Annotated in this window: 63 protein-coding genes, 1 tRNA gene and 2 pseudogenes (1 of these 66 running past the window's edge); 30 read left to right on the top strand and 36 right to left on the bottom strand. The window is 34.0% G+C overall.

The genetic code is table 11. The annotated features are described in order from the left end of the window. The 7 genes from glnA to HCAN_RS00295 all read left to right on the top strand — a co-directional run. Positions 1–1,190 carry the 3' portion of a type I glutamate--ammonia ligase gene (gene glnA / locus HCAN_RS00325; protein WP_006656105.1) on the top strand. 247 nt of this gene lie to the left of the window's left edge, so only the last 1,190 of its 1,437 coding nucleotides appear in the window; the start codon falls outside the window, past its left edge; the stop codon is at positions 1,188–1,190. 36 nt (positions 1,191–1,226) lie between these two features. Beyond that, positions 1,227–1,991: a YaaA family protein gene (locus HCAN_RS00320; protein WP_006656106.1), complete on the top strand. Its 765-nt coding sequence runs from the start codon at positions 1,227–1,229 to the stop codon at positions 1,989–1,991. A 52-nt stretch (positions 1,992–2,043) separates the two neighbouring features. Continuing rightward, the gene (gene fabG / locus HCAN_RS00315) at positions 2,044–2,787 is read left to right on the top strand and encodes a 3-oxoacyl-ACP reductase FabG (RefSeq protein WP_006656107.1); all 744 of its coding nucleotides are present in this window, start codon (positions 2,044–2,046) and stop codon (positions 2,785–2,787) included. Positions 2,788–2,851: 64 nt separating this feature from the next. Beyond that, positions 2,852–3,085, top strand: coding sequence for an acyl carrier protein (gene acpP, locus HCAN_RS00310; protein WP_006656108.1), 234 nt, complete (start codon positions 2,852–2,854; stop codon positions 3,083–3,085). Between the two features lie 48 nt (positions 3,086–3,133). Then, the gene (locus tag HCAN_RS00305; protein WP_006656109.1) at positions 3,134–4,363 is read left to right on the top strand and encodes a beta-ketoacyl-ACP synthase II; all 1,230 of its coding nucleotides are present in this window, start codon (positions 3,134–3,136) and stop codon (positions 4,361–4,363) included. A gap of 6 nt (positions 4,364–4,369) precedes the next feature. Beyond that, complete coding sequence (gene accA, locus HCAN_RS00300; protein ID WP_006656110.1) at positions 4,370–5,296, top strand: acetyl-CoA carboxylase carboxyl transferase subunit alpha; 927 nt, start codon at positions 4,370–4,372, stop codon at positions 5,294–5,296. Further along, the gene (locus HCAN_RS00295) at positions 5,269–6,498 is read left to right on the top strand and encodes an aminoacetone oxidase family FAD-binding enzyme (protein WP_309473209.1); all 1,230 of its coding nucleotides are present in this window, start codon (positions 5,269–5,271) and stop codon (positions 6,496–6,498) included. The genes accA and HCAN_RS00295 overlap by 28 nt, the downstream gene beginning before the upstream one ends. Before the next feature lie 14 nt (positions 6,499–6,512). Here the strand turns inward: HCAN_RS00295 and nrfD are convergent, their stop codons facing one another. Genes nrfD through phsA form a run of 3 tightly spaced genes read right to left on the bottom strand, consistent with a single transcriptional unit; the run spans position 6,513 to position 10,324 of the window. Continuing rightward, complete coding sequence (nrfD, locus tag HCAN_RS00290) at positions 6,513–7,475, bottom strand: NrfD/PsrC family molybdoenzyme membrane anchor subunit (protein WP_006656112.1); 963 nt, start codon at positions 7,473–7,475, stop codon at positions 6,513–6,515. Beyond that, the gene (locus tag HCAN_RS00285; RefSeq protein WP_006656113.1) at positions 7,472–8,041 is read right to left on the bottom strand and encodes a 4Fe-4S dicluster domain-containing protein; all 570 of its coding nucleotides are present in this window, start codon (positions 8,039–8,041) and stop codon (positions 7,472–7,474) included. The genes nrfD and HCAN_RS00285 overlap by 4 nt, the downstream gene beginning before the upstream one ends. Before the next feature lie 9 nt (positions 8,042–8,050). Further along, the gene (phsA, locus tag HCAN_RS00280; protein ID WP_172617258.1) at positions 8,051–10,324 is read right to left on the bottom strand and encodes a thiosulfate reductase PhsA; all 2,274 of its coding nucleotides are present in this window, start codon (positions 10,322–10,324) and stop codon (positions 8,051–8,053) included. Between the two features lie 395 nt (positions 10,325–10,719). On the opposite strand from phsA, the gene HCAN_RS00275 reads away from it, so the two are divergent. Both HCAN_RS00275 and HCAN_RS08100 read left to right on the top strand, forming a co-directional pair. Then, entirely contained in the window at positions 10,720–11,217 is a 498-nt protein-coding gene (locus HCAN_RS00275; RefSeq protein WP_006656118.1) for a carbon-nitrogen hydrolase family protein, read from the top strand. Next, positions 11,199–11,355, top strand: a pseudogene (locus HCAN_RS08100) (polysaccharide deacetylase family protein); the annotation flags it as partial. The gene HCAN_RS00275 and the pseudogene HCAN_RS08100, both read left to right, overlap by 19 nt. Positions 11,356–11,926: 571 nt before the next feature. On the opposite strand, the gene HCAN_RS00270 reads toward HCAN_RS08100, so the two are convergent. The 4 genes from HCAN_RS00270 to HCAN_RS00255 form a co-directional block, all read right to left on the bottom strand. After that, positions 11,927–12,439 carry a methylated-DNA--[protein]-cysteine S-methyltransferase gene (locus HCAN_RS00270; RefSeq protein WP_237697451.1) on the bottom strand — a complete coding sequence of 171 codons (513 nt, stop codon included), beginning with the start codon at positions 12,437–12,439 and terminating at the stop codon, positions 11,927–11,929. Between the two features lie 58 nt (positions 12,440–12,497). Then, a complete protein-coding gene (locus HCAN_RS00265; RefSeq protein ID WP_006656665.1) occupies positions 12,498–13,769 on the bottom strand; it encodes an MFS transporter in 1,272 nt (423 codons plus the stop codon). 67 nt (positions 13,770–13,836) lie between these two features. Further along, positions 13,837–14,460 carry an LOG family protein gene (locus HCAN_RS00260; RefSeq protein WP_006656122.1) on the bottom strand — a complete coding sequence of 208 codons (624 nt, stop codon included), beginning with the start codon at positions 14,458–14,460 and terminating at the stop codon, positions 13,837–13,839. Beyond that, a complete protein-coding gene (locus tag HCAN_RS00255; protein WP_006656123.1) occupies positions 14,460–14,786 on the bottom strand; it encodes a c-type cytochrome in 327 nt (108 codons plus the stop codon). The genes HCAN_RS00260 and HCAN_RS00255 overlap by 1 nt, the downstream gene beginning before the upstream one ends. A 122-nt stretch (positions 14,787–14,908) precedes the next feature. On the opposite strand from HCAN_RS00255, the gene folD reads away from it, so the two are divergent. The 6 genes and pseudogenes from folD to HCAN_RS00225 all read left to right on the top strand — a co-directional run bounded on the left by folD (position 14,909) and on the right by HCAN_RS00225 (position 18,594). Further along, complete coding sequence (folD, locus tag HCAN_RS00250; protein WP_006656124.1) at positions 14,909–15,766, top strand: bifunctional methylenetetrahydrofolate dehydrogenase/methenyltetrahydrofolate cyclohydrolase FolD; 858 nt, start codon at positions 14,909–14,911, stop codon at positions 15,764–15,766. Next, a complete protein-coding gene (lepB, locus tag HCAN_RS00245; RefSeq protein ID WP_006656125.1) occupies positions 15,763–16,554 on the top strand; it encodes a signal peptidase I in 792 nt (263 codons plus the stop codon). The genes folD and lepB overlap by 4 nt, the downstream gene beginning before the upstream one ends. Positions 16,555–16,556: 2 nt before the next feature. Next, positions 16,557–17,240 (top strand): site-2 protease family protein, encoded by a 684-nt coding sequence (locus HCAN_RS00240; protein WP_006656664.1) that lies wholly within the window; start codon positions 16,557–16,559, stop codon positions 17,238–17,240. 10 nt (positions 17,241–17,250) lie between these two features. After that, entirely contained in the window at positions 17,251–17,676 is a 426-nt protein-coding gene (rpiB, locus tag HCAN_RS00235) for a ribose 5-phosphate isomerase B (RefSeq protein ID WP_006656127.1), read from the top strand. A gap of 8 nt (positions 17,677–17,684) precedes the next feature. Next, complete coding sequence (locus tag HCAN_RS00230) at positions 17,685–18,023, top strand: hypothetical protein (protein WP_006656128.1); 339 nt, start codon at positions 17,685–17,687, stop codon at positions 18,021–18,023. 15 nt (positions 18,024–18,038) lie between these two features. Beyond that, positions 18,039–18,594: pseudogene (locus tag HCAN_RS00225) on the top strand (adenine phosphoribosyltransferase). A 14-nt stretch (positions 18,595–18,608) separates the two neighbouring features. Here HCAN_RS00225 and HCAN_RS00220 read toward each other — a convergent pair. Next, the gene (locus HCAN_RS00220; protein ID WP_006656662.1) at positions 18,609–19,478 is read right to left on the bottom strand and encodes a metal ABC transporter solute-binding protein, Zn/Mn family; all 870 of its coding nucleotides are present in this window, start codon (positions 19,476–19,478) and stop codon (positions 18,609–18,611) included. Positions 19,479–19,536: 58 nt separating this feature from the next. Here HCAN_RS00220 and HCAN_RS00215 point away from each other — a divergent pair. Beyond that, positions 19,537–19,613 (top strand) — tRNA-Arg (locus HCAN_RS00215). 27 nt (positions 19,614–19,640) lie between these two features. Here the strand turns inward: HCAN_RS00215 and HCAN_RS00210 are convergent. From HCAN_RS00210 to accD, 4 genes are read right to left on the bottom strand one after another with little or no spacing between them, the layout of a single operon-like run. Continuing rightward, a complete protein-coding gene (locus tag HCAN_RS00210) occupies positions 19,641–20,663 on the bottom strand; it encodes a hypothetical protein (RefSeq protein ID WP_006656131.1) in 1,023 nt (340 codons plus the stop codon). Then, on the bottom strand, positions 20,660–21,010 hold the full coding sequence (gene dksA / locus HCAN_RS00205) for an RNA polymerase-binding protein DksA (protein ID WP_006656132.1): 351 nt from the start codon (positions 21,008–21,010) through the stop codon (positions 20,660–20,662). Before dksA ends, HCAN_RS00210 begins: the two co-directional genes overlap by 4 nt. A 34-nt stretch (positions 21,011–21,044) precedes the next feature. Next, positions 21,045–21,509, bottom strand: coding sequence for a 23S rRNA (pseudouridine(1915)-N(3))-methyltransferase RlmH (locus tag HCAN_RS00200; RefSeq protein WP_006656133.1), 465 nt, complete (start codon positions 21,507–21,509; stop codon positions 21,045–21,047). Continuing rightward, complete coding sequence (gene accD, locus HCAN_RS00195; RefSeq protein ID WP_196792725.1) at positions 21,502–22,356, bottom strand: acetyl-CoA carboxylase, carboxyltransferase subunit beta; 855 nt, start codon at positions 22,354–22,356, stop codon at positions 21,502–21,504. The genes HCAN_RS00200 and accD overlap by 8 nt, the downstream gene beginning before the upstream one ends. Before the next feature lie 84 nt (positions 22,357–22,440). Here accD and HCAN_RS00190 point away from each other — a divergent pair, with 84 nt between their 5' ends. Further along, positions 22,441–23,199: a tRNA (5-methylaminomethyl-2-thiouridine)(34)-methyltransferase MnmD gene (locus HCAN_RS00190; RefSeq protein ID WP_006656135.1), complete on the top strand. Its 759-nt coding sequence runs from the start codon at positions 22,441–22,443 to the stop codon at positions 23,197–23,199. 9 nt (positions 23,200–23,208) lie between these two features. On the opposite strand, the gene HCAN_RS00185 is transcribed toward HCAN_RS00190, so the two are convergent. Further along, a complete protein-coding gene (locus HCAN_RS00185) occupies positions 23,209–24,270 on the bottom strand; it encodes an HlyD family secretion protein (RefSeq protein ID WP_006656136.1) in 1,062 nt (353 codons plus the stop codon). Further along, a complete protein-coding gene (locus HCAN_RS00180; protein WP_006656137.1) occupies positions 24,270–25,910 on the bottom strand; it encodes an MFS transporter in 1,641 nt (546 codons plus the stop codon). Before HCAN_RS00180 ends, HCAN_RS00185 begins: the two co-directional genes overlap by 1 nt. Positions 25,911–26,435: 525 nt before the next feature. Between HCAN_RS00180 and HCAN_RS00175 the strand changes: the two genes are divergently transcribed. Next, positions 26,436–27,611, top strand: coding sequence for a replication-associated recombination protein A (locus HCAN_RS00175; RefSeq protein WP_006656139.1), 1,176 nt, complete (start codon positions 26,436–26,438; stop codon positions 27,609–27,611). A 104-nt stretch (positions 27,612–27,715) separates the two neighbouring features. On the opposite strand, the gene HCAN_RS00170 is transcribed toward HCAN_RS00175, so the two are convergent. From HCAN_RS00170 to HCAN_RS00130, 9 genes are all read right to left on the bottom strand, one after another. Then, positions 27,716–28,000, bottom strand: coding sequence for a 4Fe-4S binding protein (locus HCAN_RS00170; RefSeq protein WP_006656140.1), 285 nt, complete (start codon positions 27,998–28,000; stop codon positions 27,716–27,718). 132 nt (positions 28,001–28,132) lie between these two features. Beyond that, positions 28,133–28,699, bottom strand: coding sequence for a D-glycero-alpha-D-manno-heptose-1,7-bisphosphate 7-phosphatase (locus tag HCAN_RS00165; protein WP_006656141.1), 567 nt, complete (start codon positions 28,697–28,699; stop codon positions 28,133–28,135). Then, a complete protein-coding gene (locus HCAN_RS00160; RefSeq protein ID WP_006656661.1) occupies positions 28,696–29,256 on the bottom strand; it encodes a queuosine precursor transporter in 561 nt (186 codons plus the stop codon). The genes HCAN_RS00165 and HCAN_RS00160 overlap by 4 nt, the downstream gene beginning before the upstream one ends. Positions 29,257–29,587: 331 nt before the next feature. After that, positions 29,588–29,845: a 30S ribosomal protein S18 gene (gene rpsR, locus HCAN_RS00155; protein ID WP_006656143.1), complete on the bottom strand. Its 258-nt coding sequence runs from the start codon at positions 29,843–29,845 to the stop codon at positions 29,588–29,590. Between the two features lie 11 nt (positions 29,846–29,856). Then, on the bottom strand, positions 29,857–30,339 hold the full coding sequence (locus tag HCAN_RS00150) for a single-stranded DNA-binding protein (protein WP_006656144.1): 483 nt from the start codon (positions 30,337–30,339) through the stop codon (positions 29,857–29,859). A gap of 9 nt (positions 30,340–30,348) precedes the next feature. Beyond that, complete coding sequence (rpsF, locus tag HCAN_RS00145) at positions 30,349–30,777, bottom strand: 30S ribosomal protein S6 (protein ID WP_006656145.1); 429 nt, start codon at positions 30,775–30,777, stop codon at positions 30,349–30,351. Positions 30,778–30,854: 77 nt separating this feature from the next. After that, the gene (locus tag HCAN_RS00140; protein ID WP_006656146.1) at positions 30,855–31,856 is read right to left on the bottom strand and encodes a hypothetical protein; all 1,002 of its coding nucleotides are present in this window, start codon (positions 31,854–31,856) and stop codon (positions 30,855–30,857) included. Further along, positions 31,856–34,006 (bottom strand): RNB domain-containing ribonuclease, encoded by a 2,151-nt coding sequence (locus tag HCAN_RS00135; protein WP_006656147.1) that lies wholly within the window; start codon positions 34,004–34,006, stop codon positions 31,856–31,858. Before HCAN_RS00135 ends, HCAN_RS00140 begins: the two co-directional genes overlap by 1 nt. Beyond that, positions 34,003–34,821, bottom strand: coding sequence for an HDOD domain-containing protein (locus HCAN_RS00130; RefSeq protein ID WP_231232575.1), 819 nt, complete (start codon positions 34,819–34,821; stop codon positions 34,003–34,005). The genes HCAN_RS00135 and HCAN_RS00130 overlap by 4 nt, the downstream gene beginning before the upstream one ends. Before the next feature lie 122 nt (positions 34,822–34,943). On the opposite strand from HCAN_RS00130, the gene rfaD reads away from it, so the two are divergent. Genes rfaD through HCAN_RS00110 form a run of 4 tightly spaced genes read left to right on the top strand, consistent with a single transcriptional unit; the run spans position 34,944 to position 38,481 of the window. Next, positions 34,944–35,942, top strand: a complete 999-nt coding sequence (rfaD, locus tag HCAN_RS00125; RefSeq protein ID WP_006656150.1) for an ADP-glyceromanno-heptose 6-epimerase — start codon at positions 34,944–34,946, stop codon at positions 35,940–35,942. Further along, positions 35,943–37,466, top strand: a complete 1,524-nt coding sequence (gene rfaE1, locus HCAN_RS00120; protein ID WP_006656660.1) for a D-glycero-beta-D-manno-heptose-7-phosphate kinase — start codon at positions 35,943–35,945, stop codon at positions 37,464–37,466. A 2-nt stretch (positions 37,467–37,468) separates the two neighbouring features. After that, positions 37,469–38,038, top strand: coding sequence for a D-sedoheptulose 7-phosphate isomerase (gmhA, locus tag HCAN_RS00115; protein ID WP_006656152.1), 570 nt, complete (start codon positions 37,469–37,471; stop codon positions 38,036–38,038). 2 nt (positions 38,039–38,040) lie between these two features. Beyond that, positions 38,041–38,481 (top strand): hypothetical protein, encoded by a 441-nt coding sequence (locus HCAN_RS00110; RefSeq protein ID WP_006656153.1) that lies wholly within the window; start codon positions 38,041–38,043, stop codon positions 38,479–38,481. A gap of 3 nt (positions 38,482–38,484) precedes the next feature. Here the strand turns inward: HCAN_RS00110 and HCAN_RS00105 are convergent, their stop codons facing one another. After that, positions 38,485–39,267 carry a HesA/MoeB/ThiF family protein gene (locus tag HCAN_RS00105; RefSeq protein WP_006656154.1) on the bottom strand — a complete coding sequence of 261 codons (783 nt, stop codon included), beginning with the start codon at positions 39,265–39,267 and terminating at the stop codon, positions 38,485–38,487. 228 nt (positions 39,268–39,495) lie between these two features. Between HCAN_RS00105 and HCAN_RS00100 the strand changes: the two genes are divergently transcribed. From HCAN_RS00100 to HCAN_RS00080, 5 genes are all read left to right on the top strand, one after another. Then, the gene (locus tag HCAN_RS00100; protein ID WP_006656155.1) at positions 39,496–39,828 is read left to right on the top strand and encodes an ArsR/SmtB family transcription factor; all 333 of its coding nucleotides are present in this window, start codon (positions 39,496–39,498) and stop codon (positions 39,826–39,828) included. 13 nt (positions 39,829–39,841) lie between these two features. Then, a complete protein-coding gene (locus HCAN_RS00095; RefSeq protein ID WP_006656156.1) occupies positions 39,842–41,797 on the top strand; it encodes a heavy metal translocating P-type ATPase in 1,956 nt (651 codons plus the stop codon). Positions 41,798–41,913: 116 nt separating this feature from the next. Beyond that, positions 41,914–42,111 (top strand): hypothetical protein, encoded by a 198-nt coding sequence (locus HCAN_RS00090; RefSeq protein ID WP_006656157.1) that lies wholly within the window; start codon positions 41,914–41,916, stop codon positions 42,109–42,111. 205 nt (positions 42,112–42,316) lie between these two features. Then, positions 42,317–42,736 carry a DMT family transporter gene (locus tag HCAN_RS00085; RefSeq protein ID WP_006656158.1) on the top strand — a complete coding sequence of 140 codons (420 nt, stop codon included), beginning with the start codon at positions 42,317–42,319 and terminating at the stop codon, positions 42,734–42,736. Then, a complete protein-coding gene (locus HCAN_RS00080; RefSeq protein ID WP_006656159.1) occupies positions 42,733–43,047 on the top strand; it encodes a DMT family transporter in 315 nt (104 codons plus the stop codon). Before HCAN_RS00085 ends, HCAN_RS00080 begins: the two co-directional genes overlap by 4 nt. A 29-nt stretch (positions 43,048–43,076) precedes the next feature. On the opposite strand, the gene HCAN_RS00075 is transcribed toward HCAN_RS00080, so the two are convergent. The 4 genes from HCAN_RS00075 to HCAN_RS00060 are packed head-to-tail and all read right to left on the bottom strand — an operon-like array spanning position 43,077 to position 46,178. After that, complete coding sequence (locus tag HCAN_RS00075; RefSeq protein WP_006656160.1) at positions 43,077–43,664, bottom strand: MotE family protein; 588 nt, start codon at positions 43,662–43,664, stop codon at positions 43,077–43,079. Beyond that, entirely contained in the window at positions 43,661–44,086 is a 426-nt protein-coding gene (locus HCAN_RS00070; protein WP_006656658.1) for a flagellar export protein FliJ, read from the bottom strand. Before HCAN_RS00070 ends, HCAN_RS00075 begins: the two co-directional genes overlap by 4 nt. After that, positions 44,083–45,330 carry an adenylosuccinate synthase gene (locus HCAN_RS00065; protein WP_006656657.1) on the bottom strand — a complete coding sequence of 416 codons (1,248 nt, stop codon included), beginning with the start codon at positions 45,328–45,330 and terminating at the stop codon, positions 44,083–44,085. The genes HCAN_RS00070 and HCAN_RS00065 overlap by 4 nt, the downstream gene beginning before the upstream one ends. Continuing rightward, positions 45,327–46,178: an ATP phosphoribosyltransferase regulatory subunit gene (locus HCAN_RS00060; protein WP_006656656.1), complete on the bottom strand. Its 852-nt coding sequence runs from the start codon at positions 46,176–46,178 to the stop codon at positions 45,327–45,329. The genes HCAN_RS00065 and HCAN_RS00060 overlap by 4 nt, the downstream gene beginning before the upstream one ends. 123 nt (positions 46,179–46,301) lie before the next feature. Between HCAN_RS00060 and HCAN_RS00055 the strand changes: the two genes are divergently transcribed. The 3 genes from HCAN_RS00055 to HCAN_RS00045 all read left to right on the top strand — a co-directional run bounded on the left by HCAN_RS00055 (position 46,302) and on the right by HCAN_RS00045 (position 48,346). Next, a complete protein-coding gene (locus HCAN_RS00055; protein WP_006656655.1) occupies positions 46,302–46,619 on the top strand; it encodes a hypothetical protein in 318 nt (105 codons plus the stop codon). Between the two features lie 93 nt (positions 46,620–46,712). Further along, the gene (locus tag HCAN_RS00050) at positions 46,713–47,990 is read left to right on the top strand and encodes a homoserine dehydrogenase (RefSeq protein ID WP_006656165.1); all 1,278 of its coding nucleotides are present in this window, start codon (positions 46,713–46,715) and stop codon (positions 47,988–47,990) included. After that, positions 47,990–48,346, top strand: a complete 357-nt coding sequence (locus HCAN_RS00045; protein WP_006656166.1) for a YraN family protein — start codon at positions 47,990–47,992, stop codon at positions 48,344–48,346. Before HCAN_RS00050 ends, HCAN_RS00045 begins: the two co-directional genes overlap by 1 nt. Here the strand turns inward: HCAN_RS00045 and queF are convergent. The 8 genes from queF to dnaA form a co-directional block, all read right to left on the bottom strand. Further along, complete coding sequence (queF, locus tag HCAN_RS00040; RefSeq protein WP_006656654.1) at positions 48,343–48,810, bottom strand: preQ(1) synthase; 468 nt, start codon at positions 48,808–48,810, stop codon at positions 48,343–48,345. The two genes, HCAN_RS00045 and queF, sit on opposite strands and share 4 nt — an antisense overlap. A 109-nt stretch (positions 48,811–48,919) precedes the next feature. Further along, positions 48,920–50,131: a sodium/glutamate symporter gene (gltS, locus tag HCAN_RS00035; protein ID WP_172617263.1), complete on the bottom strand. Its 1,212-nt coding sequence runs from the start codon at positions 50,129–50,131 to the stop codon at positions 48,920–48,922. A 94-nt stretch (positions 50,132–50,225) separates the two neighbouring features. Then, positions 50,226–51,512, bottom strand: a complete 1,287-nt coding sequence (locus tag HCAN_RS00030) for an adenosylmethionine--8-amino-7-oxononanoate transaminase (protein WP_006656169.1) — start codon at positions 51,510–51,512, stop codon at positions 50,226–50,228. 62 nt (positions 51,513–51,574) lie between these two features. Then, entirely contained in the window at positions 51,575–51,976 is a 402-nt protein-coding gene (locus tag HCAN_RS00025) for a DUF5666 domain-containing protein (RefSeq protein WP_006656170.1), read from the bottom strand. Between the two features lie 167 nt (positions 51,977–52,143). Next, complete coding sequence (gene plsY / locus HCAN_RS00020) at positions 52,144–52,791, bottom strand: glycerol-3-phosphate 1-O-acyltransferase PlsY (protein ID WP_006656653.1); 648 nt, start codon at positions 52,789–52,791, stop codon at positions 52,144–52,146. Positions 52,792–52,800: 9 nt separating this feature from the next. Beyond that, positions 52,801–55,119: a DNA topoisomerase (ATP-hydrolyzing) subunit B gene (gyrB, locus tag HCAN_RS00015; protein ID WP_006656172.1), complete on the bottom strand. Its 2,319-nt coding sequence runs from the start codon at positions 55,117–55,119 to the stop codon at positions 52,801–52,803. Positions 55,120–55,145: 26 nt separating this feature from the next. Then, positions 55,146–56,213, bottom strand: a complete 1,068-nt coding sequence (gene dnaN / locus HCAN_RS00010) for a DNA polymerase III subunit beta (RefSeq protein WP_006656173.1) — start codon at positions 56,211–56,213, stop codon at positions 55,146–55,148. A gap of 165 nt (positions 56,214–56,378) precedes the next feature. Further along, entirely contained in the window at positions 56,379–57,671 is a 1,293-nt protein-coding gene (gene dnaA, locus HCAN_RS00005; protein ID WP_006656174.1) for a chromosomal replication initiator protein DnaA, read from the bottom strand.

Here is a 57,671-nt window from a genome sequence, read left to right as displayed (position 1 = left end):
TTATCGATCCATTTACCGCTGATACGACAATGGTAGTGTTTTGTGATGTGTGGGACATTTACAAGAATCAGCCCTATGAAAAATGTCCTAGAAGCATTGTAAAACGGGCAATGCAATATCTCAAAGAAACAGGAATCGGGGATGTCGCTTATTATGGACCAGAAAATGAATTTTTTGTTTTTGATTCTATTAAGATAAAAGATTCTGTAAATTGCCAATATTATGAGATTGATACAGAAGAGGGGGAATGGAATCGAGATAAAGAATTTGAAGGCGTTAATATGGGGCATCGCCCTGGAACCAAAGGAGGATATTTCCCAGTAGCCCCAGTGGATTCTATGGTAGATATTCGTGCTGAAATGGTAAAAGTGCTTAATCAAGTGGGCTTAGAAACTTTTGTAGTGCATCACGAAGTTGCCCAAGGACAAGGCGAAATTGGGGTTAAATTTGGCGATATGCTTGAAGCAGCTGATAATGTCCAAAAGCTTAAATATGTTGTCAAAATGGTTGCTCATCTTAATGGCAAAACAGCAACCTTTATGCCAAAACCACTCTACAATGACAATGGTAGCGGAATGCACACACACATTAGTATTTGGAAAGAAGGCAAAAACCTCTTTGCAGGAAATGCTTATGAGGGCTTGAGTGAAATGGCGCTACACTTCTTAGGTGGAGTATTAAACCACGCACGCGGATTAGCTGCTTTTACTAACGCAAGCACCAATTCCTATAAACGCTTAATACCTGGTTTTGAAGCACCATCAATTCTTACTTATTCTGCACAAAACCGCAGTGCAAGCATAAGAATCCCTTACAATAGTGGAGAAAAAGCAAAGCGAATGGAATTTAGATTCCCTGATAGCTCTAGCAATCCTTACCTTGCTTTTGCTTCCCTACTTATGGCAGGAATCGATGGAATCCAAAAACAAAGCGATCCGGGAAAACCTATGGAAGTGAATCTTTTTGAACTCACACTTGATGAAATCCGCGAAAAAGGAATCAAGCAGCTCCCACACACTTTACGCCACGCCGTTGAAGAAATGTTGCTTGATAGAGCCTATCTCAAAGAAGGCAATGTCTTTAGCGAAGAGTTTATCCAAACTTATAAAAAATATAAATTTGAAACAGAAATTTGGCCTTGGGAAGGACGCCCACATCCATTTGAATTTTTAACAACCTATAGCTGCTAAGAAACTCCCATTTCTTAGCTTCCAAAAAGTTATCCAATGTGGTTTTTATTTTCCCCCAGTGAGAAAAAATACCTTCATCATATTTCTGAAACCCCAAGCAAAGAGGGATTCTTCAAAAACTTTTTAGCACAGAATCTCCAAGCAGTTTTACAGCAATACACCCACTATCTCAAAACTAGCAATGAATCCTCACTGCAAAAGCTTTTTGGCGCCAAACAAATTATCCTAGAAGAACTTGCCTTAGCACAAAATCTCTTTACATCGCCACTCCTTGATTCTATATTGCGTTATAACGGCGTTGCCTATAATGCTTTAGATTTTGAAACTTTGGATAAAAAATCCCAAAGCTATCTCAAAGAAAGAGTTTTAATCTTTTCTAATCTCTTTGGAATCTTAAGAGCTGATGATAAGATTCCATACTATGATTTAAAACAAGGCGAAGGATTTTTAAATTTTGAAACCAAAAAACTTTATCGCGATAATCAAGAGATTTTCTTGCAATTTCTTAAAAAAGACAAAGAAGTGCTAGATTTACGCGCTGGATTCTACCAAAAATGCTTAGAATTGCCTGAAGAATTCCTAATCTATGAACCGCTCTTTATCAAAAATGGTAAGGTGGTTAGCCATTATGCCAAGCATTATCGCGGAATCTTGCTAAGAGAGTGTGCTAAAAAAACCCTTGCTTCTCTTAAAGATTTAGAAAATATGGAGATTCAAGGATTAAGATTACTAGAGATTCAAACAAAACCTTACAAAAAAAGTCAAAAAATCTTTTTAACCTATGAAGTAAAAAATGCTTGATTTTATGTATAATTCTAGTATCGACTAATTATCAATCAATTAAGGAATATTAATGGAATTTCGTGGAAAAAATGTTTTAATTACGGGTGCTAGTAAAGGAATTGGTGCAGAAATTGCAAAACTTTTGGCTCAAATGGGCTTAAAAGTATGGATTAATTATCGCTCCAAACCTGAACTTGCCGATTCACTTAAAAGCCAAATTGAATCAAATGGAGGAAAGGCGGCTGTAATTGGATTTGATGCCACAAAAGAAGAAGAATTTATTGCAGGCATTGAAGCTATCTTAAGCAGTGATGGCGAATTAGGCTATCTTGTCAATAATGCTGGAATCACCAATGATAAGCTCTCTATGCGTATGAAAGTAGAAGATTTTAATGGGGTTTTAGAAGCCAATCTTACTTCAAGCTTCATTGGCTGCAGAGAGACTCTAAAGGTTATGCGAAAGCAAGGTTATGGAAGCGTGGTTAATATCTCCTCAATTATCGGAGAAATTGGTAATGTTGGGCAATGCAACTATGCTGCAAGTAAAGGCGGAATGATTGCAATGACAAAGTCTTTTGCCAAAGAAGGCGGGAGCAAGGCTATTCGCTTTAACTGCATTACTCCAGGGTTTATCCAAAGCGATATGACAGAGGGACTAAAAGAAGAAATTAAACAAGCTTATGCCGCTAACATTCCGCTTGGTAGATTTGGAAGCGGTAAAGAAGTTGCTGGTGCCGTTGCTTTCTTGCTTTCTGAACATTCTAGCTACATTACAGGCGAAGTTTTAAAGGTAAATGGCGGATTATATATGTAAAGATTGCTTTTTTAAGAAAAACTTAGCTAAAATAACAATTTATGATTTTTTTAAGGAGAATACAATGGCATTATTCGATGAAGTAAAAGCAGTTGTGGTAGAACAACTTAATGTAAATGAGGGCGAAGTGAAGCCAGAATCAAAATTCGTAGATGATTTAGGTGCTGATTCTTTAGATGTGGTTGAACTTGTTATGGCATTGGAAGAAAAATTTGACATTAATGTGCCTGATGAAGATGCAGAAAAAATCTCAACTGTGGGTGATATTGTCGCTTATATCGAAAAAGCAAAAGCATAATCTAAGGTATGCCTTTTGGCATACAAAAATTTATTGTAAGGATCAAAAATGCGAAGAGTAGTAGTTACAGGTATAGGAATGATTAATTCTTTGGGCTTAAACAGAGAGGATTCTTTTAGAGCTATTGTTGAAGGAAAATGTGGAATTAAAACAATCTCCTCTTTTGATGTATCGGAATTTCCTGTAAAGATTGCTGCAGAAATCACAGATTTTGATCCAAATAGTGTAATGGATGCAAAAGAAGTCAAAAAAGCTGATAGATTTATTCAACTTGGAATCAAAGCTTCTAGAGAGGCTATGGAAGATAGTGGCTTAGTTGATTCTCAAAATAATCTACTAGTTGATGGCGAAAGATTTGGAATTAGTTCTGCATCTGGAATTGGGGGGCTAGGCAACATTGAAAAAAACTCTGTGATTAATTTTGAACGCGGACCAAAAAGAATCTCTCCTTTCTTCATCCCTTCAGCCCTTGTAAATATGCTAGGTGGTTTTATTTCAATTGATTTTTCTCTCAAAGGTCCAAACTTGGCAAGCGTAACTGCTTGTGCAGCAGGAACACACGGAATCATAGAAGCAGGAAAAACGATTATGCTCAATGAAGCTGATAGAATGCTTGTAGTCGCTGCTGAATCTGCCATTTGTGGAGTTGGAATCGGAGGATTTGCGGCAATGAAAGCCCTATGTGATAGAAATGATGAGCCCAAACTAGCTTCACGCCCTTTTGATGCGGAAAGAAGTGGTTTTGTAATGGGAGAGGGAGCGGCTGCACTCGTGCTAGAAGACTATGAAAGTGCCAAAGCTAGAGGCGCAAAAATCTATGCAGAATTAGTTGGCTTTGGTGAAAGTGGCGATGCAAACCACATCACTACACCTGCTCCTGAAGGTGAGGGAGCCTATCGGGCTATGAAAGCAGCACTCAAAATGGCAAATACAGAAATTGATTATATCAATGCTCACGGAACTAGCACCAAATACAACGATTATTACGAAACTCTAGCACTTAAAAAAGTCTTTAACGGATCTGTTCCACCTGTTAGCTCCACAAAAGGACAAATCGGGCATTGCTTAGGTGCAGCTGGTGGATTAGAGGCAGTCATTTCAATTATGGCGATGCAAAAAGGTATCCTACCTCCAACTATTAACCAAACCACAAAAGATCCTGATTGCGATCTAGACTATATACCAAACACGGCAAGAGAAGCAAAAATAGATGCCATTATGAGCAATTCCTTTGGTTTTGGTGGAACCAATGGTGTCGTTATTTTTAAGAGAGTGTAAAAGCAAGTGGCTACCTATTTAGACTTTGAAGTAAAAATAAAAACCTTGCAAGAAAACATTGCAACTGCTCAACTAAAAAACGATATGCACGCCATAGAGATTCTCAAAAAAGACTTGGAAAAAGAAGTCGATAAAGTCTATTCTCATCTTTCAGATTACCAAAAACTCCAACTTGCAAGGCATCCTGATAGACCCTATGCAATGGATTATATCCATTTAATTTTAAAAGATTCTATCGAGATTCACGGCGATAGACATTTTAGCGATGATAATGCCATTGTTTGCTTTTTAGGAAAAATCGAAGAACAAAAAGTTATGATTATTGGCGAAGAAAAAGGCAGAGGGACTAAAAATAAAATCCAAAGAAACTTTGGAATGCCAAATCCAGAAGGATACAGAAAGGCATTGCGTGCAGCAAAAATGGCAGAAAAGTTCCAAATTCCTCTTTTAATGTTTATTGACACTCCTGGTGCCTATCCGGGAATTGGTGCAGAAGAAAGAGGACAAAGTGAAGCTATTGCAAAAAACTTGCAAGAATTTAGCCAACTCAAAATCCCTACCATTGCTATTGTCATTGGCGAGGGAGGAAGTGGTGGTGCTTTAGCCATTGGGGTAGCCGATAGATTAGCAATGATGGAATATTCTGTCTTTAGCGTAATCTCTCCAGAGGGCTGTGCGGCAATTTTATGGAATGATCCAAGCAAAATAGAAAACGCCACACAAGCACTTAAAATCACTCCCGAAGATCTAAAAAATGCAGGTCTCATTGATTCAATTATCAAAGAACCCATTATTGGCGCACACAGAGATAAAGAAGGTGCTGCTAATGCCATTAAAGAATATTTTTTAAACACCCTAGAAGAGATCAAAAGCGACACTAACTATCTTCAAACTCGCTATCAAAAATTAATGTCTTATGGGAGTTTCCAATAACTCCAAAAATTGCCATCATTGGGGCAGGGGCAAGTGGAATTTTCTGTGCAATCCAACTTGCCTCACTTAAAATCCCTATTTACCTTTTTGATAAAAATAAAATACTCGGCAAAAAACTCCTAGCAACAGGAAATGGTCATTGCAACATTCATAACCAATCTTTAAACCCCTCTTGCTATCAAAGCTCAAGCTTCTCCCCAAAAGAAATCCAAACTATTCTTAAGAATTTTGATTTTAATGCCTTTAAACACTTTTGTGAAAAAATAGGTTTATTCCTAGAAACTAAAGAAAATGGAAAAGTTTATCCCATTTCAAATAGTGCAAAATCGGTTTTAGAAATTTTTACACCCTTACTAGAATCAATTACTTTAAAATTGGAAGAAGAGATTCTAAATATTAATCAAACCACCCATTCTTACTGCCTTCAAAGCCCAAAAGACATTTATGCTTTTACGCATGTGATTCTAGCTTGTGGTAGTGAGGCTATGCCTAAGCTTGGCGGAAGTGACAAAGGTTTGAAGTTAGCCAAATCCCTTAATTTAGAGATTCTGCCAACCTATCCTTCCTTAGTCCCACTCAAAGTTATTTCACCCAAACTCCAAAACCTAAGCGGAATAAAACTAAAAGCCAATATTACTTTAATGGAAGCCAACAAAGCCCTTTATCAAACCTATAATGATTTATTATTTACCAACTATGGCATTTCTGGCTTTGGGGTTTTAGACACTTCATCCTATCTCTACCAAGCCAAAAATCCAAAGATTTTACTAGATTTACTTCCCACTTTTTCCACAAAATCACTTGAAAATATTTTTTTAAATCTCATCAAAGCCTATCCCAATAAAAATGCAACTGAACTGCTAAGCGGATTGCTCCACCCCAAACTCGCCTTGCATTTAACCCAAAATCTAAAACTTCAACTCACCAACACCAAAACCATCAAGCAAACACTCTATGCCTTAAAAAATTTGACTTTAGATTCTCCTAGCCTATATGGATTTGACAATGCTGAAGTTAGCGGAGGCGGAGTTAGTGCCAAAGAAATTAACACAACAAGCTTTGAATGTCAAAAATTAAAAAATCTTTATATCATCGGAGAAATGCTAGATATTGTAGGAAATAGAGGTGGCTATAATCTTGCTTTTGCTTGGGCAAGTGCTTGGAATTGTGCCAAAGCAATCCAAAACACCCTTAAATCTTAAGCCAAACAGGGGAATTAAAATACCCCCAAATGCAATTGCCCTGCATATAAAATATACATTCTTAAAGCAAAAACACCAATCATAATTGAAAAAGCATTAAGCAAAATAAAATTCACTTTATAGGCGTGATTTTTAAGTGCTGTTAGGGCAATCACACTAGGAATCACAACGCTAAATCCAATCACTCCAAGCCAAAATACCCACGCCCAAGTCCCTACGCTTAATGCAGTAACCGCTGCTATTGCTTTCTCTCCACCTTGGAAATACAATCCCACAAAAAGTGCAAAAATTAATAAAGATTCAATAGGAATTACACGCAAATCCATTGTAAGTAAATATTTGGTTGTGCTTTGTGAAACTTCCTTTTCAAAAAATAATAATCCCACACAAATGCAAGCCGCAATCCCACTTGACAAACCACTTGCAAGAAATAAAATTGGTAAAATTGGGCTATTATAAAGCGGAAATGTCTGCACTGCAGAAAGCAAGAATCCAGTATAAACACCCACTCCACCAGCCAAAGCAAACACCAAGCGTCCAAACCAAAGTGAATGTGATTCAAGCCAATCCAAGATTCCACTAAACGCCCTTATTAATCCACCCACAAAGCTTCTCTCCAAAGCACCTCTATATCGCATAATAGCATAAATAACAGAGAGTGGAGTATAAAACAAAAGTAATAAAACCCCCAAAGACATAACTGAACTTAAGTTGTAAGTTATGAGCAATCGATAAAAATTTAAAGGCTTAGTCAAATCAAAAATCAAAAGCACTAAGCCCAAAATGATACTCAAAGGAGCAATAAGAACCCCTGCCCTCTCAAATGCGTCCCAAGGAGCCTTTTTTTGCGGATTCATCCACTCAACACTCAAAGCTGTAATCATCGCCCCACTTGATAACCCCGCTAAAAACAAATAAACTGCGATTAACCAATGCCACACAATAGCCGGATTCTCCGGTCCCCAAATCTCATTCATAGCTCAATACCTCCTTTGTTATTTGGAATCACAAACAATTTTGGCTTTGTTCCCAAATGCGGTTTGTTTGTAATAAAAGGCTTAGTGGATAAAATATTAAAAATTGGACTGCTTGGATCATCTAAATCCCCAAAAATCAACGCATCAGTCGGACAAACTGCCACACAAGCAGGCTCACCATATTGCTTTAAATGCGTGTGTTTGCAAAAATTACATTTATCTGGCACATTGGTTTTAGGATTGACATAACGCGCATTATATGGACAAGCCACTACACAATATAAACAACCCACACATTTATTAGCATCAATATCCACAATCCCATCTTCATCCATAAATGAAGCGTGTGTTGGACACACTGTAACACAAGGCGTATGCTCACACATTTCACAAGAATGTCGCACATAATTAAAAGAAAGGTTAGGAAAAACTCCGTGAGGTCCATCCATCTTTACTTTAAGCCTAAAAAATCCATCAGGCACCGCATTTTCACTCCTACATGCAATGGTGCAACCCTGACAACCAATGCACTTAACTGAATCGTGAATCATCGCATATTTAGCCATTTTTACCCCCTAAACTTTTTCAATTTTCACGCCAATAGTATGCACATTATTTCCAGCTACTGGCGAAATAGTATTTTTTAACAAATGTCCAGCACTCAAACCCTTGCCATAAGAAATCTCATTGTGTTTGCTTGTATGCCCAAATCCAAAATATGCAAAAATAGTGTCTTCTCTTATTCCAATGGTGGGTAATACACTTCCAATTTGCGAACCATATGGGCTAGTAATTCTAATCTTATCACCTTTTTTAAGATTCATTTTTTTAGCCACTTTTTGGTTAAGCCATACGGCATTGTCATTCATTAGCGTATTAAGCCAAGGGACATTTGCGGTATGTCCATTAGTATGCACAGCAGTCTTTCCTTGTATGAAATAAAAATCGCCATCACCTTTTAAATTTGGATTCCTATAAGTCAAACCACCACGATTACAAGCTTTTTCTAATGTCTCATCAAAAAGCTCAATTTTCCCACTTTTAGTATTGCATTTCAAAAATTCTGCAAATTCACTATCAGAATCCAAAAATTGTTTAGAATTAGGATATTTCTCTACAAATTTCTTAATGCTTTCTTGATCCCTTGCTAATAATGGAATCCCATAACTTACAAGCCCTTTTTGCTTGAGTTCAAACATTGCTTCTGGATACTCATAGCCTTGCTTCATTCTAAAATCTTCAATATCTTTATAAGGGAATGCCTCACCATAGCCCATTTTTTGTGCTAATTCTAAATAAATCTGCCAAGATGGCTTAGTGTTGCCTATGGTTTTGACAACCTTTTGTCGCACTTGATAACCCGGATTCTTGCCATTATTTGCCAAAAATTGCTCATCTCTTTCCAAATAAGTCGATTCAGGCAAAATAATATCTGCATATTGTGCTGTATCAGAAAGATATACATCCACGCACACAAACAAATCAAGCTTCTTAATAGCCTCCACCACAGAATCCGCTCCTGCAACCGTCATTACAGGATTAGAACGCGTGATAAATACACCTTTTAGTGCATAAGGATTTCCACTTAAAATACATTCATAAACTTTACTATAAACACCACGATTTTTAGGAATCTTACTAAATTCTCCTTCTTTAACATCAACAAAATCAATGCGTGGATAATTTGGTTCTGGAATTTTTGGCAGAATCGAACCTTTAATAATGGGTGCTACCTTTTCTCCTGCAATTTTATTGTATAAAGCTGCTCCCTTAGGAAAATACAATCCACCCTTAACCTCCATATTACCAAGCAAAGCATTAGCAATAGCTATAGATCGCCTAAATTCAATCTCTTCAGGTGTGAAAGTTGCTCTATGACCAAAATCCACCATACAATGAGGTGCATAACTAGCACACTCTCTAGTAAGCGCGATAATTTTATCAGCTGGAATATCACATTCTTTTGCCATTTTTTCAGGAGTGTAGCCCTTAATGCTTTCTTTAAGTTTATCAAAGCCCGTTGTATATTTTTCTACAAACTTTTTATCATAAAGCTCTTCAAAAATCAAAGTATGCAAAAACGCGATCATAAAAGCTGTATCCCCGCCAGGACGAATTGGAATCCACTCGCTTGCTTTAGAAGATAAAACGGAAAATCTAGGATCAAGCGAAACCAACTTACAACCATTTTCTAAAGCCTGTGTAACACCTCTAGCATAGCTAATCACCATACCCTCATAAACATTATGTCCAAAATTCAACATAAACTTACAATTTGCAAAATCTCGGCTTACTCCACCATTACCATACACACTCATCAACGCCGTGGTATAGCCTGATGGACAAGTATTGCCATGATCAAAAATATTAGGACTACCATAAGCATAAGCAAACTGATTTAAAAAAGTTTGTTCTGGTCCAGTTTTTGAAGCAAAAGCGACCGTATGTGCTCCATATTTTTCTTTAATTTCGTTGAGCTTTTTGGCGATATAATCATACGCTTCCTCCCAACTCACTTCTTTCCATTTACCCTCCCCTCGTTCTCCTACACGCATAATAGGATTAACAAGACGATTTGGATCATAAAGCTGACTTACCCCAGAACCACCCCTCGCACAAACCGCACCTCCTGTAGCAATGGAATACGGATTCCCTTGAATAAAGACCTTACTTCCATCATCCACCCTTGCTTCAATAGGACAGCGTGTGCTACACATTTCACAAATACTTGGCACAAACTCTGATTCCCCCTCAATTTTGCCACTAAAAGCCCCAAGAGTGCCAGGCATACTTAATGCAACAGAGCTTATCCCAACACCCTTCAAAAAATCTCTACGATGAATACTCAACTCATCCTCCTTCATATAAGCTTACAAAGATATTATACTGCTATACGCCTATAAATAAATGTAACAAAATCACAAAAATACTTCATTGTTTTATACAAATTTTTATATAGAAAATATTCCCTCTTAATCCATATCAATCTTTTTCCCTAAAAATAGAGATTCTACAAGTTTCATCAAAATATACCAAAAAACAAAATGTTATCTTTTGTAACAAATACTGCATATTTTTGTATTTTTTGTCTCTTTTTAGCAAGAATATATGTTATAGTTATTTGATCTCATTTTGATAATGGGTATTGCATAGAGAATGAAGATGAAAAATTTGCAAATCCTTTAGAAAATTTTCAAAATAATCATTCCACACAATCTCACACATTAAAAACTCTCTATAACCTTTGAAAAAATACAAGATCTACCTTGTTGGTTGTGTAGCAGAAAAAGATTGTCAAAATAATACTCTCTATGATACAGCTTTCATTATGGACTCAAAAGGAATTGTTGGAAAATATTGCAAAATTTATCTTTGGGGTGCAGAGACATCACGCTTTAAAAGGGGCAAGAATACCCCATTTTCACTTGATTTTGACTCTTTTAAAGTCAAGGTAGGATTACAAATCTGCTATGAAATAGGCTTTAGTGAAGGCGCAAGAATCCTAAGCCTACAAGGAACAGAAATCCTTAGAAGTCAAAAAATAAGTTTTGCAGGAAATTCACAAATTATCAATCCTAAAGATTCAGTTTTAAAAAGAGCAAAAAAGAATAATCAAGTCATTATAAAAACTATTAATTTACAAGAATGCCAAATCCAACGGAAAGAAATTCCTTATCTAAAAGATTTAAACCTTGCCTTAGTGGAAAGCATAAAGGACACACAATGGCAAAAGATATTTTAGTCGGCTATAGAGTAAATATTGATGCGGTTGATGGGTGGCTTGGCAGTTATGGAGATGAAGATTCTCCTGATGACATTTCAGGGGGGGGGGTTTGCAGGAGAAATTGGAGTACCAAGGCTTTTAAACCTATTTAGACAGAAAGGAGACAAAATGGAATCCCAAAACTATAAAATAGAAGAAGCTTTGATAATTCCAGATATTAACAAAAAATAGAGTTGTCCGATGAAGATATAAAAAAGCAATTAGAATATATCAAAAAAATCACAGCTATGATATTTGCGAATTAATTCCAATTAGCAAAGATAAAAATGGTAATCCTATTTTCATAGATGAAAATGAGAAGCTTTTTGCTTAGAAACAAAGGAAAATAACAAAACTTCTAAAGATAACAAACAATGTGAATTACCTACCTGCTAAAGCAGGTGGGTAATTCACTGCAAAATGATTTTCTCTATTACATTATTAATAATATGCTATAATACAAATACCCACTTATGATGGGTTAGCTAAATAATATTTTAGCTAGAGGAACTTTCCTCAAAGAATTTTTGACTCTTTATTATTTAAGTTTTGCTCCTCTTTGATTTGGGGAAGAGGAGCAGTTTTTTAATTACTTTCCCTTATATCAACAAAATTATAAACATTAAATCTTAGCAAGAATCTCTAAATTAAAATTTCAAAAATAGTTCAATACAATAACTCTCTAACCTTACTCAAAGTGATATAAATTTACCATATCTGCCTTTTCACACTCTAGCAATGCAATCTTTCTCTTGATGCCTCCAGCATAACCTGTAAGCTTTCCATTAGCCCCAATCACCCTATGACAAGGAATAATAATAGGAATAGGATTCCGTTTAAGCGCACCGCCAATTGCCTGAGCTGACATTTTATTCTTATGCGTAATTCTTGCAACTTCCTTTGCCAACTCACCATATGTGCAAACCCTCCCATAAGGAATCTTTAAAAGCAACTCCCACACCACTTTAGCAAACTTGCTTCCACTCGGATTTAACGAAATTTCTTTAGACTTAGGACTTTTACCGCTAAAATATTCATCAAGCCATTCCCTTGTTTGACGCAAAACAACCTCATCACATTTTTCACAAATTTCCTTTATAGGCAATAAGTTTGTATCTTGATTTAAAAATTTCATCTCAAGGAGCTTATTATCCTTGCTTACAAGTTTAATTTTACCCACAGGACTTTGATAAAAAGCCACATAAACCACACCTTTTTCCCTTTGATACAATCTTTTGCTAAAATAGTCAATTAGAATTCTATCCTTTATGCACTCTCCCAATTAGGATTGCTAAGATTCCTAAAAGCATCATATAATAACCAAGATACAAAATTCCCCCACTTTCCGTAGCCCACGCAAAAAAGATAGGAGTTAATCCCCCAAAAAGTGCATAAGAGAGATTATAGGCAAAAGAAATACCACTATACCTTATAGAAGGTTGGAAACTCTGCACCATAATAATGGGTGTAAAAACCATTAATCCAGCACTAAATGCCATAAGGTAATACAAGAGCAATATCACATCAAAATATTGCACTAACTCCTTTCCATAGCCAAGCATATAATAAAAACACAAAGCAAATCCCATTAACGCTGCACCAAATATTACACTTGCATTTTTGATTCCAATCTTATCGCTTAATACCCCAGCAAAAACATTACCCGAAGCTAGAAAAAATATGGCAACAACTTGATACACCACCTTTGAAATAGGAGAGAGCTCAAACACCTTGCTTAAAAGATTGGGCGTTAAAAGCACAGATATGACAACACATCCCGTTAAAATCCAAGTGCTAAAAAAAGATTTTACAACTCCCAATTGTGAAGTTTTAAAAACTTCTTTGATAGGAAAATTTTGTGTTTGCCTTAACGCTAAAATTTCTTGAAACACCGGAGTTTCATTTAAAAATTTACGCAAAAATAACGAAATAATTCCAAAAATTCCTCCAAGAATAAAGGGTATTCGCCACGCATATTCTTTAATCTCTTCTTGAGTAAAGCTCATATTAACCGCTAAAGTAACAATGCTACCAAGCAAGATTCCAGAAACAACCGCACTAGTAAAAACCCCCAAATGGAATCCCAAAGAATGCTGATTGCTATGCTCATAGACAAAAACCCACGCACCAGGAAGCTCACCGCCAATAGCGATTCCCTGCAAAATTCTTACAATTAACAAAATAATAGGGGCTGCATAACCAATACTCTCAAAAGTCGGCATAAGTCCAAGTGCAAAAGTCGGAATCACCATAAGCAAAATAGAGAGCATGAACATCTTTTTACGCCCAATTTTATCCCCAAAATGTGCCATAATAATCCCACCTAATGGTCTTGCAAAATATCCTGCTGCAAAAGCCCCATAAGTATTCATCGTTGTCCAAAAAGGACTAAGAGTGCTAGGAAAAAAGAGACTAGAAATCACATTAGTAAAAAACACAAAAATAATAAAATCATAAAACTCCAACATTCCACCAAGTGAACTTAAACCCAGAATCTTAATTTCAGATCTTTTAAGTTGCATTTTTGCCATTACTCTTATTTTCTCCTCTATAGAATCTTAAATATTTAATTTATAAAATTATGCTAAGCTTGAATCCTTAATCAATTTTTTGTTTTTTTAGAATCTTTAAAACTTCTTTAGGAGAATCAGCAAAACTCAAAAGCGCTAACTCTTCTTTAGAAATCATTCCTTCTTTTAAAAGCCTATTTTTAAACCATTTAATCAAACCCTTCCAATAATCTCTGCCATATAAAATAATGGGGATTTTTTTGTGCTTCCCTGTTGAAATCTGCACCAAAACTTCACTCAACTCATCTAAAGTTCCAAAGCCACCCATTGCAACAATAAAAGCTGTAGAATTATGACTAAAAACAAGCTTTCGACTAAAGAAATTCTCAAAAACTAGTGGCACTTCCACATAAGGATTCATATGTTGTTCATGAGGAAGTTGAATATTTAATCCAATAGAAACGATTTGCGGATTCTTCTCTTTAGCTTGCAATAGCCCTTTATTTGCTGCTTCCATTATGCCAGGACCGCCCCCTGTCATAATCGAATACCCCATTTCCCCAAGCTTGCAGGCAAGTTTTTGAATTTTTTTGTAGCCTTTATGCGCTGAATCAATTCTAGCACTCCCAAAAATAGTTACAACATTATGATATTGCTTTAAAATTTCAAAACTTTTTGAAATTTCTTGATAATTTTCTAAAATCTTATCCATTAACTTCCCTTGTTTCCCTTTTTTGACTGCAAATACTGATAAATAGCTTGAATCTCACTTTTTGTTAGATAATATTTAGGCATTACCTTTTTTGATTCTTGTAAACTTTTTAAAAACTCTTGGAATCCAAGATGATTGATTCTAACTCCCTTAAGCTCCCTATCTTTATTTTTATGGGAATAATGTGCAATCAATCTTCCCTCGCCCTTTTCTCCGTGGCAATTCACACAGCCAATTCCACGCGGATTTTCATAAAGCATTTTACCATATTCAACTTGGGTAATAAAACTATCCTCCGCAAACAAACACGCTTTGCTCAAACTCATCCAAACTATCAATCCTAATCCAAATCGCTTCAAAATTGGCAAACCTCGCTCAAAAACACAAAAACTCTTTTGTATCAAAACTTTTTTGTTATAATATCAAAATAACTTTTTAAAGGGCATTAATGCAAATTTTAGATGGGAAGGCACTTGCCTTAGAGATTCAACACACTATCAAGCAGGAAGTTCAAGAGCTTAGCAAACAACAAATCACACCGGGATTAGCCGTGATTTTAGTTGGGGATGATCCCGCATCACAAAGCTATGTTAATATGAAAGCTAAAGCTTGTAGCCAAACAGGAATCTATTCCACCACCCACAAAATGCCAGAGAGCATTACAGAAGAAGCACTCTTACAAACCATCTCAATGATGAATGAAAATCCAAATATTGATGGAATCTTAGTTCAACTCCCTCTCCCAAAACATATCAACACCACTGCGATTCTAGAAGCCATTTCTCCCAAAAAAGATGTTGATGGATTCCACCCTTTTAATATGGGCAGAGTTTTTGCTAATCTTGATGGGTTTATCCCTGCAACACCTATGGGAGTGATTACTTTACTTGAACATTATAAGATTCCTATTGAGGGCAAAAATGTCGTTATTGTTGGGGCTAGCAACATTGTAGGCAAACCCCTTGGCGCACTCTTTTTAAACAAAAATGCTACTATCACGCTTTGCCATATTTACACACAAAACCTTGCAGAGCATACCAAAAAAGCAGATATTTTATGTGTAGGTGTTGGAAAACCAAATCTCATTACACAAGATATGGTCAAAGAAGGTGCCATTGTAGTGGATATAGGAATCACAAAGCTTGAAAATGGAAAAATTGTAGGGGATGTGGATTTTGATAATGTTGCACCAAAATGTAGTTACATTACGCCCGTTCCTGGAGGGGTAGGACCTATGACAATTGCATCACTCTTGCAAAACACTATCAAAGCAGCCAAACTTAGAGCACAAAAAGAGACAAAATGAAATTTCTCAACAAAATTTATCATTTTATTAATAGTTGGACAGGGACAATCATTATTGTTTTGGCTGTTATTTTCTTTGTCGCACAAGCTTTTGTTATCCCAAGTGGAAGTATGCTTAATACAATGCTAATTGGAGATAATTTATTTGTCAAAAAATATGCTTATGGCATTCCAACTCCAACCATTCCTTGGATTGAAGTCAAGATCCTGCCTGATTTTAACAATAATGGACATTTAATTGAAGGGGAACGCCCCAAAAGGGGAGATATTGTGATATTCCGCTATCCTTTAGACCCAAAGATTCACTTTGTAAAGCGTAATGTTGCAGTGGGCGGAGATGAGGTAATTTACACCAAAGAAGGCTTATGGGTGCATTTCAAAGAAGAGAATCCTTATAGCCAAAATCCAACAAAAACCTTACAATATGGGGGCAAAACTTTCATTTATGATCCCTATCTCCAAAAGCACCCTGGAGTGCATTATGATAAAAGCGGAGTTGATTCTTTTGTGCTATTGCAAAATACACAAGGAATTGCTATGGAGCCTATCTTTTTAGAAAATGATGAATTGGGCTTTTATGCCAAAATTGCCGAAGATGAGTTTTTTATGATGGGGGATAATCGCAACAACTCAAGCGATTCTAGATTCTGGGGAAGTGTGGCTTATCGCTATGTGATTGGCAAACCTTGGTTTATTTATTTTAGTTGGGATGATAATTTTAATGTCCGTTGGGATAGAATTGGCAAAAGCATTGAATCTCTCGAAAAGAAAATGCAGGATAATCAATAATTATGCTTGATTTGCCCTCTCTCTACACTATTCCTTTAATGATAATAGCACTTTTATTAGCCATTATTGGACATGAGATTATGCACGGATATGTAGCTTATAAATGTGGGGATAATACCGCAAAAATGGCTGGAAGACTAAGCTTAAATCCTATAGTGCATATTGACTTGGTAGGTTCTATTTTGATTCCTTCTTTACTCTTTATAGCCAATGCACCCTTTTTGTTTGGTTGGGCAAAACCTGTGCCGGTTAGAATGGATAGGGTGATTTATCAAGGCGGATATTTTGCGGCTTTATTAGTTTCATTAGCAGGAATCTTATACAATCTAGCCCTTGCGTTTTTAGCTGTCTCTTTCTTTTATGCTTTTAATGGTGGAATCTTGAGTGGATTTTTTGAATATTTTTCAAATCCCCAATTACCTTATGCTTTAATTCTCTTTTTCTTTTTGCAACTCATTATTTATAATATCATTCTAGCTATTTTTAATCTCTTACCCATTCCACCCCTAGATGGTTCTAATGCCTTGGCATACCTTGGTTTAGTTTTCAAAAATGATTTTTTTGCAAGAATCTTTAATAAAATCCACCCCATAGTAGGTATGATTGTTTTGATTCTTATCCTAAGCACCCCGCTTTCTGCAATACTCTCAATGCCTGTTAATTTTATCTTACAATGGCTCTTATAAGGAGAAAAAAATGAAGTTTTTTATCGCTAGTGATCACGCAGGATTTGAACTCAAAGAATCCCTTATTCAAATCTTAGAAAAAATGGGATATGAAGTTACCAATCTTGGACCTGTCAATAATGATCGTGTGGATTATCCTGATTTTGCCAATCTACTTTGCCAAGAGGTTTTAGCCACTCCCCAAAGTCTTGGGATTTTAATATGTGGCAGTGGAATTGGAATGAGTATTGCTGCTAATAGACATAAAGGGATTCGTGCTGCACTTTGTAATGAACCCTATGGAGCAACAATGGCTAGAGCACATAACGATGCCAATGTGCTTTGTTTGGGAGCTAGAGTAGTTGGATTAGGCATGGCAGAGTGCATCTTACAAAGCTTCATCAAAGGAGAATTTGAAGGTGGTAGGCACACCCAAAGAGTAGAGAAATTACAATAAGGAAAACAATGGCACAATTCGCACAATGGCTTTTTTTAACCGCTTTTATTCTCTTTGTTTTATTTATGATTGTTAAGACTTTCTTTTATAAAAGTGTCGCACAAAAAGAAGAAAAAAATAGTGCCATAATGAAGCTTACCTTACAAGAAGCAGAGATTCTTATACGCAAACACCAACTCCAACTTCAAAGGGCTTTAGGTAATATTGATATTCTAACAGATGAAATTACCGCCTTAAGAAATGAAGTTAAAACTCTTAAACAACGCAACTCTCAATACCGCGTTGAAACTGAAAAATACAAAAGCAAAATTAAAGACTTAGAACAAAAAATTGAAGCTCTACTCTAATAAATAAGGAAAAAAATGGAACTCACACAACAAGAAAAAAATATACTTTTAGATTCTATCCGAGAAATAAAGGATTTTCCACAACCTGGAATCATTTTTCGCGACATCACTACATTATTAAACAACAAAGAAGCCTTTAATCTCTTAATGGACTTTTTGACAAAACGCTATCAAAAATACAATTTAGATTACATTGCAGGAATTGAAAGCCGTGGATTTATCTTTGGAGCTGCCCTTGCACATTCTTTGGGTGTTGGCTTTGTGCCTATTCGCAAAAAAAGGCAAACTGCCCTACACCACTATCTCTGAAAAATATTCGCTAGAATATGGCTTTAGCGAAATAGAAATCCACATTGATGCTTTCAAAAATGAAAATTTAGAGCACACACCAAAAGTATTACTTATTGATGATCTCATTGCAACAGGTGGAACAGCTTATGCAGCTGCAAATCTTATTCAAAAAGGAGGCGCTACTTGCATAGAAGTCTGCTTTATCATCAATTTAGAAAGCTTAAAGGGTTCCAAAGAACTAGAGAAAATTATCCCCGTTTTTAATGTTTTAGATTTATAATTTCAAAGCCAAGGCTAATTTTTATTAGCCTCCTTTAATGCTTCTGCAAACCTAATAAGATTCTCCGCCCAAGGAGTTTCTAGTGGAGAAAAATAACCCAATTTTGCTCCTGATTCTTTAGCAATAAACTCTGCTGCTTTGGTAGAAAATTCTGGTTGAGCAAAGATGATTTGAAGGTTTTCTTTTTTAATAGTATCAATAACTTGCATCATTTCTTTCATTTTTGGACTTTTTCCTTCCACTTCAATTGAAATTTCTTCTAAATCATATTCCTTTGCAAAATATCCAAGCATAGGGTGAAAAACCACGAATTTTTGGTGTTTAGGGACATCTTTCAAGGCTGCTTTTATTTGCGTATCTGTTTGCTGAATTTGATTCAACAATGCTTCATAGGCTTTAGAATAATCCCCCTTAGGATTAAGCTCCACCAAAGCTTTATAAATATTTGTAGCAATTTGTTTAGCATTAGCAACTGAAAGCCAAATATGCGTATCGCCGTGCTCTCCGTGTTCGTGGTGTTCGTGGTGTTCGTGGTGTTCGTGCTCATCTTTAGAGTGGTGAGCAAAATTAATCGTTTTGATTCCTGCATTGGAAGGAAAAACTTTCATATTAGGATTTTGATCCAAGAATCGCTTTAGCCAAGAAGCTTCAAACTCTACACCAATAGGAAAATACGCTATGGCTTCATTCACCTCTTTAATGCTAGAAAATTTAGGTTCAAAATCGTGTGGATTTGTGCCTTTTTCTACTAACACACTAATATCATATTCCTCTCCCGCAATCTTTTCTATAAATTCCGCTTGCATTGGGATACTCACCGCTATAATGGGCTTTGCCACCAAACTTCCAACCATAAGACATAAAAACAGCAAAACTTTTTTCATTTTCAATCCTTTTTAGTTTTTATTAACAATAGATAAGGTAAGATTTTAATTCTCTTTAGCGTCCATAGCTCAATTGGATAGAGCATCAGACTTCGGATCTGAGGGTTGGGGGTTCGACTCCCTCTGGGCGTACCACTCCTAATCATTCCCACTTATAATCAATTACTTATCTAGCAAAAAAAGCTCTAATGGATATTTTTTACCTAAATCCTTCAAATCCAAATAAGCACGAATCTTTAAAAGCTCATTTTGTGGATGAGAATTTAATCGCTCCTTGGCTTCATCAATCATTTCAAGCTCTAATAAGACATAAAAATAAGCTAACTCTGCATTTTCATCTTTGTTAGCCAAAAATTCAAATAATTCTAGCCATTTAGCAGGTTCATAGCACTCTTTCATTTTTTGTGCTAAATGCAAATAATCCTCTTTAGAATACCCCACATCCATACAAAGCTTTGAGACTTCTTCATCACTAAAATCCATTTTTTGTGCATAGCACATTCCAAGCACTACACCTGCTAAATCTTTATTGAATTTCACCTCCCCTACAAATCTCCGAACATCTTTAAAATCACCTGCTTCTAAAAGCTTTTTAAAGGCTTCTTGCTTAAATTCATCACTATAGCTTTGCTTCCTTAAAACCTCCATAGCAAATTTCTCATCACTGTGTATCTCATTAAAGATATTTTGTTTTAAAAAGGGACATTTTTCTCCAGGAGAGAATTTCTTAAGATTAACATATTCTCCCCTTTTTAAATCCCCCAAAGTCTCAATAATTTCATCTAGCTTTGCCTCTCCGCTTTTGATAGGAGCACCTTCTTTAACATCAAAAGTCAAATTGCTCAATAAAATAGCAAGTTTTTTATAGCGATTCATCGTGGGCTGCTTAAAAGGCATCTCTCTACTTAAAAGCTGGTTTTCAATTTGTGTCAAAAGAATCTTATAGTCATTTTTGTATTTTGTCCTTTTTCTCCACATACGATAAGCACCACCAACCTCCAAAAACGCCACAACAATAAAAAATATCACAACAGGAATAATCATCCAAACTGCCACAGGAAGCACTACACTATGAATACTAAAAGGTATTTGATAAGTGTAACTTTCCCCAGTTAATGTATAAACATATAACCCAAGCAAAACAATAAAGACAAACAAAGCACTAATATAATATTTAAATTTCATTTTTTACCCTTTAAATCTTTTTCTACAATTTCACGACACACGATGCAATACCTTGCATGTGGCTTTGCCCTCAACCTCTGAATCCCAATGGGTTCATCACACATTTCACAAATCCCATACACGCCTTCTTCTATTTTTTCTAATGCTCTTTCTATATATTCTAACTCTTCATTATGCCGCTCAAATATCAAACCATCTAAATTATTTTTCATACTCATTGCCGCTTCATCTGCCTCATCCAAAGAAACTCCGCGTAAATTTTCCATACTCTTTTGATGCACAAAATTATTATCTAAAATCGCCTGTTTTTTTTCTTCTAAAGTTTTTTTAAAAGCATCTAACTCCATTTTTTGCACTCAATCCTCCAAATTTACTTCAATTTTACTTGTGATATGGGTGATTATTTATTAAACAAAAAGCTCTAAAAACCTGCTCACTTAAAACAACCTTTGCAACCTTATGGCTAAAAGTCAATGGCGAAAGCGAAAGCACACATTGACATTGATTCAAAAAAGCCTCCTCTAGCCCATAAGCTCCTCCAATGAAAAATGCTATTTCCCCTTTATTTTCAAGATTCTTAGCAAACTCCATAGAATCAATGCTTTTCCCATTGGGTGAAAGCGCGATTTTATAAGCTTGATTTTTTGAGACTTTAAGAAACTCTTTGGTATAAGATTTTTGTGCTTCTTTTGCATCTTGTTTTTGTCCTTCTTTAATGGACTTTGAAAACAAATTAACAAACTCCATTTTTACGCCAACCCCTGCACTCAAGGCAATAAATTCTTCACACAAACTATCGCTTAAATCTTTGGTTTTGGCAATATAATACACAAAAACTTTAATCATTTGCGTTAAGATACCTCAAAATTCGTGCAATACTTTGTTTCATTTCTCTTCTTTGGACAATCATATCAATTAAGCCGTGTTCTAACAGAAATTCTGCCGTTTGAAATCCTTGTGGCAAATCCGCACCAATTGTCTGCTTAATCACTCTAGCTCCTGCAAACCCAATCATTGCACCTGGTTCAGCCATAATAATATCACCCAAAAAAGCAAAAGAGGCACTAACACCCCCCATTGTAGGATCTGTCAAAATCGAGATAAAAGGTAATTTTGCCTCACTTAAAACATTTAAAGCTGCAGAAGTTTTTGCCATTTGCATTAAAGAATAAGTTGATTCTTGCATTCTTGCCCCACCACTTGCACTTACAATAATCAACCCTTGTTTTTTCTCCACACTGCGATTAATAGCCCTAACAATCTTTTCTCCCTCAACAGAAGCCAAAGATCCACCCATAAAATTAAAATCAAACAAAGCAAGCTGCACAGGTATTCCTTCGATTCTGCATTCACCGCTGATAATTGAGCTAGGGCGACCACATTTTTTTTGATACTCTTCCACGCGCTTTTTATAGCTCTTTTTATCCACAAAATCTAAAGGATCTGTGGGGGATAAATCCTTATCATATTCTATAAAACTTCCATCATCACACATTAAAGCAATTCTATCTTGCAATCCAATTCGCATATGGAAATTACATTTAGGACAAGTATAATATTGTGCGATTACTTCTTTATAATACATTAAGGCATTGCAACTAGGACATTTTACCCAATGACTTGGAGCTTCTTTAGGTGTTGCTCTTTCTTGATTTTCCTTTTTAAAAGTCTTAAAAAAATCTACAAATCCCACCATTTATTCCTTAAGCTTGAAAAGTTTCAAAAAAATAACAAAATTGTATAAAATTCTGTGTTAATTTATACTAAAGATTTCAAAATGAATATTCAAACTAGCGACAAAAGCTTCACACTTTTTAATCAAACCTTCCAAGAACATTACCATTCCACTAAAGATGGTGCTTTAAAAGAAACCTTACACAAGCATATTTTTCCTAGTTTTGCCTATTTTAAAAACAAACAAAAACTAAGAATCTTGGATATTTGCTTTGGGCTTGGTTACAACACGCTTTGTGCGATAAAATATGCTAGTAGCTATGGTATCCAATCCCTAGAAATCCACTCTCCTGAGATGGATTCTTGTCTATTAGAATCACTCTCAAGCCTTACTTATCCACAAGATCTTGATTTAGAGATTCTTAATAGCCTCACACAAAACCATTTTTATAAAAGTAAAAATTTGGAAGTTTTTTTGCATTTAGGCGATGCAAGAGAGATTTTAAAAAGTTTTCAAAAATCTTTTTTTGATATAGTCTTCCAAGACGCTTTTAGTCCTGCTAAAAATCCTCTTTTATGGACTTATGAATATTTTAAAACTCTTTTTTTACTCACCCAAAAAGATTGCATTCTAACAACTTATAGTCAAAACTCGGCTATGCTTTATAGTGCCTTTTTGGCAGGTTTCAAGCCTTTCAAACTTACTCAAAAATACACGCGTGATTCTATCCTATTTACCAAACTAGAATCCACTCCAACTTTAAAACTTGAAAATGCACTCGCAATCAAGCCTATTAATCTTGCCCACAAGATTTCCACCAATCGAGATCTTAAGGGTTTATATGATTCTTCTTGCAAATAAATCAAAAGGTTATTTCGTCTCAATTTCCACTACAACACTCATTCCCGCACGCAATTCCTCTAATCTTTCATTAGTAGAATCAATCTTAATCTTAACTGGGATACGCTGGATTACTTTGATAAAATTCCCAGTTGCATTATTAACCCTTATAGGGCTAAATTCGCTACCAGTAGCAGGAGAGATTTCTTCCACCACTCCACTAAATTCTTTGCCACTTAATGCATCAACACTAAAATGAACTTTTTGTCCCAATGCAACTTTGTCCATTTTAGTTTCTTTAATATTAGCTACAACCCAATGCGTTTGTGGCACAATATAGGCTAATGCACTTTCTTGAGAAACAAATTGCCCTATATGAGCAAGGATTTCTCCTAACTGCCCATCTACAGGAGCCTTAATTACAGAATTATCCAAATCAATGAGTGCTAATTCCAACAAAGCATTGGCACGTTTCACTCCTGCCTCTAATGAAGATTTGGTGGTTTTGTGAGCCTCTAATTCTTGTATTGCCTTTTGAAATTGTGCCTTTGCTTGAACATAATTGGCTTGCAAACTAAGAAATTGTGCTTTAGCATTGTCGTAATCTCGCTTACTTAATGCCTTATTCTTAATCAATGTTGTAGCTCGATCATTTTCAGCTTGAGCATTTTTAAGATTTGCTTCTACTGATTTAATCTGTGCCTCTTTTTCAGCAATATTAGCCTCATATAAACGATAATTTTCTTCATAAGCTAGCAATGCACTCTCTGCGCTTTGCAAATTTGCTTGTGCTTCTTTTACCCTTTGAGTAAAAATTCGATTATCTATCTGAAAAAGTGGCTGCCCTTTTTTGACCAATGCAAAATCTTTAATATACACTTCAGTGATATACCCACTCACTTGAGGCGAAAGGAGTGTAGTTTTGGATTGGATATAAGCATCATTAGTCACAACAACATTAAGAAAAAATGGAGATAGTTGCCACGCATAAAGAATCGATAAAACTCCTGCCAAAATACCAAATGTTGTTAAAACAATCACATAAAGCTTTGGCTTACTAGGAAGCCAAGAATATTGCAATCTTTTCTTCATTATCCTCTCCTTGAAAAATTAGAATTTTCCAAAATTTTTTGCGTTTTAATATTACTTTTTATAGTGCGATTCCTCATAATATCAAGCTCCCTACGCAAAGAATTAGTCGTGAATTTAAAATACACATAGCGTGTCGCTAAAATCACAAAAATAAAACTTCCAATCATACCAATAGTAAAAAACAAATCTCCATAAGCTAAAACTCCAGCGTGTCTTGCTATTTGATTAGACAAATCTGCATTCAAATGACCTTGAAAATTATAAATATGAGATGTGTAATTAAGCAAATTTTGAGTATGTTGAGTGGTTTGCAGCCTTACAAAATAGCCAATTAATGCAGATCCAAGAAGCCCAAAAACACCCTGCGAAAAAGTAAAGATTGCGGCAAAAGTAATTAATTGATTTGCTCCACGAGCCAAACCAAGCACGATTCCATTTACCATTAAAGGACCAATAAAAAATACACTTGCAAAGGCAATAAGAAATTGACCAAAATAAAGACTACTAGGAAGCATATCCACAGACAAATTAGTTGAAAGGAAGCTCCCAAGAGGAATAAGTGCCGATGCAAAAAGAATCATACCATGAGAACGCTCAAAATGATAAACAAACAAACACGCCACACCTCCGCATAATGCTCCTAAAGTCAAGATTCCATAATATCCTATAAGCTGATAATCACTAAAACCCAACACATCATGAAATAATCCTGTTGCTCCAGTGCTTTGTTCTGCTAAACACATACGCACAAATGCCGCAGCCAATGCCAATTCAATAAGCTGAATATTTGCCAAAAAGCCAACACTAACAAAAGGGCGTTTTTTAAAAAATTCTCCAATAAAAAAAGCACCAAAACATATTAAAGCAATACATAGCCCATAAGCAATAAAATCGTGATGCCACCAAATAATATTTCCTGTGCTAAAAATAAGACAACAAAGTGCTGTCCCAAGCGCATAAAAGAAAATCGTAGAATCTTCTGGAAAAAATGCTCGATCCGTGCGAGAAGGAGGCAATTCAATAAGTAAAAAAACGCAAAAAGTAATAAGACAAATTCCTGCTTCAAAAAAAATCATCAAATGCGGATAATCACCAACACTAAAATAAGCAACAATGAAACGCGCAAGTGCTGAACCAATCTGAATTAAACCAATACTGATGGGAAAAAGCAAATGGCGTTGTTTGGGTGCTAACATTTCAAGGGCATAGAAAATTGTTAAAACATTGATTCCGCCCCCTACTATTCCGCCGATAAATCGCGCAAAAACAACAACTGCAAAGTTACTAAATAATAATTCTAAAAGCTGTGCTGATAATAACCCCACAAAAATGCAAATAAAAAACACCTTAAGCCCAAAATGCTGCCTCATTCTAAACAGAACAATTGTCATCCAAACATTACCCATATAATAAGCCGCTGTAACACACGCTCCTTGCGTAGGAGTCAATCCTAAATCACCTTGCAAATAAGTAATATACGCAATAATAAGGTTATTTTGCAAACTTGCTGTAATTAAAGCAACTATAAATCCAATGCCATAAAAAAAGCGAATTTTATTAGGGAAAAGGGGTTTTGCTGGACTTCCCCAAAGTGCAGGCATTTCATTGGGTTTTAAATGTTTTTCAAATTTTAATGGCATAATGACCCCTTAGGTAAAAAATTCCAATAAACTACAATTCTTCTTGCTTTTATTTGACTTCAATATTAATTTTTAAGGTTATTAAGCTTGCTTGGGACATTAGATTACAATCTCTAAGCTTAGCAGAAAATAGATTCTATGCTACACATAAGATTTTCTATATAGCTTATCTTAGAGAGCTATTGAGCGTTTATTAAGTCATAGCATCTTTAAGCACTACAGAATCTTAAGGCATTTAATTATTGTGTATTATATGCCAAAAAGTTAAAATATTTATTAAACAATTTCATATTTTAGTGAAACAAAAAACAATCTAAACTTCAAACAAATTAAAAAATAAAAGACATTTTAAAAGAAAAATCAATGAGACTTAAAAGCTCATCTCATTGTAAAAGAAATATAATCTACAAAATCAAAAAACTGGATTTCCTACTCCATACATCATAAACAAAACCATAAAAGCTGCAAATAATGCTAAAATAATAGGTGCAAATCTTGCCATCATAAAGCCTTAAAGAAAAGATAATGAAAGAGTTAGCATACAATAAAAGACCTAAAAACTTCCAACAATTTATTGGACAAAAGCATATTTTTGGAGAAAACTCTCCTTTTATGCGATTATTAAAAAGTGGCGAAATTCCTCACAGCTTCTTTTTTGGTCCCCCAGGAAGTGGCAAAACAACTGCTGCAAGACTGATTGCTAATGAACTTGACTATCCCTTTTATAGTCTTAATGCCACAAGTTTCAAAAGTGAAGATTTGCGTAATATTCTAAAACAACACCAAAATACTCTACAAAAACCTCTTATTTTTATTGATGAAGTCCATAGATTAAACAAAGCCCAACAAGAACTACTCTTGCCCATTATGGAAAACCACCAAGCCTTGATTCTTGGAGCTTCTATGGAGAATCCTTTTTTTTCACTTATTAATGCGATTCGATCGCGATCTTTTGTGTTTGAATTCCATCGCTTAAACAAAGAGGAATTAGCGCAGATTCTAGAAGAATACTCCCTAGAAGATTCTATTAAAGATTTTTTGATTGGCACTAGCGGTGGTGATGCAAGAGCAATGTTAAATCTACTTGATTGTGCCCTAAGCACTAAAATGCCACTCACTCTTGAGCTTTTAAAATCCATTCGCCCTCATTCGCTAAATAGTAGTGCTAGCGATTCTGATACGCATTACAATCTTATTTCAGCAATGATAAAAAGTATTCGCGGAAGTGATGAAAATGCTGCTATTTATTATCTAGCAAGACTAATTGAAGGGGGTGAAAATCCTGAATTTATCGCAAGACGACTTGTAATTTTAGCCAGTGAAGATATTGGCAATGCTAATCCAAATGCCCTAAATCTTGCCAATTCAACCCTACAAAGTGTTGCCAAGATTGGTTATCCAGAAGCAAGAATCATTTTAAGTCAATGTGCAATTTATCTCTGTGCTTCACCCAAATCCAATACTTCTTATGAAGCCATTAACGCTGCCTTAGAATATGTCCGCAAAAACCCAAATGAACCTATTCCAGAACATATACAACAATTTCACAAAAATTATTTGTATCCGCATAATTTTGGAGGTTGGGTGAAACAAAAATATCTGCTTAAAAATTTAGAATTTGTTAAATGGCAACCTAAAGGCTTTGAGAAAACCTTAAAAGAATGGCTTGATAAAATACGCGGTATTAAAACCAAAGAATAAACTCTATAAAAACAAATATAAGAATACTTATTTTGATAAATTTTAGAAGTTTAGAGAAGAGGCATCAAGCAATATTGCATTAAAGTGGGCTAGCCAAGGGCTAGTTATTCCACTACAGGAACATGAGCAGTTCTTTTATCCTCACCAATATCATCTCTGTGTGGTTGAGAATCTACCACTGCATCCCAAACGATACAGCCATCTGTTGGACAAGCAGAAGCACAGGCAGGCTCATCATTGTGCCCTACACATTCCACGCATTTATTGTTATAAACAAAATAGCAACCATCGTTATTTGGATTATCATCGTCATCAACAATCGCTTCTACTGGACATTCATCAATACAAGCACCACAGGCAATACAAATATCAGTAATCTTAACAGCCATATTATCTCCTTTAATTTTTAAAATTAAACTTTAAAGTATATAAAAAAGCTACTAAAAGGAATCTTTAATCAACTCTACTTAGTAATTTTTGTTTTAAAAATACTCAAATTATAAAGCATAGTATAAATAGGCTTATTTGATGGATTGAAACAATTCCAAAGCTTCTTTGAGATTTGAAACCCTATGTGTCGCGTGTGGAGCTTGGTTTGCACCAACTAAAATTCTCGTTTGCACTCCAGCTTCAAGCCCTGCCATCATATCTGTATCTTTATCGCCCAAAATATAGCTATCATATTGTGATAAATCCAATCCAAAATCCGCACAAGCTTGAAGTAGCATTTGAGGCTTAGGCTTACGACAAGAACAATTTTCTTCCTTGGTATGCGGACAAAAATAAATACCATCAAAACCGATATTTTTAGGCACAAAACCGCTTTGACGCAATGGAATCGTAAGACAAGAAACAATGCAGTTTTGCATAAAAGCACTTAAAGTTTCAAAATCTTTTTGCGTGAATATTCCGCGATGAATGCCTGATTGATTGGTTACCAAAAAACACAAAGAGTCTTGTTTTTTTAACTCCAAAAAAAGCTCCATAAAAAAAGGGGCAAAATAGAATTTTTCAATCTCATAGCCATAGGGAGCATCTTCAAGATTTACAACATCATCTCGGTCAAAAAACACAACCTTTTGCTTCATCTAAATACCCCTAGAAACTTTTGCAATCTAATGGCAAAAAGATAGAAAAATGGCGTATTTAAAAGCCCAAGGCAGAATTTAATCAAATAATCCCCAAAGACTAGCATAAGGACATTTTGCCAAGGCATAACAAACAAAAAGGCAATGTGGAAAAAGATCATCGTATCAACAAACTGCGAAAATGCAGTGCTTCCAGCACTTCTTAGCCACCACAAACGAGGGAATTTTGATTTTAGCCAATAAAAGATATAAACATCCGCTTGTTGTGAAAAGAAAAAAGCACTCACACTTGCAAGGGCAATCCGGAATTCAGCCAAAAACATTGAAGGGATAAAGGCACAAAAAATGCCAATTCTAACCACTTTTAAGACTTCATCTCTATGGTATCGCTCTGCTAAAATATCTGCTAATAAAAAGGTAAAAGGATAAGTTATAGCGCCATAAGTAAAAAAGTCATTGACAGGGAATTGCACAAGATAATTTGAAGCTACAATCAAGGAAGTAAAAATCACCACCGACACTAATATAACCGAAAAAGACATTGTTTTTTTAGACATCCAACAAACTCCAAATAAAATCTTCAATTTTCAACACATAAGATTTAAATATTTAACATCATTGACAAAAAACTCAAAGTGTTGCTTTATTGCAAACTCATATTTTTAAGAATCAATCAAAACTTCCACTAAGCCAAAATAACCCTTCTAAATACGATTCTTAAAAATCTATTTTTGCAATATAGCTTAATTTATATTCTTTACAATGAGAACCATTCAAAATTATTATCTTTAACATTAGAATTACTAATATTATAAATGCTTAAAAGTCTATAGAAAATTTATACCCAAGATTAAGCAAGGATTCCAAAGTGGAATCCAAGAGATTGCATTAGATTTTAAAAGGGTTTTCAACCACTCTTTTTCTATCTACAATGTAAGGAATAAGCGCCATTTGTCTTGCTCTTTTGATAGCAACTTCCACGCGCTCTTGCCATTTTTTAGAGTTTCCTGTCAAACGGCGTGGCATAATTTTGTAGCGTTCTGATAAAGAATGCTTAAGCATATCAATATCTTTGTAGTCAATAAACTCGATTTTTGATTCTGTGTATCTGCAGTATCTTTTAGAATATCTCTTTTTTTCTGCCATAATTTGTCCTTTTAAAATGGTATTTCATCATCATTAATGTCAATTACTGGAAGATCTGGCTCTTTTTGCGGCTTTTGAGCTTGTGGCGATGGTTTTTGATAAACTTCTTGTTGCTCATAACCACTAGCATACCCACTCTCTCCATAACCAACATTCTCATTAGCATTTTGTCTTTGCCCTAGCATTTGCATACTTTCTGCGGTAATGGAATGCTTACTGCGCTTTGTGCCTGTATTATCAGTCCAACTCTCAAGCACCAAACGACCTTCAATTAGAACTTGAGATCCTTTCTTAAGGTATTGATTAGCCACTTCAGCTGTCCTACCAAAGAGATTTGCATCAATATAACAAACCTCCTCTGCTTGAGTGCCATCTTGCTTTTTATATCGGCGGTTTATTGCCAAACCCAACCTTGCTAATGCTGCACCACTTGGCAGATAACGCAATTCTACATCACGCGTAAGATTTCCTACTAAAATGACTTTGTTAAACATTGCAATTCCTTAAGATTCTTGAGAAGCTTCCTCACTCTTTGCTTCTTCTTTTGGAGCTGTTTCCTTAGCTTCACGCGCTTCTTTTAATGGTGCTGCTTTTTTGTTGTGAATAGCTCTATCCACCAAAACTTCCCACGCTTTTTGTTCTTTTTTGCTATCATATTTAATCACGATAAAGCGCAAAATGTCTTCATTAATACGATACAAACGCTCTAATTCTAAAACGAGTTTTGGTTCGGCTTTGAAATAAATTACAAAGTAATATCCTCGTTTATTTTTCTTGATTTCATAAGCAAGATTTCGCATTCCCATATCCAATGTCGCGCTAATTTCTCCGCCATTGTTAAGAATCGCTGCTTTATAAAAATCAATTTTTTGTGTGATTTCTTCTTGTGTTAAAGTGGGTTTTACCACAAACATAGTTTCATAAAAACGCATTTTTTCTCCTTATGGATTCTGCCCTTTTTGCTAAAAAGAGCAAGGATTTTTACAATTAAAATGTAAAGCCTAAAATTTTATTCTAAAATAGCTTGAATTTTAATTAAAGCACGCAAAAATCCATTTCCCTTTGTGATTCCCCTTATTGAGTCTTCATGCCACCGATTTAACACACAAAATATTTTTAAAAACTTTTCTTGTCCTATTTGTATGGCTCTTCTTTTTTTCTTTTCTAGTAAATTTACAGGGAGTTTATAGCCCAAAACCTCTTCAGAAGTTGCATTTCCATAAAGCTTAATATGACTTGAAAACAAAAAAAGTTGAAAGAAATATTTTTGTATCTCTGCAATGAGCGGAATCTCTTCAAATCCTTGTTCCAAAAACTTTTCTAATAAATTAAGATAAGGCTTCCTATCAAACATCAATTCTAAAATTTCTTCATACTCAATACTGCCTAAACTATAACCTAGATTCTCAATATTTTCTGCATTAATCTCTGAATCAAAAATAGTATATTTTCGCAGTTCTGCAACGCTAAGCCCCAAATCATAATTTTGCTGCTCCAAAATCTTTCTCAAAGAAAAATCCGAAATTTTTAGCCCAAAACCATTGGCGTATTCACGCAAAATCCCAAAAGATTCGCCTGCATTAAGACTAAAAAATCGTGCTTCATAGATATTTTTACCCTTAAAACTTCCCGCTAATGCTTTGCAATCTAGTGAATACTCCGCGGCACTTTTATTTTCTGCTTGATAGAATTCTAAAATTAAATAGCCACTGCCATTTTTTTCCAAAGCTGCAATAAGCGAATCAAGCTGTTTTTTAGGAATCTTTTTGTCTGCTTTGATCCACACAAGCGATTCTCCTCCAAAAAGAGAGCCTTGTGAAAAACAAGCTATAGCACTATTAAAATCAAACTCACTAAAATAAAAGCTATTTTTTTCGCAATCTTTTTTGAGAATCTCTTGGGCTATTTTCTCGCCATAATACCCAACCAAAAATGAATCTTCACCATAGAGTAAAATTGCACGAATCTCGGCATTACTTGCAAGTTTAGAATCAAGCTCTCTTTTATACATTATCTGCTTTTCTTTCTTTTTCTTGGGATTTTCTTTTGTTTTCTTTGCTTATTTTTCTTAGCAATCCTTAAAGCCTCTCTTCTAGCTAATTCTTTATTTTTTATGGCTTGTTTTTGTCGCTTTTGGGAAATGTATTCTGAAATCCTTAAATTTTCACCCCCAAATCCCTCTGCAAAAACCTTTACCATTCTGCCATAAACCTTTGCTGTAGCAAGATTCACTTCCAAAATCTGAATCCGTGCTTTTTGGTATTTCACGCCTTGACCATTTAGAGTTATCACCCTAGCACCCATTAAAGGAAAATCGCTCAAAGCCACAACTAAAGGCGATTTTTCACTCACGATGATTCCATCATAGGTTTGTCCCAAATGTTTGGAGAGATAACGCGCAAATTTTCTATCTTGAAAATCCAGCTCTATTTGTGCCACTTCGCGTTCCTGCAAACTTAATTGATCACACAAAATAGGCAAAGAATCTTTGTATTGCCAATTTTCATTGAGTGCAACTTTGTCTTTTAAGATTCGGTGTAAAATCAAATCGCTATACCTTCTTATCGGGGAAGTAAAATGGCTATAAGCCTCAAATCCTAACCCAAAATGCCCTACATTATAACTAGCATAACTAGCCTGTTGCATAGATTTAATAATAAGCTTATCCACTTCCCTTTGTATTTTTGCTCTTTTAGCAATGCTTTGAATCTCCAAAATTGCCTTATGCAAAGCCATTTTTGTTTTAGGGATTGCCTTGTCTCTCCAGATTCCCAAAAGTCGCAATTCTCCAAATAACTCATTTAATTTTTCCATTTTAGGCTGAGGGTGGATTCGATAGATTCCTAGCTTTAAGTGATTGTCATTTTGGGCATTTTTCTGCTCTAGTAGCTTAGCGCTCTCCACATTAGCAAGCAGCATACACTCTTCAATTAGCTGATGAGAAAGCGTTTGAGATTCAAAAGATAATCCCCTAAGTTCTAAATTTTTATCTAGCTCCAACTCCACCCCATCTCCTATGAAATCAAACCCATATTTCAGACGATTCTTACGCAATTTTTGAGTTAATTCTTTCAAGAATAAAAGCATTGTTTGCAAGGGCTTTTTAATCGTGGTGCTTTTTTGAGTTTCAAAAAAGGCATCCACTTCTTCATAATTTAATTTTTGTTTGACTTTAATGATGGCTGCAAAAAGCTCACTATTTAGCACCGCCTTAGTGCGTTTATGAAGCCGAATCTTCCATACCATTGCTAAACGATTTTTACCTTCTTTTAAAGAACAAAGATTTTCACTCAAGGTGCGCGGTAACATTGGGATAGATTTATGCGGAAAATAAATACTAAATCCACGGCTTTTTGCTTCCTCATCTAGGGGAGAATTAGGCGTTACATAATGGCTAACATCCGCAATCCCCACATAAAGCATCGCATTATCTTGATCATAAAAAATTGCATCATCGTGATCTTTAGCACCAACTGGATCAATCGCACAAAAAGGTAAATGTGTAAGATTCTCACGCTCTTTAAAGTGGCTAATTTGCACTTCTTTAAAGCTTTGTGCTTGAAGTTCGGCTTGGAGACTAAAGGTTTCTCGTTTGTTGTAGAGATTAAGAGCAATAATCTCATCAATCTTAGGATCATCTAAAGTGCCTAAAATCTCCAAAACCTCCCCATTTTGTGGATTTAATTTCAAAATAGTTTGACTAGGGAGTGCCTTTAGGGATTTTTGAGAAGCTTTGATTTTATATGCCACTTCATTAGGAATAGAAATCGCAATGCAATCAAGCTTGTATTTCTCCAAATAGCACACTACATTTTGCACTCTATGTTGCAAAACTTGTAAAATTTTAGCTTTAATTTTTCCTTGTTTGGCTTTAGTAATCACTTTTGCAAGGACAATATCACCTTTTTGTGCTCTTTGAGTATGGTTTTTCTCCACTAGCCAATCTTTTTGGCTAGAATCAAAAAGACTACACACAAAACCATATCCCTTTTTAGTAGGTTCAAATCTACCAATTTGGAATTTTTTACCCAAAAAATAACGCGCTTGTTTTTTTTCTATTGCTCCATATTGTTGCAATAAATTTATTGTCTTTTTAAATTCAGGAGCTACCTCTAAAGTTAGCGGGATTCCTCCTTCTAAAAGTCGAACAAATTCAATCATTCAAACTCGCTCAAATTTTCTACAAAACCCATTTCCAATAAAGTCCTTTTGAAGCCTTCTTCATCTAATTTATAAAGAGAAACATATTTAAGTGCTTCTTGAATCTGCTCCTTACTTGCAATGCTATAAGGGTTAATTAAAAAATTCGCCACGCGTAAGGGATAAATATAACATTCTAGCTCTTTTGACATTTCAGATTTGCCCAAATAATGCACGATTTGCACCATTGTTTCCTCAAAATGCCAATGCTCAAAAAGCATCTCTAAAATTTCAATTTGATCCACCTGCAAAACTGATCTTTCTGCTTCAACAAGCGACATACTTTTTAGTTTTTTTTCAAACTCTTTTTCTTTGTTTGTGCTTCTTAGGACATTAGCCAAAACAACCATTCCAATATGAATAAGCAACGCACAAGAAATTAAAGAATGCAATATGGGATTTTTAGATTGATACCATTTAGACAAAAATATTCCCTTTAAGTTAGAAGCCTTTGTAAAATCAACCACGCTTAATCCATAAGGACTCAAATCCATCTCCAATTGTGACTTTATTGCACTTGCAATTGCTAATCCTTTAGCAGTATAAATGCCAAAAAGCATCACTGCTTGAGAAACCGAATTAATCGTTCTTGAATAACCAAATAATGGAGAATTTGCAGTCTTAATAATATTAGCCGTCAAAAGAGGATCCGTTTCAATAATACTTGCTATCTCTCTTACACTCACATCCTCACGCAAACAAGCCTTTTGTAACTCCGATATCGTCTGTGGTAAAGGCGGCAAAGAATCAATTTCAGAAATTATCAAATCTTTCATTATCATTATCTTGCGTTAAAATAATCTTTACAAAATAATAACATAAAGTCCCTAAACCAAACAAATCTTTTAAAGGTATTTTGTTATAATGTGGCATTTATAAATTATCACAAGGAATCTAAATGCAATACATTGATGACACCCTTGCAGGAAAACGCATCTTAATCACAGGCGGTGCTGGATTTATTGGATCTAATCTTGCACTTTATTTCCAAAAATATCATCCCCAATCTCAAGTGGTGGTTTTTGATTGTTTTAGAAATGGGGAAACTTTTGAAAATGGAAATCCAAAATCGCTAGGACATTTTAAAAATCTCCTAGAATTTAAGGGCGAAGTCATCGCAGGAGACATTAATAACAAAGACGATTTGCAAAGATTAGAAGATAGAAATTTTGATTATATTTTTCATCAAGCAGCCATTTCAGATACTACCGTGCTTAATCAAGAGCTTATTTTGCGTAGCAATCTCAATGCCTTTAAGGATTTGCTAGATTTGAGCATAAGAAGTGGTGCAAAAATGATTTATGCTTCAAGTGCGGGAGTTTATGGCAATACCCCTGCACCAAATAGCATTGGCAATGGTGAGATTCCAGAGAACGCTTATGGATTTTCTAAATTAATGATGGATCATCTAGCTTCCAAATATTTACAAGAAAATCCTAGTTTGCATATCGTTGGATTGCGATATTTTAATGTCTATGGCGAAAATGAATTTTACAAAGGTAAAACGGCTTCTATGATTCTACAACTTGGCTTACAAGCACTCCAAAATAAAAAAGTAAGACTCTTTAAAATGGGAGAGCAAAAACGCGATTTTGTTTATATTCAAGATGTTATTCAAGCTAATGTAAAAGCTATTAATGCCAAAAAAAGCGGCGTTTATAATGTAGGCAGCGGAAAATCAAGAAGCTATAACGATATTGTGGCTTGTTTGAAAAAAGAATTAGGAGAATTTGAAGTAGAATATTTTGACAATCCTTATTCCTTTTTCCAAACACACACTGAAGCTAATATCGTGCTAACAAAAGAGTTTTTAGGCTACGAACCTAGATTTTCTTTAGAAATTGGCATCAAAAACTATCTTGATCAAATCAAAGCTATTCACGCTAAAGGCTATTAATTGAAACCCAATATTTTAGTCATTGGGGATTTGATTTTAGATCATTATATTTGGGGCAAATGCGAAAGAATCTCCCCAGAAGCTCCTGTGCAGGTGATTGAAGTTGCTAAAGAAACACTCAATCTAGGAGGTGCTTGCAATGTAGCAAACAACCTCATCGCTCTAGATTGCAATGTGTTTATCTGTGGAATGGCAGGTGCTGACAAGGCAGGAGAAGATCTCAAAAACAAGCTAGAATCACTTCACATTAACACCCAAGGAATCCACTATAGCAAAAATAGACCCACCACGCAAAAATCCCGAATCATTGCTTCGCATCAACAAGTTGTGCGTGTAGATAGAGAAGATAAAAGCCCAATTGACAAAGAAGCAGAACAATTTATTTTAGAATCTGCCAAAAAATTAATTAAACATTCTAAAATTCATTGCATCGTTTTGTCTGATTATCAAAAAGGTGTTTTAAGTCAAAATCTCACTCAAAGTCTCATTCAACTTGCTTGTGATTCTAAGCTTAAGATTCTCGTTGATCCAAAAGGCAAAGATTACTCCAAATATCAAGGTGCCACTCTCTTAACTCCAAACAAAAAAGAAGCTACTGAAGCTACAGGAATCCAAATAAAAGATGATTCTTCACTACTCCTAGCTCTCCAAAAACTCAAAGAAATTTGCCACCTTGAATATTCGCTCATTACCTTAAGTGAAGATGGGATTGGGATCTTAAGAAATGGATTGCATAAAATCCCAACTATTGCTAAAGAAGTTTTTGATGTAACGGGTGCTGGAGACACCGTTATTGCAGCTTTAGCTTTTATGCTTGCCCAAGAAGAAGATATTCTCTCTAGTCTTCACTTTGCCAATGCCGCAGCAGCTGTAGTAGTAGGCAAAGTCGGATCGGCAACAGCTAATAAACAAGAAATTTTAAATTACCTTAGAGACAACCATCTCTTAGATTCTCTCTCCAAAGAAATTCCAAAAATCTTGAATACTAGTATAATTGATTCTAAATTTTTGCCACATTTGCAAAGAATCTCACAAAAACAAAAGCCAAGGAATCTCCACTCTAAATTTATCAAACCCGATGATTTTGCGTTATTTTTAGATTTTTTACAAACCTTAAAATCGCAAGATTTTAAAACTATTTTTACCAATGGCTGTTTTGATATTTTGCATTTTGGACACATTAGCTATCTCAATAAAGCGCGTGAATTAGGGGATTTGCTTATTGTTGGATTGAATAGTGATTCTTCTATCAAACGCTTAAAAGGTAATGAACGCCCAATCAATTCTCAAGAGGATAGAGCAGCACTCCTTTGTGCCTTAGAATGCGTAGATTTTGTTATTATCTTTGATGAAGATACGCCACTTAATCTCATTAGCCAAATTAAACCTGATATTTTAGTTAAAGGTGCAGATTATGCCAATAAAAAAATAGCTGGGAGTGATCTTGTTAAGGAAGTGCGACTAATTGAGTTTGTAGAAGGCAAAAGCACTAGTGCAACAATAAAAAAAATCAAAAAGGAATAAAAATGCAAGCACATATTTTAAATGAAATCCAATCTCACTTGCAAACCGCTCAAAAAATGTCAAGCCTTGTTGATTCTATTCAAGAAGCCGCTAATCTTGCTATTACAACACTTCAAAATGGGGGCAAGATTCTTATTTGTGGTAATGGCGGAAGTGCGGCTGATTCTCAACATATTGCAGCTGAACTTACAGGACGCTACAAAAGAGAAAGAAAAGGCTTAAGTGCTATAGCCCTAACAACAGACACAAGTGCTTTAACTGCTATTGGAAATGACTATGGTTATGATTTTGTTTTTTCTAGGCAATTTGAAGCACTTGCTAAAAAAGGCGACTTGCTATGGGGAATCTCTACAAGTGGTAATAGCATCAATGTCTTAAATGCGATGCGAAGTGCCAGAGAAATGGAATGCAAGATTCTAGGATTTAGCGGCAAAGATGGTGGAGAAATGAAAAAATGGTGCGATCTCTTACTGCTTTCTCCCAGTGATGATACGCCAAGGATTCAAGAAATGCATCTTTTAATGGCTCATATTATTTGTGATTTAATTGAAAAAATGACAATGAAGGCTTAAATTTGTTTTTTCAAAAAACCATAGAATCTTGCCACACAATGCAGGTTAATCTGACTAACGAAATGTTAAAAATCCTCCAAACAAGTGGGATTGCCGCAAATCTCGCTGACTTGACACTAGATAAAAATGGAATCTATTTCTCACTTCCTAATCAAACTACCACAAAAGTGATGCTTTACCAAGCCAAGATTCAAGAATCACTTTTTCGCACTCAAGGAGAACCACTCGTGCATCTAAGCGCCTGCGATGAAAGTCTTAAGAATTACGATAATGCTGATTTTTTAGCCATTATCCGCACTGATATGCAATTTTTTTTAAGCATTTACTCCCATAAGATTCAAACCAAAATTTTTAATCAAAAGCCTCTTAATCTCTGCCCACACTGCCACAATCTACTTCATCATTCCTATCAAGATAATTTACAACTTTTCTTTGAAAAATAGACTTCATTGATACCTATCTAAATCTAAGTTTTTTATACCATTTTCACCACATACGCGACATTTTAAATTGCGTTTAATATTGATTTTACGAAATTCCATATCCCGCACATCACAAGTTAAAAATTGATCAAAAAGTGGCTTACCAACTCCTGTAATGATTTTTATCACTTCATTAGCTTCAATACAACCAAAAAGCCCAGCAACTGCACCTAAGATTCCTACACTTGCACCCGTTGGAACTTCTCCTTGTGGAGGAGAATCAAACAAACACGCATAACAAGCACTTTCTTTTGGCTTTATACTCATAGCTTGCCCACAAAAATGCAAAGTACTTGCCCTTACTAAAATTTTACCTCCAAGCACACAAGCATCATTAACCAAAAACTTTGAAGCAAAAGCGTCTGTGGATTCTACAATAATGTCATAATCTTTAATAATTCCCAAAATATTACTCACATTTAACCGCTCTTTGTAAATGTTAATTTTAATTTCAGGATTAAGTGATTCTAGCTTTTCTTTAGCCGAAAGCGCCTTATTTTTCTCTAAATCCTTTGTTGTATGCAAAATTTGCCTTTGAAGATTGCTTAAATCCACATTATCACCATCACAGATTCCAATCTCGCCAACTCCAGCAGCAGCCAAATAAAATAAAACCGGAGAACCAAGCCCACCAGCACCCACTACAAGCACTTTAGCGTTTTTTAGCTTTTGTTGTCCTGCTTCTCCAACTCCACTTAATAAAATATTGCGATTATATCGCTCTAGTTCTTCTTGAGTAAATGACATAATAATCCTTTTATCTAAAAACCCAATTCTATTAAATCACCTTTGTTGCCTAAAATTTACGCTCAAAATTGTATCGTTTTAAACTTAATATCCCTATGTTTTAATTTTATTCTAAAGAATAAAAGATTATTATTTCAATATATGAATAAATATTCATATATTCATACTTATTAATTCTATGTTTTAATAAAATCCCCCAAGGATAATAAAAGAAAACCAAGGAAATAAATGCAAGAACTTGATTCAAAACGCCTTTTAAATATCTCAAAAAAGCTCCCTAAAGAGGAATTGCTTTATGAATTAGCCGAATTTTTTAAAATTTTTGGTGATTCCTCACGCATTCGAATCCTTTCTCTGCTTCAGCAAGAAAAACTTTGTGTGGGAGAGATTTCAGAGCTTTTAAACCTTTCTCCATCCGCTGTCTCTCACCAACTTAGAATCCTACGCCAAGCAAGACTTGTGCGGTATAAAAAAATCGGTAAAGAAGTGTTTTATGAACTTGATGATGACCATATTGAAAAAATCTTTGAACAAGGTCTAGAACATATTCAAGAAATGTAATAAGGAGAAAACAATGGCAAATTGCTGCAACACTTGCACAAATACCCAAAATACGATTCATAAAAAAAGTGATTTTCAAAATAAACTAGCCCAAAGTCTTTTTTATTTTAGCATTATCCTTTATCTTATTGCACTTAGTGGAGATTTTGGAATCTTTAATTTTCATCTTAATGCCTCCATACTTTATGGCTTTTATCTTTTTTGCTATTTTGCTTTAGGCTATGGAATCTTAAAAAAAGCATTGATTGGATTTTATAAACGTGAATTTTTTAATGAAAATAGCCTTATGGCACTTGCAAGCATTGGTGCTTGGGCAATCGCTCAAGGAGCCGAAGCCGTAGCAATCTTGCTTTTTTATCGCATCGGAGAAGCCCTAGAAGATTTAGTTGTCGAAAAATCTAAAAAATCCATTCGCACCCTTGCTTCTATCAAAATAGAACAAGCGCATTTATTTAAAAATGAAAATATTGAAAATATTGATCCAAAAAACATTCAAGAAGGCGATATTTTAGTAATTTTTGCTGGGGAAAGAATCCCCGCGGATGGAATCATTATAAAAGGCGAGGGCAGCGTTGATAATTCTGCACTTAATGGAGAATCTTTGCCACAAAATGTAAAAGTGGGCGATTCTCTTTTTTCTGGTAGCATTAATCTTGATTCTATTTTGCATTTAAAAGCCACTAAAAGCTATGAAAATTCAACCTTTAGCAAAATTATCAAGCTTATCGAAGAAGGCAGTGCACAAAAAAGCAGAAGTGAAGAATTTATCACAAAATTCGCACGCTACTACACCCCTATTGTAACACTTTTAGCCTTTAGCATTATTCTTTTCCCTACACTCTATTTTTGGGCTTTTGGTCAAATGGAATTAATAGAAACACTTAAAATTTGGCTTTATCGAGGCATCATTTTTTTAGTTGTTTCTTGCCCTTGTGCTTTGGTAATCTCTATCCCATTAACCTTTTTTGCTTCACTTGGTAAAGCTTCAAAAGAAGGAATTTTAATCAAAGGCTCTAGCTATATTGAAGCCCTAAAAGATGCAAATGCCATTATTTTTGACAAAACAGGAACTCTAACAGAGGGCAAACTAATCATTAAAAAAATTAATGCTTATAAAAATTATGATGAAAAATTTATATTAAAAATTGCTCAATTGCTCGAATCTCACTCTAATCATCCTATTGCAAAAGCTATTATAAATTACAATAATGAAATAAACTTGCAAGAAGATTTAAAAAAGCTTAGCAACCTCAAAGAAAGCTCTGGAGGCGGAGTGAGTGCAATGCTTGAAAATAAAATCATTGCTTTAGGGAATGCTCGTTTTATTCAATCCCTAACCAAACAAAATCTCCCAAAAGATTCTAGTTTAAAATGCCAAATTTTCATTGCCTATGATGGAGAAACCATTGGAGATATTATCTTAGAAGACGCCATAAAAAAAGAGGCTAAAGAAGTTATAGAAAAACTAAAAGAAGAGCATTTAGAAGAAATTTATATCCTAAGCGGGGATAAAGAAAGTGTCGTTCAAGAAATCGCTCAAAACCTAGGAATCAAACATTTTTTTGCTTCGCTTTTACCAAATGATAAAGTTAATCACCTAAAAGCAATTCTACAAACCCAAAACCAAAAGAATAAAAAGGTTATTTTTGTGGGAGATGGAATCAACGATGCACCTTCTCTTGCACTTTGTGATATTGGTATTGCAATGGGAAAAACCGGAAGTGATGTCGCGCTAGAGGGAGCAGATATTGTTATTATGAATGATGATTTAAGAAAAATTCCAAAAGTCTTGCAAATCGCCAAAAAAACAAGGCAAATCTTGTGGCAGAACATTTTCTTAGCTTTGGGTGTTAAAATAGGAATTATGATTCTTGGTGCCTTTGGCGCCACAAATCTATGGATAGCTCTTTTTGGCGATGTGGGAGTCGCACTTTTAGCTTTACTAAATGCTATTAGAGCTATTCGCTAAGTAAGGCTAATCTTGCCTTACAAGCTTAAAAAAATTCATTAAAACTTAACATTTTTTAGTAAAATTTCTTCATACTTTTTTGTAACAATTCCATAAAACATTTTAAAGGAATTGCAATGAAAGTAGTCTTTGAAAAAGATGAGGAAAATGTCAATTTAAAAAACATATTTATCCTTAGCATAAAAAGTTATATTAAGGTTTTATATCAACAAGGAATGAGCAAAACAGAAATTAAACAAAAAATTTATCTTGAATCTAAAGATTTCAATCATCATCACGATTTAATCCTTGCTAATTACAAGAGCTTTAATTAAGTTTTGTATCAAAATTTTTTGCTAGAATTGCACACCAAAGCCAAACAATAAAGGAGGGCAAAATGTGTTACAGATTTTCTATCAAACCAACACTAAAAGCCCTCAAAACTATTTTCAACATTATGGCACTACAAACTCTCTATTAATTATATCATTTACTTTATCTTATCATTTCAATTAGCACATATTCTTTTAGGAGGAACTCGTGAAATTAGGCTGGTTTTATGTGATTCTTGGTGGAATCATCGAGGTATTTTGGGTGAGTGGATTAAAATATTCAACAAGTTTTTTAGAATATTTTTTCACCGCTTTTGGAATTTGTTGTTCATTTATGCTAATGATTCTAGCCACAAAAAGAGTTGAGGTAAGTATTGCTTATGCTGTGTTTGTAGGAATTGGTGCTGCTGGAGTTGCACTTAATGAAATTCTTATTTTTAATGCCCCAACAAATCCCTTGCAGCTTACTTTAATCGTTCTTTTAATCCTAAGTGTTATAGGTTTAAAACTTGTAAGCAAAGAGAGTGATAAACAAGACATAAAAGCCATTGAAGAAATCTCTAAAGATTTAGGAATTAATGAATTAAACAATCAACTTGAAACGCTCAATTCAAAGGATATAAAATGAGTTGGGTATTTTTGATTTTAGCTGGAATTGCAGAGATTTTTGGGGTGATTTGTTTAAAAAATTTTGCACTTAAGGGTAAAAAAATCTATCTATTGGGAATCATTCTTTTATTTATTCTTAGTTTAAGCCTTTTATCTTTGGGACTAAGAGAGATTCCAATGAGTATTGCCTATGCCATTTGGACAGGCATTGGGACAGCTGGTGGAGTGCTTGTGGGGATTTTTCTATACAACGAATCAAAAAGTTTTTTAAAGCTTTTCTTTGTTACTTGTATTGTGGTTTGTAGCGTTGGACTTAAGGCTTTTTCATAAAATCTTTATGCAAGATTCTTCTTGCAAATTTAATTCTCATTATTTTGTGAATTTACTTCTGTTGCTCCTTGGATTTCTTGTTTAGCGTCTTGTGTTTCAAAAGGCGGTCCCTTTTGGATTATTTGTGTTAAATTTGCTGCTTTTTGTGGATTCATTTTAGCTAAAATCTTGCTCATTACCTTTGTATCTAACGAAAACAATATCATTGCTGCTTCAGATTCTGGGAGATTTTCCAAAATTGCAGCCGATTTAGAATCTTTCATACCCGCATAAGTTGTGCCAATTTTGCTTTGTGTGGTGTTTTTAATCTCTGCTAAAATCTCTTCATTTTTCTCTAAAAGCTTCTTAATAGCTTCTTCTCTTTGCTCCAATTCCTTTTTATCAGCCGCCAAAGCTGCTTCTCTTTTTTTTAAATCCGCGTCCTTTTGATCCAAGACATTTTGAGTGGCACTCTGCAAAGCTTGTAAGGCTTGTTGTTGCTCATCAATCTTTTCAATCTCACGCAAAATCTCTGCTTTTCTTTGTTCAAAAATAATGTTACAATCAACAATTCCGCTTCCTTCTACACTCCACAAAAAACTTGTTAAACAAAAGCTAAAAAACGCTATTTTTTTCATTTTTGCTCCTTATGGTTAGCATAAAGCATCACAGAAATTTCATCCAAATCCTTGCTTTCTTGCTTTTTTGCTTTTTCTAAATTCTTTTTAATTTCTAATCCATCTAAATATTTTGCTTTTTCATATTCTATATTTTGAGCTTTAAAATAATCTTGCAATTCTTGCTTTTGTCTTTTAAGCAAGGCTAATTCACCCATTTTAGAATCAATAGTTTGGCGGTATTCATTTTTATGATGAACAAAAGTCAAAAAGGCTTGATAAACTCCGCTTTTTGGCTCTTCTAAAGTTGCAAATTCTCTCACTAAAGCATCAATTTCAGCTTGTTTGGCTTGGATTTGTTGTGCATTTTTTTGTAGCATCAATTCAGCTTCATCCACTTTTTTTTTGCGTAAAATCACAAGCTGTGTGAATTTTGTTTTCATCGAAAAATTGTATCATTCCTATCAGGGCTAGTTGAAATCATACTAAACTTTACCCCAATAAACTTCTCTAACTCCAAAATATATTCTTGTGCTGCTTGTGGCAACTTATCAAATTCTTTAATTCCAGCGGTTTTATCCCAACCTTTAAAGGTTTTATAAATCGGCTTTATACCTTCAAAGTCAAAAGGAAAAGTTTCTAAGATCTTGCCATTTTTATCTTGATATTGAGTGCAGACTTTCACTTCATTAAAACCATCTAACACATCAAGCTTCATCATCGCTAACTCGCTAACACCATTTAAACGACAAGCATATTTTACAGCCACTGCATCAAGCCAACCGCATCTTCTAGCGCGTCCTGTGGTTACGCCAAACTCTCCTCCTTTTTGGCGTAAAAGCTCGCCAATTTCTCCCTCTTCTTCTGTTACAAAAGGTCCATTCCCCACTCTTGTGCAATAAGCCTTAGTGATTCCAATCACATTGCCTAATTCTCTAGGAGAGATTCCACTTCCACTACACGCACCTGAAGCTGTTGTTGTAGAACTTGTAACAAAAGGATAAGTCCCATGATCAATATCAAGCATACTCCCTTGTGCACCCTCACAGAGAATTTTTTCACCCCTATCCATAGCTGCCCATAATAAACTCGTTGTATCTACCACAAAAGGAAGTAACGCTTCTGCATAAGAATCAAATTTTGCTTTGAGAAATTCTTTGCTAGGAATCTCTCCACCTAAATTAATAATATCCTTTTCTTCCATTAATTCTAAGACTTTTTCGCACAAAGTTTGCGTGTCTTTTAACTCTCCGATTCTAAAGCCTTTACGCGCAACTTTATCGGTATAAGCAGGTCCTATCCCTTTGCCCGTAGTGCCAATAGCCTTTTTAGCTTTTTTTTCATTTAATTTATCTAAAAATTCGTGATAAGATAGTATCAAATGGGCTTTGTTGCTAATAAATAATCTACCCTCTAAATTTTGGAATTGTTGCATTTCTTCTAGCAATGCACTTGGACTAATCACAACGCCATTACCAATAATATTTTTACATTGAGGATAGAGAATTCCTGATGGAATTAGGTGTAAGGCGTATTTTTTACCATTAACAACGATTGTATGTCCTGCATTATGTCCGCCTTGATAGCGCACAACATAATCATAATTTTGGGCAAGTAAATCCACCATTTTACCTTTGCCCTCATCGCCCCATTGAATCCCAACAATTAAATCTGCTTTTGTCCTCATTTCTTCTCCTTAATTAAATGCAAAATTACACAATCTGTATAAATCCCAAATCCACAAGCCCTTTGCTCTAAAATCTCATAATCTCCGCCTAAAATCATTGTTTGATTCTCTAAAAAAAAGCGGAAAAGCATTCCTTTATAATACGACATTGGCGAATAAAAAAGTGGTGCAAGAATCATATTTTCATAATCAACATTTTGAGCTAAATTTAAAAGAATTTCTAATTCTTTTTTTAAAGATTCTGGAGCTTTTATCAAAAGAGTTTTAAGCGAATCCTTATCCTGCACTTCCAAAAGTTCTGCTAAAAATTCATTAGTGCCTTGGATAGCACCTACATCATTTTTTTCAAAAACTTCCAAAGATAATCCAAACTCCTTTGCACAAATCTCTGGAATCTTCACATTAGATAATTGTAAAAAAGGCTTAATATTTATACTCTTTAGAATCTTAAGTGACATTTGTATAAAGGGTAAAATATCGCATTTTTCTAAATTTTCTACACCAATTTGGTGAATTTCTTTTGTAGGGTAAGTAAAAATAGGCTGGATATAAAACCATTTCTTTTTTGTATTATTTTCTTTTAAATGGGGCGCTAAAAGCCTAATAGTATCAATAGTAGAATCACTTCTTAGCGTGATTTGGTGATTAAAGGGATTGCTAATCCTTACAAACTCTCTACTTTGCATATCTCTTTGATATTGCAAATAAGAAAAGGTTGGGGTTAAAATCTCTTCATAATCATTTTGATAAAGTATCTCGCTGACAAGATTTTCAAAATCCCTTTTAATCTTTGCACTTTTGCCAAAATAAAGCTTCGAATCTTGCGGTATTTCGTGGCTTAAAATCAAACATTATCCTTAAAAATTCTCTCTAAAAATTGCATTATAACATAGTTTTTTATATTTATTTGATTAAAGGGCAAAAACACGACACTTATGATAAAATTCATTTCACAATAAATGGAGGAAAAAATGGCTTTTAAAATCAACACTCTAGTTTCTCTAACTCCAAAAGAACCACAAAAACCCCAAACTACAAATCCCCCAAAACCACAAGAGAATCAACAAACCTCAACGCAAAATTCTAATCCCATTAAAAAACCTCTTGGAAATTTAGATTCTACTCTCCCACAAAGCTCTAATAGTGCTTTTAGTTCTCTTTTTCTCTCTCAAAAAGATTGGTTACAAAAAGAATTTGGAATCACCGATGAAACAATCAAAGATTTGCTTGAAGAAAGCCAACAAGAAAACTATCTTGCTGATTTCTTATGGAAATTCCAAAAACTCTAATAAAGTTTATCAAGCTCCACAAAATTTCCCTAAAACTTAAAAATTTCTTATTGTTAAAATGCTATAATTCAACTTTATCTAAAAAGGCACTCTATGAAAAAACAATTAAATATCGGAATCATCGGACTAGGCGTTGTTGGAAGCAGTGTTGCAAAAATTTTAAAAGAAAATCAAGATCTCATTGCAGCAAGGGCAGGTTGTCAAATTGTCATTAAAAAAGGTGTAGTGAAGAATCTCTCAAAAAGTCGAGAAATTTTTGATTTTCCTATCACAAATGAGGCAGAAAGTATTTTAGAAGATCCTGAAATTGATATTATTGTAGAGTTAGCAGGGGGCATTCAAGAGCCTTTTAAGATTGCTAAAAAAGCACTTTATCACTCCAAAGCCTTTATTACTGCCAATAAAGCGATGTTAGCCTATCACCGCTATGATCTACAAAAAATTGCTGGGGACTTGCCAATTGGTTTTGAAGCAAGTGTAGCAGGTGGGATTCCTATTATCAAAGCCTTGCGAGATGGACTTGGAGCTAATCATATCTTAAGTATTTGTGGAATCATCAATGGGACTTGTAATTACATTTTAACACAAATGAAAGAACAAAATATTAGTTTTGAAGAAGCTTTAAAAGAAGCTCAAAAACTTGGTTATGCAGAAAGTGATCCAAGTTTTGATATTGGGGGCTTTGATGCCGCACACAAACTTTTGATTCTAGCAAGTATTGCTTATGGAATCGATGCTAAGCCTGAAGATATTTTAATTGAAGGAATCACGCAAATTACACAAGAAGACATAGATTTTGCAAAAGAATTTGGATATAACCTTAAGCTTTTAGGAATCGCCAAAAAAGACAAAGAAAGCATAGAGCTTCGAATCCATCCTACTTTATTACCACAAAATGCAATGATTGGTAAAGTTGATGGGGTGATGAATGCTATTAGTGTGGTAGGCGATAATGTGGGTGAAACACTCTTTTATGGTGCAGGTGCTGGAGGAAATGCAACTGCTAGTGCTGTTATTTCAGATATTATTGAAATTGCTCGCACCAAAAGCTCTCCAATGCTTGGCTTTAAAACCTCTATTGAAAAAAATCTCACACTCAAACCCATAGCAGAGATTCAAAGTGCTTATTATTTGCGAATCATTGTCCTTGATAAACCTGGAGTTTTAGCTCAAATCACAACAATTCTAGGACAACAAGAAATCTCTATTGATACCTTCTTGCAACGCAAAGCTAAAAATAAAAATCATTCTACTTTATTGCTTTCTACTCACACTTGCCTTGAATCAAAAATTCAAATTGCCATAGAAAAAATCAATAATCTAGAAATCACACAGGAAAAGCCTGTGATGATACGGATTGAGAAAGACTAATGAACACCACTCAAAAGGGAAAAGAAGCTGAATCTTTTGCCTGTGAGTATCTCAAAAATCAAAACTTTGAAATCTTAAAACAAAACTTTTTCACACCCTTTGGGGAAATTGACATTATTGCTAAAAAAGAGGGGATTTTATTCTTTATAGAAGTTAAAAGTGGAATTGGTTTTGAACCTGTATTTAATATCACCAAAACTAAACTAACGCGTTTAATTAAAAGCATTGAAGTGTATTTAAAAGCAGAAAAAAATAAAGATTCTTACTGCCTTAGCGCGATTATTCTCTCCAAGGAAACTGCAAAAGATTCTACTTTTAAAATTCAATGGATTGAGAATCTAACCCTTTTTATCTAGCGATTGTCAATTTTTTCTGGATATAAATCGTGGTTTAAAAGCCTAAATTCTGCTATTTCTGCATATTTAGTATTAGGGATTCCATAATTCACATAAGGATCTATGCTAATCCCTCCTCTTGGTGTGAATTTTCCCCAAACTTCAATATATTTTGGCTCCATAAGCTCCACTAAATCATCTAAAATCACATTCACACAATCTTCGTGAAAACCTCCGTGATTCCGAAAGCTAAAAAGATAAAGTTTTAATGATTTTGATTCCACCATTTTAAGATTAGGAATATAAGAAATATAAATTGTAGCAAAATCTGGCTGTCCTGTGATAGGGCAAAGACTTGTAAATTCTGGACAATTAAATTTTACAAAATAATCGCGTTTAGAATGTTTATTTTCAAAAGTTTCTAACACTTCTTTATTGTATTGAAAAATATAATTTGTTTGCTTTCCTAATTGCTTTAATTCCATATGCAACCTTTCAAATTTTATAGAATCTTTATTTTCATCACGCAATTTATTCTATTTTAAAGAGTTATCCAAGGAAGAGTTACCCAAGGAATGGATAACTTCTAAAAAATTAAAAAAATGGAAATTTAAGTGTCCCACTAATCACAAATGCATTAATCAAATCAATAAAAAATGCTCCTACCAAAGGAACAATAATAAATGCCATATGGCTTGGTCCATAGTGTTGAGTAACAGTTTGCATATTAACCATTGCTGTTGGAGTTGCACCTAATCCAAAACCACAATGCCCAGCTGCCAAAACAGCTGCATCATAATCTTTACCGCAATATCTAAAAGTAACAAAAACCGCATAAAATACCATAATTACTACTTGAATAAGTAAGATAACTAGCATTGGTAATGCTAAAGAAACAAGCTCCATAAGATTAATTGTCATTAAAGCAAACGCAAGGAATAAAGAAAGTGAAACATTTCCAAGCACTGCTACTTCTCGATCAAAAACTTGATGAATCTTTGTTGCTTGCAAAACATTTCGCAAAACTGCTCCTACAAGCAAACACCAAACAAAAGTTGGTAAAGTAAAAGAACTTCCTTGGAAGAATTTTGCCACTATCGTTCCTATAAGTAATGAAATTGCAATCAACGCTAATGATTCAACAAAAGAAGTTGCTGTGATTAAGCGTTCTTTTTCAGGCTTTTCAAAAGCAATTTCCACTTCATCTTGAGAATGATCATTAGGAAGCTTTAACTTGTATTTTTTTACCAAATAATGTGCCACAGGACCACCAATAATTCCACCTGCAATCAATCCAAAAGTCGCACAAGCCATCGCTACTTCTAGAGCAGCTGTAAAATTATAAGGTGAATTTTTAAATACTTCTGCCCAAGCAGCACCTGTGCCATGCCCACCACTCATTGTAATAGAACCACCTAAAAGCCCTATAAGTGGATTAACACCCATAACTTTGGCTGCAACAATTCCAGCAATATTTTGCAAAATCAAAAGTCCTACCACGATAAATAAAAATCCAAAGAGAATCTTTCCTCCTTTCTTAAAAGAAGCAAAGTCTGCACTTAAACCAATACTTGCATAAAAAGCTAACATTAAAGGATCTTTTAGAGAATTATCAAATTGAAATTTGATTCCACCATATTTTAAAAGTAGAAAAATAACAATTGCAACGATGATTCCCCCTACAACGGGTTCAGGAATATTATAATCTTGCAAAAATTTACTCCGCGAGATAATCCATCTTCCAAGTAACAACACTGCCACTAATGCTACTAAAGTCGCATAAAAATTCAACGAAATTTCCATAATAAACCTTATCTATACAAAATCAGTTAAATATTTTATTCAAAATAATATTATGCTTTTATAAATTAAAATAATATTAAATTTTTAAATCAAAAATTTAGATTTTTTTAAGAATTTCTTCTAAACAATCTATAACATAACAAACTTGCTCTTTTGTAATAATATAAGGAGGCATAAAATAAATTGTATTCCCTAAAGGTCGTAATAATAAACCTTTTTTCAATGCCATATTAAAAACTTCTAAACCCTTTCTTTGTCCATCAAATCCTACTAAATCAAAGGCGAAAACCATACCACAATACCTTAAATTTTTTACAAAAGCAAAGGATTCTAAAATTTGCATTTTTTCCCAAATAAATTGCGAGAGAATCTTATTTTTTACGATAACATTTTCTCTCTCAAAAAGATCTAATACAGCATTTGCACAAGCACAAGCAAGGGGATTACCAGTATAAGAATGGGAATGCAAAAAAGACTTATTTTCTTCATAAGGAGCATAAAAAAGCTCATAAATTTCATTTGTTGTTACTACCACTGACAATGGTAAATATCCTCCCGTAATGCCTTTACTCAAACATAAAAAATCTGGCACCACATCACATTGTTCATAAGCAAACATACTTCCACTTCGTCCAAAACCAACTGCAATCTCATCAAAAATCACATAAATACCATTTTCTTGACATAATGTAATCGCCTCTTTGATAAATTTACTAGAATACATATTCATATTCCCTGCACATTGAATCAAAGGCTCCAACACAAAAGCTATAATTTCATCTTTTTGATTTGTTAAAATTTCTTTTAATTCTTTTAAAGATTCTTCAAAATCTTCTCCAATAGGAGCTTTAATCTTTAAAGTTTGAAGCAAAATTGGCTGATAAACTTCTGTATAAATTCCCACATCTCCTACACTTAAAGCACCAATAGTTTCGCCGTGATAAGCATTTTGCAAACATAAAAATTTATTTTTTGTTTTACCTTTTATCGCTTGAGCGTGAAATGCCATTTTTAAGGCTACTTCAATCACACTAGAACCATTATCTGCATAAAAACACTTACTCAATTTAGAATCCAAAAGTTTAACCAAACGATTTGATAAATCTATAATAGGTTTATGTGTGAATCCAGAAAAAATAATATGTTCTAAATTTTCTAATTGTTCTTTTATTTTTTGATTAATGTAAGGATTACAATGTCCAAAAAGATTAACCCACCAACTTGAAATACAATCTAAATATTGATTGCCATCAAAATCATACAAATACACACCTTTTGCAGATTGAATGGGGATTAGGGGAATATTTTTTTCGTGATCTTGCATTTGTGTGCAAGGATGCCAAATGTGTTTTAAGTCTTGTTGTATAAGTGTTTGAGAATCCATAAAATACCTTTAGATTTTTTGGTATTTTACCGTAAATTCTAAAGGTATGAAAAAGTTTAAAATTAGTAAGCTCTAGGCATACAATTCCACTCAATTTCTTTTGCAGTGAGTTGCCCATCTTTTGGTAATCCTGTTGCAGGATTGATTGCTTGAGCATTATTAGCACTATAAGCATTATATCCACCATAAGGAACCGCTTCAACTTTGACATATTTACCTGGAGTTAAATCCTTAAAACTTCCATAGATATCTTGTCCAAATGGACCACAATCATCACCTTTAATTTCTGTATAAGGTAAAACTTTAATCACTAATTGCCCACCCGGTCCTGCTAAAGTAATGGTTTTATTTTTATCATCTACAGCTGAAATTTGTCCTTGCACATCAAAATCAAAATCTGCCATAGCTGCAGTTGAAAATAATGCCGCTAAAGTTAAAGCTCCGAATAATTTTAAAGTTTTCATTTTTTCTCCTTTGAAAATGAGTTTTTAAATTTTAGATTCAAGTTTCCTTTCATCTGTGAGTAGAATTATAAAATTCATTTATCAAGAAAATGTGAAGATATTGCCAAATTTATATGAAGAGTTAAAATTAAAAATAAACTTAATAATTAAAGAAAAGAATAAAAAAATTAAATGATTTTTTGTTCTTTTCTTTGAAATAAACGAATAATATTAGGTATATGTTTATAAAAAATTATAAACATAATTAAAAGAATAGGTGCATGTGTATGAATGTATGGAATTTCTGGATGTATAACAAAAGTCATTAATCCACCAAATAAAACACCAATTAAAGAAGCTAAAGAAGAAATTTTTAAAACTTTTCCAACCAATCCCCAAACTACTAAGCCTAAAATTGCTTCTATGGGTAAAAATACTGCGACAACTCCTACTCCTGTAGCTACTCCCTTACCTCCTTCAAACTTCAAAAAAGGACTAAAGCAATGCCCAACCACTGCTAAAAAAGCTATCATCCATTGAGCTTCATAAGTAAGATTAAATATTTTTGCTATTAAAATAACTAAAATTCCTTTAAAAGCATCACTTACCATTGTGAGAATCGCTACTTTTTTTGCAATTTTTGGATTTGTTTCTTTTAAAACTCTTAAAACATTTGTTGCACCAATACTGCCACTTCCAGTTTCTCGGATATTAACACCACCAAAAATTTTGCCATAAATTAGCCCAAATGGGATTCCACCCACTAAATAAGCTAATAAATAAAAAAAACCATTAAGACTTGTAAAAAAATCAATTATTCCTGCTATTATCACCATTTTAAAACCTTAAACATCTAAATGTTTAACATCTTTTGCGTGTGCTTGGATATATTCACGCCTTGGCTCTACCTCATCACCCATAAAAAGAGAAAAGACTTCACTTGCTTCTTCAATATCTTTAATTTCTACACGAATCAAACGACGATTTTCTGGTGTCATTGTCGTTTCCCAAAGTTGTTCTGGATTCATTTCTCCCAAACCTTTATATCTTTGGATATCCGCACCTTTTTTGCTACTTTCTTCTATTTTTTCTAGCATCTCTACAGGATCACTGCCATTTAAAAATCCTAAATCCCTTTCTTTTAATTTACTAAATACAAAATGGGCTTCTTCAAAGAGTGGATGAGTGAATAAATCTTCATCAATTTTAATATCTACTAATCCAGAATCCGTTTGGACATAAAGATGAATTCTTTGCTCTTCAATCATTTCATTTAAAATATTAAAATTCAAGTTTTGAATCTTCTCCTTAATTTTTGCATATAAATCTTGATTTTGCATACCAATTAAATCTGGATTCTCAATCAAATAACGCACAATTTCAATGAGTTGGAATCGCTTTTCTAATTCATTTAAAGTAGAGCGATAATGAGCCACAATTTTAAAAAATTCCATTAAATCTTTTGTCCCAATGCCTTGAAATTCAAAATTTTCAATTCCATTTTCGATTAAATATTCACTCAAAGCCTTTTCATCTTTAAGATAAATTTCTTTTTTTCCTTTTTTAAAGCGATAGAGTGGGGGCTGTGCAATATATAAATAACCTGATTCAATAATGCCACGCAAATAGCGAAAGAAAAAAGTCATTAAAAGCGTTTGAATATGGCTACCATCTACATCCGCATCTGTCATAATAATAATTTTGTTATAGCGAATTTTAGTAATATCAAAATCTTCTCCGATTCCACAACCAAGGGCGGTGATAAGATTTTTAATTTCTTCGCTTTTTAAAATCTTATCCAAGCGACTTTTTTCAACATTTAAAATTTTACCCCTTAAAGGCAAAATAGCTTGATAAACTCTATCACGCCCTTGTTTAGCACTACCTCCAGCTGAATCACCCTCTACAAGATAAATTTCTGAAATGCTTGGATCTTTGCTTTGACAATCAGCAAGCTTACCAGGTAATGTTCCAACACTAAAAGTTTCTTTTTTGCGTGTTAATTCCCGTGCCTTTTTAGCTGCTTCTCTTCCTCTTGCTGCCAATAGAGCTTTTTGCATAATTGCTTTAGCTTCATTAGGATTTTCTTCAAAAAACTTAGCAAGTTTTTCATAAGTGAGTTTTTGGACAATTGGACGCACAAAAGCACTGCCTAATTTACCTTTTGTTTGTCCTTCAAATTGTGGATCAATAACTTTAACAGAAACAATGGCTACTAAGCCTTCTCTAATATCTTCTCCAGTAATTTTAGAATCTTTTTCTCTTGCATTAGCATTAGCTTCAATGTAATTTGTAATCACTCTAGTTAATCCCATTCTAAAACCTGACTCGTGCGTTCCCCCATCAATAGTCCGAATATTATTAACAAAGCTTAAAACTTTTTCTTCAAAACCCTCATTATAAGCTAAGGCGATTTGTATTTCTACATCGTTTTCAGTGCCTTCAAAATTGATAATTGTTGAGATTAATGGCTTCTTATTTAAATCATTCACAAATTGATTTAAACCGCCTTCAAAATGATAGATCTCATTAAATCCATCCCGTTCATCTTTAAAATGGATTGTAACTTGTTTATTTAAATAGGCAAGTTCTTTAAAACGCTTTGATAAGATTTCCCTTTGAAATTCTGTGATTTCAAAAATGCTATCATCTGGAATAAATTCAATAATTGTTCCATTATCCTTGCATTCTCCGATGATATTTAATTCATCTTGGGGAATCCCTTGGGCAAAATTTTGGCGATAAATTTTTCCATTTTTATGAATCGTCATTTGCAGAGATTTAGAGAGAGCATTAACAACAGAAATACCAACTCCATGCAAACCACCTGAGACTTTATAAGAATCTTGATCAAACTTTCCACCAGCGTGAAGCACGGTTAAAACAACGGTTGCAGCAGGAATATTTTCTGTAGGATGAATATCTACAGGGATTCCACGACCATTATCTTTAATAATCGCACTGCCTTGTTGTGTTAAAGTGATAGAAATTTCATTACAATACCCTGCCATAGCTTCATCAATAGAATTATCAACTACTTCATAAATTAAATGATGCAAACCATTTGTATTAGTATCACCAATATACATTCCTGGGCGTTTTCTAACGGCTTCTAAGCCTTTTAAAACTTTAATGCTGCTACCTGAATATTGTTTGTTTTCCATTCTTTTCCTTGATATTTATAAAAATTTTAAAGAATAATTGGCATAACGACTGTAGAAAAATTTCCACTTTTTAAAATAAAAGGTGCATTTTTTCCATTTAGTCCCCAAATAAAATCTGTTGTTTCAATTTGACTTAAAAAATCTAAAACATGTCGGGAGTTGATTCCAATTTCAATTTCTTCTGTGATAGGCAAGTTTATTTCAATTTGTGTTTGTGCTTCAGAATTATCTTGGCTTAAAGATTCAAAGAAAATTTCATTGGGTTTAAAAGTAATTTTAACATCATTAGTAACAGAATTAATAACTTTAATTCCTTCAATGATTTTTGTTTTTGGAATTGTTAATTCAGTTTGAATCTCTTTAGGTAAAATTTTCTCGTAATCTGGAAATTTTCCATTAATAAGATGAGAGAAAAAGACATAATTTTGAGATTTAATGACAATATTTTTTTCATTATAGAAAAGTTCAATGTGATCAAAAAATAACCTTTGGATTTCTGTGATTGCTTTTTTGGGGAAAATTAGAGCAAGATTATTTCCCGATGGATTTTCAAATTTAACCATTGCAAGGCGTTTAGTGTCTGTTGCAACAAAATTATAAGAATATTCTTTAATATCTAACAAAGCTCCATTAAGTTCTCGTTTTTGATTATTTGTATCAATAACAGGAAATATTTTTTTCATTGAATTAATGAGTTCTAAGGAATTAATTTCTAGTTTAGGTAAAGTTTCATATTCTGGGAAACTTGGAAATTCTTGTGCATTAAACATTGGGAGTTTAAAAGAGCTTTTGTTTTGTTTAATATGGAGATTTTCATTGTTTGTATAGAGATTAATCTCACCTTCTTTTAATCTTTTAATAATATCTAAAATTTGTTTTCCATTAACTGTGGCAATTCCTTGCTCATTAATTGTTAAAGAATTTGTGGTTGAACATAATCCCATTTCAAAATCAGTTGCTTTACAAATTAGTTGGTTTTCTCTTGTTTCTAAATAGATATGAGAAGTAATTTGACTAGAATCTTTTTTATCTAAGAAAGGTTGTAGAGCAGTAAAGATATTGTCTAAAACACTATTTTGAATGATGATGTTCATAAAATCTCCTTTTATAAAATAAAAATTTAGAAGTATTAGTAGGGGAGTTGAAAAGTTGAATAACTACTAAAGATTCCTAAATTATCGTTATTTTTAGTGTGAATATTTCGTGTATTTGTTTTCACATAATTTCACCATTTTATCAAAACTTTGTTTTAAAATAGATTATTTGATTTTGTTTTTTAATTCTTCAATAATAGTTTTAAAGTTTGGATTTTTGTTGATTTCTTCTTGAATACTTTTCATTGCTTTACTAACAGTGCTATGATCTTTCATATCAAAATAATCTGCCAAAGAAAGCATAGAATTTGGAGTAAGTGTGCGGGCTAAATAGATGACGATTTTTCTAGCTGTTACGATATTTTTGGAGCGACTTTTACTGCGAATCTCTGAAGGTTTGATATTATAATATTTTGCGACATTTTCTATGATTCTATCCATATTAATATTTTCTTTTGATTCTTTAATATATTCTTTGAGAATATCTCTTACAAAATCAATGGTTATTTCTTGGATATTAGTTACATTAATTGAAAAGTTAAGTTTAACCAAAACCCCTTCAATTTCGCGGATATTATCATTAATATTAGCCGCGATGAAATCAATGATTTTTGGACTTAAGTGAATCCCATCTAATTCACATTTGGCATTAATAATATTAATTTTTGTTTCTAATTCTGGAGGTTGAATGTCTGCTAAAAGCCCTGAAGTGAATCGCGTCTTTAATCGTTCTTCTAATCCATTCATATCTTTTGGTGGTCTATCAGAAGTAAGCACAATTTGTTTATTATTTTTTTTGAGTTCATTAAAGGTGTGAAAAAATTCTTCTTGGATTTGATTTTTACCACTTAAAAATTGAATATCATCAATAAGTAAATAATCACAAGCACGATATTTTTCTCGGAATCTATCCATAGTATTGTTGCGTATGTGAAGTAAATAATCATTTAAAAATTGCTCACTAGTTGTGTAAATAACGGATTTTCCAACATTAGCATTTGTGTTTCCAATGGCATTGAGTAAGTGCGTTTTGCCTAATCCAGTATTGCCATAAATTACTAAAGGATTATAAATTGTGCTTTGATTTTGAGCCACAGCTTTTGCGACATTAAAAGCAAAACTATTAGAGTTTCCAACAATAAAAGAATTAAAGGTTAAAGAAGGATTGAGATTAGTGGCATTTTGAATTTTTTTAATATTGTTTTTATTTTCTTTCTTTTTATTAGGATTAAAAACTTCAATAATAATTTCAGGCTTATAACCATTTTGATTTTCAAAAAGTTGAGCAATTTTACTAGAATATTTTGTTTTTATCCAACTTGCAATAATATTATTTGGGGCATTAAAAATGATTCTATCATCACGAGAATATTTTTCATTAAAACTAAGTTGAGTAATATAATTGTCAAATTCAAAAGGTGTAATTTCTCTTTTGAGTTGTAATAAAACAGGATGCAA

The sequence above is a fragment of the Helicobacter canadensis MIT 98-5491 genome (assembly GCF_000162575.1).
Taxonomy (GTDB): Bacteria; Campylobacterota; Campylobacteria; order Campylobacterales; family Helicobacteraceae; genus Helicobacter_D; species Helicobacter_D canadensis.
This window is presented reverse-complemented; position numbering and strand designations above follow the sequence as displayed.

Coding starts and splice junctions, on each gene's coding strand:
- HCAN_RS00320 (WP_006656106.1), top strand. CDS start 1,227: ATGTGGTTTTTATTTTCCCCCAGTGAGAAAAAATACCTTCATCATATT.
- fabG (WP_006656107.1), top strand. CDS start 2,044: ATGGAATTTCGTGGAAAAAATGTTTTAATTACGGGTGCTAGTAAAGGA.
- acpP (WP_006656108.1), top strand. CDS start 2,852: ATGGCATTATTCGATGAAGTAAAAGCAGTTGTGGTAGAACAACTTAAT.
- HCAN_RS00305 (WP_006656109.1), top strand. CDS start 3,134: ATGCGAAGAGTAGTAGTTACAGGTATAGGAATGATTAATTCTTTGGGC.
- nrfD (WP_006656112.1), bottom strand. CDS start 7,475: ATGAATGAGATTTGGGGACCGGAGAATCCGGCTATTGTGTGGCATTGG.
- HCAN_RS00285 (WP_006656113.1), bottom strand. CDS start 8,041: ATGGCTAAATATGCGATGATTCACGATTCAGTTAAGTGCATTGGTTGT.
- HCAN_RS00265 (WP_006656665.1), bottom strand. CDS start 13,769: ATGGCAAAAATGCAACTTAAAAGATCTGAAATTAAGATTCTGGGTTTA.
- HCAN_RS00260 (WP_006656122.1), bottom strand. CDS start 14,460: ATGGATAAGATTTTAGAAAATTATCAAGAAATTTCAAAAAGTTTTGAA.
- HCAN_RS00255 (WP_006656123.1), bottom strand. CDS start 14,786: ATGAGTTTGAGCAAAGCGTGTTTGTTTGCGGAGGATAGTTTTATTACC.
- folD (WP_006656124.1), top strand. CDS start 14,909: ATGCAAATTTTAGATGGGAAGGCACTTGCCTTAGAGATTCAACACACT.
- lepB (WP_006656125.1), top strand. CDS start 15,763: ATGAAATTTCTCAACAAAATTTATCATTTTATTAATAGTTGGACAGGG.
- HCAN_RS00240 (WP_006656664.1), top strand. CDS start 16,557: ATGCTTGATTTGCCCTCTCTCTACACTATTCCTTTAATGATAATAGCA.
- rpiB (WP_006656127.1), top strand. CDS start 17,251: ATGAAGTTTTTTATCGCTAGTGATCACGCAGGATTTGAACTCAAAGAA.
- HCAN_RS00230 (WP_006656128.1), top strand. CDS start 17,685: ATGGCACAATTCGCACAATGGCTTTTTTTAACCGCTTTTATTCTCTTT.
- HCAN_RS00220 (WP_006656662.1), bottom strand. CDS start 19,478: ATGAAAAAAGTTTTGCTGTTTTTATGTCTTATGGTTGGAAGTTTGGTG.
- HCAN_RS00210 (WP_006656131.1), bottom strand. CDS start 20,663: ATGAAATTTAAATATTATATTAGTGCTTTGTTTGTCTTTATTGTTTTG.
- dksA (WP_006656132.1), bottom strand. CDS start 21,010: ATGGAGTTAGATGCTTTTAAAAAAACTTTAGAAGAAAAAAAACAGGCG.
- HCAN_RS00200 (WP_006656133.1), bottom strand. CDS start 21,509: ATGATTAAAGTTTTTGTGTATTATATTGCCAAAACCAAAGATTTAAGC.
- HCAN_RS00190 (WP_006656135.1), top strand. CDS start 22,441: ATGAATATTCAAACTAGCGACAAAAGCTTCACACTTTTTAATCAAACC.
- HCAN_RS00185 (WP_006656136.1), bottom strand. CDS start 24,270: ATGAAGAAAAGATTGCAATATTCTTGGCTTCCTAGTAAGCCAAAGCTT.
- HCAN_RS00180 (WP_006656137.1), bottom strand. CDS start 25,910: ATGCCATTAAAATTTGAAAAACATTTAAAACCCAATGAAATGCCTGCA.
- HCAN_RS00175 (WP_006656139.1), top strand. CDS start 26,436: ATGAAAGAGTTAGCATACAATAAAAGACCTAAAAACTTCCAACAATTT.
- HCAN_RS00170 (WP_006656140.1), bottom strand. CDS start 28,000: ATGGCTGTTAAGATTACTGATATTTGTATTGCCTGTGGTGCTTGTATT.
- HCAN_RS00165 (WP_006656141.1), bottom strand. CDS start 28,699: ATGAAGCAAAAGGTTGTGTTTTTTGACCGAGATGATGTTGTAAATCTT.
- HCAN_RS00160 (WP_006656661.1), bottom strand. CDS start 29,256: ATGTCTAAAAAAACAATGTCTTTTTCGGTTATATTAGTGTCGGTGGTG.
- rpsR (WP_006656143.1), bottom strand. CDS start 29,845: ATGGCAGAAAAAAAGAGATATTCTAAAAGATACTGCAGATACACAGAA.
- HCAN_RS00150 (WP_006656144.1), bottom strand. CDS start 30,339: ATGTTTAACAAAGTCATTTTAGTAGGAAATCTTACGCGTGATGTAGAA.
- rpsF (WP_006656145.1), bottom strand. CDS start 30,777: ATGCGTTTTTATGAAACTATGTTTGTGGTAAAACCCACTTTAACACAA.
- HCAN_RS00140 (WP_006656146.1), bottom strand. CDS start 31,856: ATGTATAAAAGAGAGCTTGATTCTAAACTTGCAAGTAATGCCGAGATT.
- HCAN_RS00135 (WP_006656147.1), bottom strand. CDS start 34,006: ATGATTGAATTTGTTCGACTTTTAGAAGGAGGAATCCCGCTAACTTTA.
- HCAN_RS00130 (WP_231232575.1), bottom strand. CDS start 34,821: ATGAAAGATTTGATAATTTCTGAAATTGATTCTTTGCCGCCTTTACCA.
- rfaD (WP_006656150.1), top strand. CDS start 34,944: ATGCAATACATTGATGACACCCTTGCAGGAAAACGCATCTTAATCACA.
- gmhA (WP_006656152.1), top strand. CDS start 37,469: ATGCAAGCACATATTTTAAATGAAATCCAATCTCACTTGCAAACCGCT.
- HCAN_RS00105 (WP_006656154.1), bottom strand. CDS start 39,267: ATGTCATTTACTCAAGAAGAACTAGAGCGATATAATCGCAATATTTTA.
- HCAN_RS00100 (WP_006656155.1), top strand. CDS start 39,496: ATGCAAGAACTTGATTCAAAACGCCTTTTAAATATCTCAAAAAAGCTC.
- HCAN_RS00095 (WP_006656156.1), top strand. CDS start 39,842: ATGGCAAATTGCTGCAACACTTGCACAAATACCCAAAATACGATTCAT.
- HCAN_RS00090 (WP_006656157.1), top strand. CDS start 41,914: ATGAAAGTAGTCTTTGAAAAAGATGAGGAAAATGTCAATTTAAAAAAC.
- HCAN_RS00080 (WP_006656159.1), top strand. CDS start 42,733: ATGAGTTGGGTATTTTTGATTTTAGCTGGAATTGCAGAGATTTTTGGG.
- HCAN_RS00075 (WP_006656160.1), bottom strand. CDS start 43,664: ATGAAAAAAATAGCGTTTTTTAGCTTTTGTTTAACAAGTTTTTTGTGG.
- HCAN_RS00070 (WP_006656658.1), bottom strand. CDS start 44,086: ATGAAAACAAAATTCACACAGCTTGTGATTTTACGCAAAAAAAAAGTG.
- HCAN_RS00065 (WP_006656657.1), bottom strand. CDS start 45,330: ATGAGGACAAAAGCAGATTTAATTGTTGGGATTCAATGGGGCGATGAG.
- HCAN_RS00055 (WP_006656655.1), top strand. CDS start 46,302: ATGGCTTTTAAAATCAACACTCTAGTTTCTCTAACTCCAAAAGAACCA.
- HCAN_RS00050 (WP_006656165.1), top strand. CDS start 46,713: ATGAAAAAACAATTAAATATCGGAATCATCGGACTAGGCGTTGTTGGA.
- HCAN_RS00045 (WP_006656166.1), top strand. CDS start 47,990: ATGAACACCACTCAAAAGGGAAAAGAAGCTGAATCTTTTGCCTGTGAG.
- queF (WP_006656654.1), bottom strand. CDS start 48,810: ATGGAATTAAAGCAATTAGGAAAGCAAACAAATTATATTTTTCAATAC.
- HCAN_RS00030 (WP_006656169.1), bottom strand. CDS start 51,512: ATGGATTCTCAAACACTTATACAACAAGACTTAAAACACATTTGGCAT.
- HCAN_RS00025 (WP_006656170.1), bottom strand. CDS start 51,976: ATGAAAACTTTAAAATTATTCGGAGCTTTAACTTTAGCGGCATTATTT.
- plsY (WP_006656653.1), bottom strand. CDS start 52,791: ATGGTGATAATAGCAGGAATAATTGATTTTTTTACAAGTCTTAATGGT.
- gyrB (WP_006656172.1), bottom strand. CDS start 55,119: ATGGAAAACAAACAATATTCAGGTAGCAGCATTAAAGTTTTAAAAGGC.
- dnaN (WP_006656173.1), bottom strand. CDS start 56,213: ATGAACATCATCATTCAAAATAGTGTTTTAGACAATATCTTTACTGCT.